This is a genomic window from Acidithiobacillus sp. IBUN Pt1247-S3 (assembly GCF_041146875.1).
Lineage (GTDB): Bacteria > Pseudomonadota > Gammaproteobacteria > Acidithiobacillales > Acidithiobacillaceae > Igneacidithiobacillus.
The window spans coordinates 1-55,365 of record NZ_JBFRXP010000015.1; the positions used below are offsets into that span (position 1 = coordinate 1).

General features: G+C 57.9%; 64 protein-coding genes and 2 pseudogenes (1 of these 66 only partly in view). 25 read left to right on the top strand and 41 right to left on the bottom strand.

Going from position 1 to position 55,365, the window contains the following annotated elements; genetic code table 11:
* Positions 1-267: 267 nt before the first annotated feature.
* The 10 genes and pseudogenes from AB4090_RS10760 to AB4090_RS10805 all read right to left on the bottom strand — a co-directional run.
* Positions 268-528: pseudogene (locus AB4090_RS10760) on the bottom strand (transposase); the annotation flags it as partial.
* Between the two features lie 254 nt (positions 529-782).
* A complete protein-coding gene (locus AB4090_RS10765; RefSeq protein ID WP_369573879.1) occupies positions 783-995 on the bottom strand; it encodes a DUF4926 domain-containing protein in 213 nt (70 codons plus the stop codon).
* Between the two features lie 19 nt (positions 996-1,014).
* Positions 1,015-1,473: a DUF29 domain-containing protein gene (locus tag AB4090_RS10770; protein WP_369573947.1), complete on the bottom strand. Its 459-nt coding sequence runs from the start codon at positions 1,471-1,473 to the stop codon at positions 1,015-1,017.
* A gap of 327 nt (positions 1,474-1,800) precedes the next feature.
* Positions 1,801-2,511, bottom strand: a pseudogene (locus AB4090_RS10775) (transposase); the annotation flags it as partial.
* Positions 2,512-2,799: 288 nt separating this feature from the next.
* Complete coding sequence (locus AB4090_RS10780; RefSeq protein WP_369573880.1) at positions 2,800-3,183, bottom strand: hypothetical protein; 384 nt, start codon at positions 3,181-3,183, stop codon at positions 2,800-2,802.
* 105 nt (positions 3,184-3,288) lie between these two features.
* Positions 3,289-3,834, bottom strand: a complete 546-nt coding sequence (locus tag AB4090_RS10785; protein ID WP_369573881.1) for a GPR1/FUN34/YaaH family transporter — start codon at positions 3,832-3,834, stop codon at positions 3,289-3,291.
* Positions 3,835-4,210: 376 nt separating this feature from the next.
* A complete protein-coding gene (locus tag AB4090_RS10790) occupies positions 4,211-5,554 on the bottom strand; it encodes a sigma-54 interaction domain-containing protein (RefSeq protein WP_369573882.1) in 1,344 nt (447 codons plus the stop codon).
* Between the two features lie 78 nt (positions 5,555-5,632).
* Positions 5,633-5,923, bottom strand: a complete 291-nt coding sequence (locus AB4090_RS10795; RefSeq protein WP_369573883.1) for an iron oxidase — start codon at positions 5,921-5,923, stop codon at positions 5,633-5,635.
* A gap of 163 nt (positions 5,924-6,086) precedes the next feature.
* Positions 6,087-6,551: a group 1 truncated hemoglobin gene (locus AB4090_RS10800; protein ID WP_369573884.1), complete on the bottom strand. Its 465-nt coding sequence runs from the start codon at positions 6,549-6,551 to the stop codon at positions 6,087-6,089.
* Between the two features lie 20 nt (positions 6,552-6,571).
* Positions 6,572-7,633, bottom strand: coding sequence for a DUF3034 family protein (locus tag AB4090_RS10805; RefSeq protein WP_369573885.1), 1,062 nt, complete (start codon positions 7,631-7,633; stop codon positions 6,572-6,574).
* Positions 7,634-8,041: 408 nt separating this feature from the next.
* Between AB4090_RS10805 and AB4090_RS10810 the strand changes: the two genes are divergently transcribed.
* From AB4090_RS10810 to AB4090_RS10825, 4 genes are read left to right on the top strand one after another with little or no spacing between them, the layout of a single operon-like run.
* The gene (locus AB4090_RS10810; protein WP_369573886.1) at positions 8,042-8,428 is read left to right on the top strand and encodes a DsrE/DsrF/DrsH-like family protein; all 387 of its coding nucleotides are present in this window, start codon (positions 8,042-8,044) and stop codon (positions 8,426-8,428) included.
* Between the two features lie 46 nt (positions 8,429-8,474).
* A complete protein-coding gene (locus AB4090_RS10815) occupies positions 8,475-8,705 on the top strand; it encodes a sulfurtransferase TusA family protein (protein WP_369573887.1) in 231 nt (76 codons plus the stop codon).
* Between the two features lie 34 nt (positions 8,706-8,739).
* Positions 8,740-9,879: an NAD(P)/FAD-dependent oxidoreductase gene (locus tag AB4090_RS10820; RefSeq protein WP_369573888.1), complete on the top strand. Its 1,140-nt coding sequence runs from the start codon at positions 8,740-8,742 to the stop codon at positions 9,877-9,879.
* Between the two features lie 12 nt (positions 9,880-9,891).
* Positions 9,892-10,695 (top strand): hypothetical protein, encoded by an 804-nt coding sequence (locus tag AB4090_RS10825; protein WP_369573889.1) that lies wholly within the window; start codon positions 9,892-9,894, stop codon positions 10,693-10,695.
* Between the two features lie 42 nt (positions 10,696-10,737).
* Here AB4090_RS10825 and def read toward each other — a convergent pair whose 3' ends face one another.
* From def to rluD, 8 genes are read right to left on the bottom strand one after another with little or no spacing between them, the layout of a single operon-like run.
* Positions 10,738-11,247, bottom strand: a complete 510-nt coding sequence (gene def, locus AB4090_RS10830) for a peptide deformylase (protein WP_369573890.1) — start codon at positions 11,245-11,247, stop codon at positions 10,738-10,740.
* Positions 11,247-11,768, bottom strand: coding sequence for a glycine cleavage system protein R (locus AB4090_RS10835; RefSeq protein ID WP_369573891.1), 522 nt, complete (start codon positions 11,766-11,768; stop codon positions 11,247-11,249). Before AB4090_RS10835 ends, def begins: the two co-directional genes overlap by 1 nt.
* Positions 11,765-12,394 (bottom strand): methylthioribulose 1-phosphate dehydratase, encoded by a 630-nt coding sequence (gene mtnB / locus AB4090_RS10840; protein ID WP_369573892.1) that lies wholly within the window; start codon positions 12,392-12,394, stop codon positions 11,765-11,767. Before mtnB ends, AB4090_RS10835 begins: the two co-directional genes overlap by 4 nt.
* A complete protein-coding gene (locus AB4090_RS10845) occupies positions 12,391-13,023 on the bottom strand; it encodes a haloacid dehalogenase-like hydrolase (protein WP_369573893.1) in 633 nt (210 codons plus the stop codon). The genes mtnB and AB4090_RS10845 overlap by 4 nt, the downstream gene beginning before the upstream one ends.
* Positions 13,016-14,197, bottom strand: coding sequence for a RuBisCO large subunit C-terminal-like domain-containing protein (locus AB4090_RS10850; protein WP_369573894.1), 1,182 nt, complete (start codon positions 14,195-14,197; stop codon positions 13,016-13,018). The genes AB4090_RS10845 and AB4090_RS10850 overlap by 8 nt, the downstream gene beginning before the upstream one ends.
* A complete protein-coding gene (locus AB4090_RS10855) occupies positions 14,194-14,739 on the bottom strand; it encodes a cupin domain-containing protein (RefSeq protein WP_369573895.1) in 546 nt (181 codons plus the stop codon). Before AB4090_RS10855 ends, AB4090_RS10850 begins: the two co-directional genes overlap by 4 nt.
* The gene (gene pgeF, locus AB4090_RS10860) at positions 14,736-15,488 is read right to left on the bottom strand and encodes a peptidoglycan editing factor PgeF (RefSeq protein WP_369573896.1); all 753 of its coding nucleotides are present in this window, start codon (positions 15,486-15,488) and stop codon (positions 14,736-14,738) included. The genes AB4090_RS10855 and pgeF overlap by 4 nt, the downstream gene beginning before the upstream one ends.
* Entirely contained in the window at positions 15,478-16,431 is a 954-nt protein-coding gene (rluD, locus tag AB4090_RS10865; protein WP_369573897.1) for a 23S rRNA pseudouridine(1911/1915/1917) synthase RluD, read from the bottom strand. Before rluD ends, pgeF begins: the two co-directional genes overlap by 11 nt.
* Before the next feature lie 28 nt (positions 16,432-16,459).
* Between rluD and AB4090_RS10870 the strand changes: the two genes are divergently transcribed.
* A complete protein-coding gene (locus AB4090_RS10870) occupies positions 16,460-17,197 on the top strand; it encodes an outer membrane protein assembly factor BamD (protein WP_369573898.1) in 738 nt (245 codons plus the stop codon).
* A gap of 12 nt (positions 17,198-17,209) precedes the next feature.
* Here the strand turns inward: AB4090_RS10870 and AB4090_RS10875 are convergent, their stop codons facing one another.
* From AB4090_RS10875 to gltX, 7 genes are all read right to left on the bottom strand, one after another.
* Positions 17,210-17,548 (bottom strand): P-II family nitrogen regulator, encoded by a 339-nt coding sequence (locus AB4090_RS10875; protein WP_369573899.1) that lies wholly within the window; start codon positions 17,546-17,548, stop codon positions 17,210-17,212.
* On the bottom strand, positions 17,545-19,185 hold the full coding sequence (locus tag AB4090_RS10880; protein ID WP_369573900.1) for an NAD+ synthase: 1,641 nt from the start codon (positions 19,183-19,185) through the stop codon (positions 17,545-17,547). Before AB4090_RS10880 ends, AB4090_RS10875 begins: the two co-directional genes overlap by 4 nt.
* A gap of 3 nt (positions 19,186-19,188) precedes the next feature.
* On the bottom strand, positions 19,189-20,064 hold the full coding sequence (gene sucD, locus AB4090_RS10885; RefSeq protein ID WP_369573901.1) for a succinate--CoA ligase subunit alpha: 876 nt from the start codon (positions 20,062-20,064) through the stop codon (positions 19,189-19,191).
* Between the two features lie 111 nt (positions 20,065-20,175).
* Positions 20,176-21,339, bottom strand: a complete 1,164-nt coding sequence (sucC, locus tag AB4090_RS10890; RefSeq protein ID WP_369573902.1) for an ADP-forming succinate--CoA ligase subunit beta — start codon at positions 21,337-21,339, stop codon at positions 20,176-20,178.
* Between the two features lie 4 nt (positions 21,340-21,343).
* The gene (gene icd, locus AB4090_RS10895) at positions 21,344-22,612 is read right to left on the bottom strand and encodes an NADP-dependent isocitrate dehydrogenase (RefSeq protein ID WP_369573903.1); all 1,269 of its coding nucleotides are present in this window, start codon (positions 22,610-22,612) and stop codon (positions 21,344-21,346) included.
* On the bottom strand, positions 22,609-24,546 hold the full coding sequence (locus AB4090_RS10900; RefSeq protein WP_369573904.1) for an aconitate hydratase: 1,938 nt from the start codon (positions 24,544-24,546) through the stop codon (positions 22,609-22,611). The genes icd and AB4090_RS10900 overlap by 4 nt, the downstream gene beginning before the upstream one ends.
* A gap of 75 nt (positions 24,547-24,621) precedes the next feature.
* Positions 24,622-26,016 (bottom strand): glutamate--tRNA ligase, encoded by a 1,395-nt coding sequence (gltX, locus tag AB4090_RS10905; RefSeq protein WP_369573905.1) that lies wholly within the window; start codon positions 26,014-26,016, stop codon positions 24,622-24,624.
* A gap of 283 nt (positions 26,017-26,299) precedes the next feature.
* On the opposite strand from gltX, the gene AB4090_RS10910 reads away from it, so the two are divergent.
* Positions 26,300-28,153: a LysM peptidoglycan-binding domain-containing protein gene (locus AB4090_RS10910; protein WP_369573906.1), complete on the top strand. Its 1,854-nt coding sequence runs from the start codon at positions 26,300-26,302 to the stop codon at positions 28,151-28,153.
* A 27-nt stretch (positions 28,154-28,180) separates the two neighbouring features.
* Positions 28,181-28,954, top strand: a complete 774-nt coding sequence (locus tag AB4090_RS10915; RefSeq protein WP_369573907.1) for an enoyl-ACP reductase — start codon at positions 28,181-28,183, stop codon at positions 28,952-28,954.
* Here the strand turns inward: AB4090_RS10915 and tal are convergent.
* The 16 genes from tal to AB4090_RS10995 form a co-directional block, all read right to left on the bottom strand.
* Positions 28,951-30,039: a transaldolase gene (gene tal, locus AB4090_RS10920; RefSeq protein ID WP_369573908.1), complete on the bottom strand. Its 1,089-nt coding sequence runs from the start codon at positions 30,037-30,039 to the stop codon at positions 28,951-28,953. The two genes, AB4090_RS10915 and tal, sit on opposite strands and share 4 nt — an antisense overlap.
* 30 nt (positions 30,040-30,069) lie before the next feature.
* Positions 30,070-30,477, bottom strand: coding sequence for a PTS sugar transporter subunit IIA (locus AB4090_RS10925; protein WP_369573948.1), 408 nt, complete (start codon positions 30,475-30,477; stop codon positions 30,070-30,072).
* A gap of 5 nt (positions 30,478-30,482) precedes the next feature.
* Positions 30,483-31,379: an RNase adapter RapZ gene (rapZ, locus tag AB4090_RS10930; protein ID WP_369573909.1), complete on the bottom strand. Its 897-nt coding sequence runs from the start codon at positions 31,377-31,379 to the stop codon at positions 30,483-30,485.
* Positions 31,376-32,296 (bottom strand): HPr(Ser) kinase/phosphatase, encoded by a 921-nt coding sequence (gene hprK, locus AB4090_RS10935; RefSeq protein ID WP_369573910.1) that lies wholly within the window; start codon positions 32,294-32,296, stop codon positions 31,376-31,378. Before hprK ends, rapZ begins: the two co-directional genes overlap by 4 nt.
* A gap of 56 nt (positions 32,297-32,352) precedes the next feature.
* Complete coding sequence (locus tag AB4090_RS10940; RefSeq protein WP_369573911.1) at positions 32,353-32,799, bottom strand: PTS sugar transporter subunit IIA; 447 nt, start codon at positions 32,797-32,799, stop codon at positions 32,353-32,355.
* Complete coding sequence (gene raiA, locus AB4090_RS10945; protein WP_369573912.1) at positions 32,796-33,134, bottom strand: ribosome-associated translation inhibitor RaiA; 339 nt, start codon at positions 33,132-33,134, stop codon at positions 32,796-32,798. The genes AB4090_RS10940 and raiA overlap by 4 nt, the downstream gene beginning before the upstream one ends.
* A 106-nt stretch (positions 33,135-33,240) precedes the next feature.
* On the bottom strand, positions 33,241-34,659 hold the full coding sequence (locus tag AB4090_RS10950; RefSeq protein ID WP_369573913.1) for an RNA polymerase factor sigma-54: 1,419 nt from the start codon (positions 34,657-34,659) through the stop codon (positions 33,241-33,243).
* A 3-nt stretch (positions 34,660-34,662) separates the two neighbouring features.
* On the bottom strand, positions 34,663-35,388 hold the full coding sequence (gene lptB, locus AB4090_RS10955) for an LPS export ABC transporter ATP-binding protein (protein WP_369573914.1): 726 nt from the start codon (positions 35,386-35,388) through the stop codon (positions 34,663-34,665).
* Positions 35,385-35,888 carry a lipopolysaccharide transport periplasmic protein LptA gene (gene lptA / locus AB4090_RS10960; protein WP_369573915.1) on the bottom strand — a complete coding sequence of 168 codons (504 nt, stop codon included), beginning with the start codon at positions 35,886-35,888 and terminating at the stop codon, positions 35,385-35,387. Before lptA ends, lptB begins: the two co-directional genes overlap by 4 nt.
* Positions 35,878-36,423: an LPS export ABC transporter periplasmic protein LptC gene (gene lptC / locus AB4090_RS10965; RefSeq protein ID WP_369573916.1), complete on the bottom strand. Its 546-nt coding sequence runs from the start codon at positions 36,421-36,423 to the stop codon at positions 35,878-35,880. Before lptC ends, lptA begins: the two co-directional genes overlap by 11 nt.
* Positions 36,420-36,950 carry a KdsC family phosphatase gene (locus AB4090_RS10970; RefSeq protein ID WP_369573917.1) on the bottom strand — a complete coding sequence of 177 codons (531 nt, stop codon included), beginning with the start codon at positions 36,948-36,950 and terminating at the stop codon, positions 36,420-36,422. The genes lptC and AB4090_RS10970 overlap by 4 nt, the downstream gene beginning before the upstream one ends.
* Positions 36,947-37,933 carry an SIS domain-containing protein gene (locus AB4090_RS10975; RefSeq protein ID WP_369573918.1) on the bottom strand — a complete coding sequence of 329 codons (987 nt, stop codon included), beginning with the start codon at positions 37,931-37,933 and terminating at the stop codon, positions 36,947-36,949. Before AB4090_RS10975 ends, AB4090_RS10970 begins: the two co-directional genes overlap by 4 nt.
* Positions 37,926-38,189: a hypothetical protein gene (locus AB4090_RS10980; RefSeq protein ID WP_369573919.1), complete on the bottom strand. Its 264-nt coding sequence runs from the start codon at positions 38,187-38,189 to the stop codon at positions 37,926-37,928. The genes AB4090_RS10975 and AB4090_RS10980 overlap by 8 nt, the downstream gene beginning before the upstream one ends.
* A gap of 28 nt (positions 38,190-38,217) precedes the next feature.
* Positions 38,218-38,655, bottom strand: a complete 438-nt coding sequence (locus AB4090_RS10985) for a hypothetical protein (protein ID WP_369573920.1) — start codon at positions 38,653-38,655, stop codon at positions 38,218-38,220.
* A complete protein-coding gene (locus AB4090_RS10990) occupies positions 38,645-39,316 on the bottom strand; it encodes a nucleotidyltransferase family protein (RefSeq protein WP_369573921.1) in 672 nt (223 codons plus the stop codon). The genes AB4090_RS10985 and AB4090_RS10990 overlap by 11 nt, the downstream gene beginning before the upstream one ends.
* A complete protein-coding gene (locus tag AB4090_RS10995; protein ID WP_369573922.1) occupies positions 39,301-40,302 on the bottom strand; it encodes an aminoglycoside phosphotransferase family protein in 1,002 nt (333 codons plus the stop codon). The genes AB4090_RS10990 and AB4090_RS10995 overlap by 16 nt, the downstream gene beginning before the upstream one ends.
* Before the next feature lie 29 nt (positions 40,303-40,331).
* On the opposite strand from AB4090_RS10995, the gene AB4090_RS11000 reads away from it, so the two are divergent.
* The 18 genes from AB4090_RS11000 to glgB all read left to right on the top strand — a co-directional run.
* Entirely contained in the window at positions 40,332-42,497 is a 2,166-nt protein-coding gene (locus tag AB4090_RS11000) for an LPS-assembly protein LptD (protein WP_369573923.1), read from the top strand.
* The gene (locus AB4090_RS11005; protein ID WP_369573924.1) at positions 42,497-43,906 is read left to right on the top strand and encodes a peptidylprolyl isomerase; all 1,410 of its coding nucleotides are present in this window, start codon (positions 42,497-42,499) and stop codon (positions 43,904-43,906) included. Before AB4090_RS11000 ends, AB4090_RS11005 begins: the two co-directional genes overlap by 1 nt.
* Before the next feature lies 1 nt (position 43,907).
* Positions 43,908-44,744: an ABC transporter permease gene (locus tag AB4090_RS11010; RefSeq protein WP_369573925.1), complete on the top strand. Its 837-nt coding sequence runs from the start codon at positions 43,908-43,910 to the stop codon at positions 44,742-44,744.
* A gap of 43 nt (positions 44,745-44,787) precedes the next feature.
* Positions 44,788-45,030, top strand: a complete 243-nt coding sequence (locus AB4090_RS11015; protein ID WP_369573926.1) for a BolA family protein — start codon at positions 44,788-44,790, stop codon at positions 45,028-45,030.
* A gap of 29 nt (positions 45,031-45,059) precedes the next feature.
* A complete protein-coding gene (gene grxD, locus AB4090_RS11020; RefSeq protein WP_369573927.1) occupies positions 45,060-45,380 on the top strand; it encodes a Grx4 family monothiol glutaredoxin in 321 nt (106 codons plus the stop codon).
* 9 nt (positions 45,381-45,389) lie between these two features.
* Complete coding sequence (murA, locus tag AB4090_RS11025; RefSeq protein ID WP_369573928.1) at positions 45,390-46,664, top strand: UDP-N-acetylglucosamine 1-carboxyvinyltransferase; 1,275 nt, start codon at positions 45,390-45,392, stop codon at positions 46,662-46,664.
* Positions 46,661-47,308, top strand: coding sequence for an ATP phosphoribosyltransferase (gene hisG, locus AB4090_RS11030; protein ID WP_369573929.1), 648 nt, complete (start codon positions 46,661-46,663; stop codon positions 47,306-47,308). The genes murA and hisG overlap by 4 nt, the downstream gene beginning before the upstream one ends.
* Positions 47,305-48,603: a histidinol dehydrogenase gene (gene hisD / locus AB4090_RS11035; protein WP_369573930.1), complete on the top strand. Its 1,299-nt coding sequence runs from the start codon at positions 47,305-47,307 to the stop codon at positions 48,601-48,603. Before hisG ends, hisD begins: the two co-directional genes overlap by 4 nt.
* The gene (gene hisC / locus AB4090_RS11040) at positions 48,600-49,670 is read left to right on the top strand and encodes a histidinol-phosphate transaminase (RefSeq protein WP_369573931.1); all 1,071 of its coding nucleotides are present in this window, start codon (positions 48,600-48,602) and stop codon (positions 49,668-49,670) included. The genes hisD and hisC overlap by 4 nt, the downstream gene beginning before the upstream one ends.
* A complete protein-coding gene (gene hisB, locus AB4090_RS11045) occupies positions 49,667-50,263 on the top strand; it encodes an imidazoleglycerol-phosphate dehydratase HisB (protein WP_369573932.1) in 597 nt (198 codons plus the stop codon). The genes hisC and hisB overlap by 4 nt, the downstream gene beginning before the upstream one ends.
* Positions 50,260-50,931, top strand: a complete 672-nt coding sequence (gene hisH, locus AB4090_RS11050; RefSeq protein WP_369573933.1) for an imidazole glycerol phosphate synthase subunit HisH — start codon at positions 50,260-50,262, stop codon at positions 50,929-50,931. The genes hisB and hisH overlap by 4 nt, the downstream gene beginning before the upstream one ends.
* Positions 50,932-50,947: 16 nt before the next feature.
* Complete coding sequence (gene hisA, locus AB4090_RS11055; RefSeq protein WP_369573934.1) at positions 50,948-51,688, top strand: 1-(5-phosphoribosyl)-5-[(5-phosphoribosylamino)methylideneamino]imidazole-4-carboxamide isomerase; 741 nt, start codon at positions 50,948-50,950, stop codon at positions 51,686-51,688.
* Complete coding sequence (hisF, locus tag AB4090_RS11060; RefSeq protein ID WP_369573935.1) at positions 51,678-52,439, top strand: imidazole glycerol phosphate synthase subunit HisF; 762 nt, start codon at positions 51,678-51,680, stop codon at positions 52,437-52,439. The genes hisA and hisF overlap by 11 nt, the downstream gene beginning before the upstream one ends.
* Before the next feature lie 36 nt (positions 52,440-52,475).
* Positions 52,476-53,159 carry a bifunctional phosphoribosyl-AMP cyclohydrolase/phosphoribosyl-ATP diphosphatase HisIE gene (gene hisIE, locus AB4090_RS11065; RefSeq protein WP_369573936.1) on the top strand — a complete coding sequence of 228 codons (684 nt, stop codon included), beginning with the start codon at positions 52,476-52,478 and terminating at the stop codon, positions 53,157-53,159.
* A 69-nt stretch (positions 53,160-53,228) separates the two neighbouring features.
* On the top strand, positions 53,229-53,459 hold the full coding sequence (tatA, locus tag AB4090_RS11070; RefSeq protein WP_369573937.1) for a Sec-independent protein translocase subunit TatA: 231 nt from the start codon (positions 53,229-53,231) through the stop codon (positions 53,457-53,459).
* A gap of 3 nt (positions 53,460-53,462) precedes the next feature.
* Positions 53,463-53,855, top strand: a complete 393-nt coding sequence (tatB, locus tag AB4090_RS11075) for a Sec-independent protein translocase protein TatB (RefSeq protein ID WP_369573938.1) — start codon at positions 53,463-53,465, stop codon at positions 53,853-53,855.
* Positions 53,856-53,916: 61 nt separating this feature from the next.
* Positions 53,917-54,747 (top strand): twin-arginine translocase subunit TatC, encoded by an 831-nt coding sequence (tatC, locus tag AB4090_RS11080; protein ID WP_369573939.1) that lies wholly within the window; start codon positions 53,917-53,919, stop codon positions 54,745-54,747.
* 60 nt (positions 54,748-54,807) lie between these two features.
* A protein-coding gene (glgB, locus tag AB4090_RS11085) for a 1,4-alpha-glucan branching protein GlgB (RefSeq protein ID WP_369573940.1) crosses the window boundary here: on the top strand, positions 54,808-55,365 show its 5' portion. Its footprint extends 1,626 nt past the window's final position; only the first 558 of its 2,184 coding nucleotides appear in the window; its start codon is at positions 54,808-54,810; the stop codon falls past the right edge of the window.

A 55,365-nucleotide genomic window follows, 5' to 3' on the forward strand; every position in this document is an offset into this window, starting at 1 on the left:
CACCTTCTGGGTGAAGCTCTCGATAAGCTTATTCTACCAGAAAGGCTTGCAGATCGGGGCCTTATCTATCTATCTCTTAGCAGCAATCGCGGATTTAGGGAACTAGTCGCCCCTAAAGTATTCATTTTACGTCTACGCGAGGCTATAGCGGCCAATTCGGGGATGGCGCGCCATCCCCGAACACCGACGCGGTGACAGCCACGGCCATGGGGCTGAGGGTCCATTCCAAGAGCCAGCGTAGGGCGCAAAAAATAGGGGACAAAAAGGGATACCCTTCTGGGCGATCATCCGCAGCAGCCAGCGGATGTTGTAGCCCGCGGCGCAGAGGACGGCGTGCAGGCAATCGCCCAGGGATCCCTTAAGAGGGCAGCGGTCCATCCGGTGATCCGCTTTGAGGTGCCCGATGAGGGGTTCAATGGCTTGTCGGCGGCGTAGCGCGCGTTTCTCCTGGGGGGTGATCCTTCGGGCTTTACCCCGGTGGATGATGCGCAACTCGGGATTGTCGGCATCGACGCCCCGGTAGCCCATAGCCGATTCACCTGCCGCACGCTGAGGCCTAAGCGCTCTGCCACTTCCCGCAGCCGCAGCTGCTTGCTCAACAGCAATTGCAGCAGCCCTACACGATCTACTTCTCGATGACTCATCGTTATGCACGCCTTCGTCATCCTCATCCCCCCTCCGCCAGTCGAAGGGGACATTCTAGAATGGGACAAAGGGGACATTACTGCTTGGGGCTAACAGGCGACATGGGCCGAGACCTACCCGTGCAAGCCCCTGTTACGTTATGCCGCGGCGTGGCTGACGGGACTGGAGGCCAGGTGCAAGGGCATCAAGGAAGATTCGGCCAGGGCCACGGTGATGTACTCCTCACCCACCAGGAACTCCACCTCAAAGAATCCCGGATCAAGGATTTCCACGATGGTGCCCAACTGCCCCTTGAGCAGTTGTTCCTTGGGGCTGGGCTCCAGCAGAACGACAGGATCTAGCAGTTTCATCACAAGGCGGTGAGGTTACTTATTCAGGCCACCAGTCAGCCAAAATTTGAGCGTCTATATGCCAAGGGCAGGTGTCAGGGAACGTCGACAATGGAAGCCCTGTCTCTTCCGCTGCTTCGTCTATCGCGCTTGTCCATGTTTCGGGCAGTGAGTAGCGCAGAAAGTTGTCGAGACTCGGAGAGTCCTTGAGGATAAGAGCTATCTGCTTTCGTTGCTCTTTGATGGTCTGGGACCAGCTCTGCGAACGCCTTTCCGGCTGCGACTGCCATTTGGCAAGGTGCATAAGCAGTTTTTCCAGGCGATGGATGATTTCGCGGCGATCCCTCTTACCCATGGATTCTAATTCCTCTGCGACGTTGTTCCAGTCCATCCAGTCCGGCTTATGACGGCGTAAAAGGTCTGCCTGCTCCATGGTCCATACATAGAAGTCCTGATCGTACAGATTGACGGGAGTTTCGAGCTTTATTGCTGTTCCCATGGTCACGCCTCCTGTTAGGCATGCTTGATGGTGTAAAGTATAAGGCATGGCCCTAAAAGAGCAAAGAATCAGAAATTTGCCCCTACCGGCGCGCGCCGTGATGCTCGTGCTGGATCTGGTAGAGCGCCAACAGCTCGCTGCGCACCACATTCAGCTCCATATCGAGTCGCCCCTGAAATATCCATTTTGCGTCTACGCGAGGCTATAGCGGCCAGTTCGGGGTAGCGCGTCATCGCCGGACACCGACGCGGTGACGGCCACGGCCACGGAGCTGAAGGTCCATTCCAACAGCCAGTGTAGGGCGCAGAAAATGGCGGACAAAAAGGGAATGCCCTTCTGGGCGATCATCCGCAGCAGCCAGCGGATGTTGTAGCCTGCGGCGCAGAGGACGGCGTGCAGGCAATCGCCCAGGGATCCCTTAAGGGGGCGGCGGTCCATCCGGTGATCGGTTTTGAGGTGGCCGATGAGGGGTTCAATGGCTTGTCGGCGGCGTAGCGCGTGTTTCTCTTGGGGGGTGATCCTTCGGGCTTTGCCCCGGTGGATGATGCGTACGTCGGGATTGTCGGCATCGACGCCCCGGTAGCCCAGGTCGACAAAGACCCGCTCCGGCTGGATCCCCTGGTCCTGCATCAGGATCGTGGTCTGGTCGAGTTGCTCGTGGAGGGTGTGGCCATCGTAGGGGTTGCCCGGAAAGGCGCGGGCACCGACGATCAAGGTGCCCTGGTGGGTACTGGCAATGCTCACCTTGACCCCGAACTCATAGGGTTGCCGGGCCTTGCCCTTGTTGATGCATTCCACCTCGGGGGCGTGCCAGGCATACAGCTTAGGCTGCCCAGGGATCCTTTTGCGCTGGGCACTTTGGGCCTGGATACGGGCGGCCTTGTCCAGGGTTTCGGACAGGGCCTGCCGTACCGCCATGCCCAGGGCGTTGGCCTTGCGCTCCAACTCCCGGCACAAACGGCCCACAATGGTGTGTTGTCGCTTGATGCTGCGCCGCATGCGCTTGAACTGTCGGGCGTGGGCATAGCGACCCGCCTGAAAGGCGAAAGAAATCTTCGGTGGCAGAGCAGGAGGCGGTCATGGCAAAACTCCCAGAAATCTGCGCCCAGAGGCGGAACACTGGGAGGAATCATACCACAGATAGGGCGTATTCAACAGCATTATCATGGAGTTGGGATAAAATCAGGGGCGACAAACTACAAGACAAAACACAAAAACCCCAATATGCCCATCAGGCAGCCTTAATGGTCCTGAATATAATAAATTTCTCCAGCTCCACGGCCATCGTGAATCAACTTTCGAACCTATATTATGCCAAGGCTGCTTTTAAGACCGAGTATTTTTATCCCCCTCCATTCCGTCAGGAATGATGCCATGCTTTTCCACATTGTCATCCGTCGGTTCCATACCATCTGGGATTAGAGCATCGTCCGTTTCCCGCTCTGCCTCCATACCATCTGGTGTTAACCCTCGCTTTGCCGCCTTGTGGTCAGATCGTTCCATCCCATCAGGAACTATGCCGTGCCTCGCCAGATCGTCATCCGACGCTTCCATACCGTCTGGTGTTAATCCTCGCTTCGCCGTCTTTGGATCAGATTTTTCCATTCCATCATCAACTGATTTTGTCATTTTCCCAACCTCCAATATAAACGCACAGAACGTAATTTGTCCTAGACAGTGCTGTTGTTGCGTATTCAACAATTTTGGCAATTCCGGTAAAGAAACCCGATTTTAGCTATGCTAGAAAATTGTGATCCTGGAAAATTGCCAGGATCACTTTTCTCTGTGGCTGATTCACGTTTTTACTACGTGAGGTCACGCCTTCTTTGCCAGACTTCCCACCGGCAATATCGCTTTACCCATGACGGGATTGATCACGTGCACAGCCGCCAAGTAGAAGCCGATCACGGCAACAATCATGAACAATAATCCTGCCACAGCATCAATGCTAATAGCCATCAGTACAAATGCCGCACAGAGTATGCCAAAAAGCAGTACCAAGCCGATGTTTGCACGCAGCGAAGCGATGAAGAAGATCAAGGTGATCAACGCCATCAACCAAAACCAAATCTCCAGAAACTGTGGCGCACTCTTCATCGCAAGCGCAAGACCACCGGTCGAGCCCATAATGGCGAAACTCAAAAAGAATGAACCATAGGTGAAAAACACCGTCGCAATATAAGAGTTTGGCATCTGGAAGGTATACGCACCCGCGACATACATCTCAGCAGCACCAAAGCCAAAACTCAGCGCCAGTAGGGCACCCAAACCGTCCATGGGAACCAGCCCATAAAACATCGCACCAATGATGAACAACGGGACTGCGAAACCAAACAGACCGATGGCAATAGGATCTTTCATGTATATACCCCTTTTTTCCGTCGCAACAAATGGTTTAAACAAACCTTACGCGAGACCCGAACAACAACATGCAATACACCAGCTTGTTGTCAGCCTCCTGCCGGTTCATTAGCTGTATCTAACCAGCAGCGGAAGAAAGCAATCCTCATGCCACGACCGATCGCAGAAAATTCTATGATAACGACAAAGTTATGCTTTTAAATAAGCTTACAATAGCCAAGAAAATGCGGCTAATTTTTACGATTTTACAAAAATATAGAAAAATAGTTTATCGTACAAAATTGTCTTAAACGACGCATGAGTATGACACAACATGACACCGTCATGTGCCATACAGGTGCAACATGACGCATTACAAGATTGACGAATATAAAGCTCAGACTTGTTGTAGCCACCGATATACAGTGCGTTCACTAACACCCAGATGTTCCGCTACTTGCCGACGATTGCCATGAAAGGTACCCAACAATTCAGGCAGATTGTTGGGGCGCCCTCTCTTGTCTAGTGACGCTGACGATCGCACTGTTAGCGGCTGAATTTGGGGAGGCAGCGCGGCGGGTGACGTTTCCAGAAAATAGATGTGCTCAGGCATGACCAATGGTCCATCGGCCAACGCCACAGCTTTCTGCAAGATATTCTTTAGTTCACGCACGTTGCCCGGAAAATTGTAGGCACAGAGGCGGCGCTCAGCCGCCGCTGCCAACTGCCACTGACCTCCCCAATCCCGCCCAATGCGTTCAAGCAGGACGCGGGCAATGCCAGGGATATCCTCGCGCCGCTCGCGCAGGGGCGGGAGGTCGATACTAATCGCAGCAAGACGGTAATACAGATCTTCGCGGAAGGTTCTACCCGCAACCATGTCACGCAAGCTACGGTTACTCGCCGCGATAATGCGAACATTCGCATGCAGTAAATCTGCACCACCTAAACGCCGAAAGGCCCCGGTTTCTAGCACACGCAGGAGCTTGGCCTGCACCGGCAAAGGTAACTCACCAACCTCGTCCAGAAATAACGTACCGCCATCAGCGCTCTCATACAGGCCTATTTTTCTACCGATACAACCGGTGTAGGCTCCCCGCTCGTGTCCGAAAAACTCGCTTTCGAAAAGATGCTCGGGCAAGGTAGTACAATCAATGGTAATCAAGGGCTTTTCAGCACGCGCGGAGAGTTGATGCAAAGCGCTAGCCGCAAGCTCCTTTCCTACACCACTCTCACCCCAAAGCAAGATGCTGGCGTCTGTGCGTGCTGCCATCTCAATGTGATGGAGACACTGCAGAAACGCGGGGGAGCGCCCCACCATGCGCATATCGTTGCAGGTGATGTCGCTTTGCTCGCGCGGCACGTGGATGATCTCTTCTGCCAAAAAATTTTGGCCGCGCAGATCGCGCAATACGTGCCCGCGAATGCGCACATGCTCCGCGTTACCCAGCGGATCATAGTGAACATGACGCACCTCGTGCGGCTCACCACTATGGAACACCGCTTGGTGCGGGCAGTCCTCGCCATTTTCATGGCAAGGCACATCGGAGTGATGGGAGACTTGGTGGCAACGGCGACCGACCAAGTCAGCCGCCGTAACACCATAGCACTCCCGATACGCGCGGTTTGCGGCCACGATACGATATTCTTCGTCGATGACCACCATCGGATGCTGCTGCAAATCCACAGCAGACTGCACATCAAGTGCTTCCAATACTTTACCTGGCGCGGCCTTTTCCAATGAGCTTCTCCGCTTGTCAACTAATGAGACAAAAAACTACGAAAAACTCAGCTTATGAGCTGATAATCATAGTTCATCTTAAGACGATTTCGGAACAAAAGCCAAACAATAGCCCATCGGGCTAATCTTACCGGCAACCACTTGGCAGGTCCCCAATGCTTTGGGTGTGGACCCCGGTAGGAAGTGTTGGCATATCGAGCAATGATCCTGTTGATACGGATGACTTTGATACTGCACAGATGCCTTGCTTTCTTTACCGCCCTCTCCAGCAAAGGCAAACTCGGTGCCCAAAATGGGCAGTGCGGCCCCGGCACCAACGAGGGCCGCCATTTCTTTCAGCCACTGACGACGACTTTTCTGTTCCTGCATTGTTGCATCTCCTATGTTATCGGTACCCGTTAGTAATACGCAGAGCCAAGAATTTTGGATGCACGAAAAAAGACCCGGATCGCCTGACTTGGCAATTCGGGCCAACTACCTGGTGAAGAGGAGGAGGTAGGTAAGATTTACAATATATGCTTATTTTCTTTTTTTACCCGAGCGGGCCGTTAGCGGTAACGATTTGCGGCTCCAAAGATGCCAAGATAGCAAGCAGGTAGTTCTGCGCACCAATGGGAATACGATGGGTATCCATAGCGTCAATCATGTCTTGAGAAAGATAATTGAATGCCGCCGTGGTAACTTGCAGCCCTCGGTGGGCATCTGTCATGCTGGGACCAGTGTACTTACAAGGCCCGCCAACGGCCATGCAGACCTGATTGACCAGCGCGTACTTCAAGGCCGGAATGTTGGTGTGAGCAAAGTAGTAGTTGATGTGTGGGTCATTTGCCACATTGCCCACAAAAGTGTTGATGAGCGCGGTAACACCAGCCTTGCCACCAAACTGATCATAGTAGCTATCGGCATTGGCGGTGCCCCAGCCAGCGAAGGAGAGGGCACAGATACTCGCACCGATGATTGCGCCTTTGCGCAGCGATGCAGACAACTTGTTGTTCATGAGAACCTCCTAAAATTGGCTCAGAAACTGGTGGTCATAGACAGGTACAGACCACTCTGATTCTTCATCGTGGCGATGGTACCCAAATCCACGTAGGCGGCGGTCAGAGACAGTTGCTTGTAGGGGAACCAAGCCACATACACGTCCTTCCAGGCGCTGGTTTTGGAGACGGCATTACCCAGCGTACTGAAGTTTCCCGCACCGCTGGATGGAGCAATCAACTGATTCTGAGGCATGGCGCGATACTCACCACCCAAGACCACATGCCGATTGAGGAAGACGCCTACTGAGGCTGCCGGCAATACCTTGTAACCCATGCCATTTACCCCACCAAAGCCTAACAAACCTTGCTGATTGGCATTGGTCACGTCAATATTGACGTCAGCCAGCGTGGTGAGACCGAAGATACCGTGAAGCCAGACCTTGGTAGCCGACACGTAGTACGACATCGCGTTACGGGTAACGTGCAGCGTGTCTGCCAGATTTTTTGGCATCTCATTATGATGATAGTCAATACCCACAGAAACCTGTGGTTCCCACCAATTTTGATCATAGACGATGTTGCCAAACAGACGTACCTTCATGCCTATGATATCTTGATTCAATTGGTAGTTGCTGCCGAAAAATGACGGACCACTCAAACCCAAAGCGCTGGATACTGACGTTGACCCGTAGCCAGGCGCATGACCTCCAGTAGCGACATCAAGAATACGGTTATCCAAAATATCACCAGTATTCCCCAAACTAAAACTCTGCCGCGCATAGGAAAGCTCAATACGGTTGAACAGCCCGACGGACGCACCATAGGCATCCATATTATAGTTATTGAGTAGTACATGAGAGTAGAAGGCCGTGGCACCAATCTGTTGATTGGTCCCATAACCAGAGATGACCGCCCACGGGTTGATACCGCCACCAGCGGCACCATCTACTGCGGTCACCGCCCCGGTACCCAGGATACGCCCCATTCCAAACAAACAGGCTTGACCAATGGCGGCGGAGGCGACCAGTGGACTGGCAGCCAATGCCGCACCGACCGCGCAAGCGATCCAGCGTTTACGACAAGGTAGCGTGTTTTTCATTTTGGTACTCCTCCTGATTTCAGTCGAGATACAGCAAAATTAAATATGCACAATTGATGCCATGTGAATAATGCTTATTAACAACTCATCAACAGCATGATTTACAATAGAATTTTAAAATCAGAGACGTCTGGATAAAACAATGACATGCAGCTAATGTCATGACATTTTCTGACAAGGCCTGTCAGGAATGGATGAATTATTCCTACAGCATGACACAATCATGACAATGTCATGACCATACCCTATGAATCAAAGAGAATAAATCACAGAGACAAAAATTATTCTATTATTTTCCTCAACAAATCATGACAATAGACATATATTAGAATTATTACACATAATAATTTATTGAGTGGCATAAGAACTGCTACCCAGTTCCCGTCAATTACAACGAGGAGTCTTTATATGGCGGGCATGTTTATCATTTGTCTCAACGGCGACCGGGAGCACTTACAGTTTGCGGCGATGGCTGCGTCCGTAGCTGCCGTTTCTGGCACGGACGTTCAGGTGTTTTTGTCTATGAATGCATTCCCCCACTTCATCAAAGGGCATAGCAAGGAAGCGCCCACCTCTGGCGTATTAGGGAAGAAGATGGAAGAACACAATGTACCCGCGTTCTTTCAAATTTTTGAACAGGCGGTAGAACTTGGCGATGCCAAGATCTGGGCATGCTCGATGGCCATGGATGTAATGGGTGTAAAAGAGGGGGATCTGGAGCCTATTGTTGCCGGAGCGATGGGTCTGACCAAATTTTTTAGTGACGCAGAAGGTTGCCAGTTACTTACCTTCTGATAGACAAAGTAGTTTATTTGGGCGATGAAAAATGCAAGGAGAAAACATGGCAGAACGTACGGTTGATGCACGCGGCAGTTTTTGTCCGGGGCCATTGATGGAATTGATTTCCAACATGAAAAGCATGCAGGTAGGAGACACTCTGGAATTGCTCTCTACTGATGAAGGCTCCGCCAAAGACGTGCCCGAGTGGGTGCACAAAGTCGGTCATGAAATGGTAGACACGGATAAGGATGGGGAAGGCATTTGGCACATCAGGGTGCGCAAGGCCAAGTAAATAGGAAGGTAACCGAGCAAAAAAGGAGTGACACATGAGAATTTTAGTTATTGGTGGCGGTATGGGCGGTACCATTTTTGCCAATCATCTGGCACGTCGTATTCATCACGAACTCAAAACCGGCAAGGCACGTATCACCATGCTCTCGGCATCGCACGAACACGTGTATCAGCCTGGCTGGTTGTATGTAGCAATGGGACGTGCCACTCCCGATGAATTGGTGCGCGAGCAAGAGAGTCTGTTGGAACCCGGTATCGAATTCCACGTCGATCCCGTAGAAGAATTTCATCTAGCGCACAATCATGTGAAGTGCAAAAGCGGTAAGGTGCACGAATATGATCTGATTGTGATTTCCACCGGATCGCGACCAATGCCAGAAAATATCCCTGGTCTCAAGGAAAACTCCGTCAACTGTTACACGGCGGAAAACGCCGTCGAATACTATAAGCAACTCTCGGAGTTCAAGGGCGGTCGCATCGTCATTACCGTGGGTCTGCCGCACAAATGCCCGATGATTCCGCTGGAAGTCACCTTCGCCATGTATGACTTCATCAAGGATCGCGGCCTGCTCGACAAGACCGAGTTCTACTACACCTATCCCATCGGTCGAGTGCACAGTTTGGAGAATGTCGCCAAATGGGCAGCACCGGAGTTTGATGCCAAGGGAATCAAGTACGAAACCCTGTTCAACATGAAAGAGGTTGATGGCAAGAACGCGGCTGTACTCAGCGAGGAAGGTGGAGAAGTCAAATATGACCTGCTGGTTGCCGTACCGCCACACAAGGGCCAGGAAGTCGTCGAAAAGAACGGCTTGGGTGAGAACGGCTGGATTCCAACCAACCGACATTCCCTGCACATGGAAGGCGAACATGGCAAGAATGTCATCGTTCTCGGTGACACCACTAATCTGCCCATCTCCAAGGCCGGTTCTACTGCCCACTTCGAGGCCGAAACCGCAGCCGAGAACGTGGCTGCCGTGGTCAAGATGGGTCGCCCGGTGAAAAGTTACGATGGCAAGGTTTTCTGCTTTATTGAAGCGGGCAAGGATCGCGCCACCTACGCCATGTTCAACTACCAAAACCCGCCCCAGCCCAAGGCCCCCACGGGTGCCGTGCATGCCTTCAAGATGGCCTACAACAAGCTCTATTGGGCGACCGCGCGCGGCCTGCTCTAAGGGAGGTGGAAGATGGCAGCCGTATTGGATACCTCGCAAGAGGATGAACTGCAACAGGCGCAGGAAGCGTTGGTGCATCTGGTCCGCAACGGTGATCTGGAGCGGATCGTGCACCTGGCGCGGATGATGGGTGCCGCCGGTGATGCCATGACCGACGACATGGTCGGGCGCATGGCAGAGGTGGCCAGCGATGGACTCGATCTGCTGGATCGGGTCAACCGGGCAGAGGTGGGTAAAGCTCTGCCCGCTATCTCCGCACTGGTACACAACGGCGATCTCGACCGCATCGTACACCTGGCCCGCATGATGGGTGCGGCTGGCGATGCCATGAGCGACGACATGGTCGGTCGCATGGCGGAAATTGCCAGTGACGGACTCGATCTGCTGGACCGCGTAAACCGGGCAGAATTGGCGAAGGCATTACCTGGGATCTCCGCAATGGTGCACAACGGCGATCTCGATCGCATCGTGCAACTCACCCGCATGTTGGGGGCCGCTGGCGATTCCATGAGCGACGACATGGTCACTCGTCTTTCCAGCCTGGCAGCGGACGCCATGTGTCTGGTCGATCGCGCCGTGCGCACCGGGGTCATGGATCGGGTATTGCGGGTGGTGGAGCAGATGGATGAACAACACATCCTTACAGACTTCCTCCACTGCCTTGCCGGTGCCACGGAAGAGGCCGCAAAGGCCCCTGCTCCCAAGGGCGGCGTCGGCGGACTTTGGGATCTGATGAAAAAGCCAGAGACCCAGCAGACCATCCAGTTTTTGATGCTGGTCGGCAAGCATTTCCGTTCTTGCCGATTGAAGCACTAAGCTTTTACTCGCCCCGCTTGAGGCCCCCATACGGGGCCTTTTTTATTTCTTTTTCTGATAGTTCTTGCGTCGAAAGAGGTCAGTCTTGCGCGAAACCAGGCGGTCCAGAAAGAGCAGGCCATCGAGATGATCCATCTCGTGTTGCACCGCACGCGCCTCAAAGCCCTCGCACTCGTAGACGCGCTCGCGACCCTCGCCATCCTGGGCTTGCAGCTGCACCCGCTCGGCGCGGATGACGTTGCCGGTAAAGTCCGGCACCGACATGCAGCCCTCGCGCCCTACCGCCATGCCTTCCCACCCGACCAGCTCTGGGTTGATCAAGACCATTAGGCCGTGACAATCGTCGCCAAGCTTGGGGCGCACATCGACGATAACAATGCGCTGCAAGCGATTGACCTGGGGCGCGGCAATACCCACACCGCCAGGACCGGCGTACATGGTCTCTGTCAAATCCGCCACAAAGCTACGCAGTTCGTCGTCGAACTCCGTCACTGGCAATGCCGGACGCGCCAGTCGCGGATCGGGATAGGTGAGGATGGGAAGCAGCGCCATCAGAGCAATGCCGTATCGATGGCATGCACGCTGATTTCGACCCCCTGCTCCGCCTTCAGCGGCTCAAGAATCTGGCGCACCTGCTCTAGGCCCTGGGGTGCCGAGCCCTGGATGATCATCACGTAGATCGGGCGTTCCGGGTTACCGGATTTTTCGCTTTCCAGATCGATGATGTTGAAGCCAATTTTCGCCAATGCCTCGGTCACACTGGCAACAATGCCGGAATGGTCGGCGCCATAGACGGTTACCCGCACATTGGCGACGTCTTCCTGCGCCGCAACGCTAGAGATCGGGTCGAGGTGCACGCGCAGGCTCAGGCGTTTCACTGCCGGGTCGAGGGCTGCCTCTACTGCACCAAAATCTCGGCTGTACTCAATCACCTGCATGATGGTGAAATAGCCGCCCAGACGCATCATCGAGGCATCGCCAATAGCACAATCGGCGGTGTAGAGGGCTTGGGTGACGGCAGCGACGATACCCGGACGATCTTCGCCAATGACAGTTAGCAAGGCTTGACTCATGACTCTCCTCCCAATCCCAGGAGACGGGCCTGGGTCAAATAACGAAAACAGTATTCGAGCAATTCGAGATGATGCCGTGCCTGAGCGAAATTGTCGCCCCAGGCAGTCACTCCATGCATATGGATGAGCGCACCAGGCACCCGTGGCAGCGCTTGGGCAAAGGCGGCGTCCATGTTCTCGGCTATCTGCGCCACCCGGACATGGTTGGCAAAGACCGGTAGATCAACCGCCGGCTCGGCGTCCGCCACGCCCAGGCCCTTGAGCATTTCCAGGGGCGGCAGACGCAGTTGCCCGTCGCAGGCGAAGTGCCCGCAGAGATTGGCCTCGACCGAATGCACATGAAACACCACCTGCGCTGCTGGCAGATGGCGGTAGATGACCTGATGGATACTGGTCTCTGCCGACGGGCGCCGCCCGGCCACTGTTTCCTGTATCTGGCCCGCCAGATCCATAGCCACAAAGTCCTCTTGGGTCAGGGCATCCTTGGCACGCCCACTGGCGGTGATCCAGAAGCTGCCATCGACACGGCGCGCCGACAGGTTCCCGGCGGTGCCCAGCATCCAACCGAGACCATGGAAATCCCGTGCTGCCGCGGCCAGAGCGCCACGCAAGTCATCATCGTTCACGACTGCGCCTCCAGGGCATGCAGTATGTCAAAAAAATCCTGGAATGGCGTACAGGGACGTTGCTCATTGCGCAGATAGCCGAGCAGACGATCGCGGGCGAAGACCCGCGGGCACTCCCGCGCCAAACGCAGATCGGTTACCGAGTCACCGATACAGATCGCCGCTTGCGGATGATACTGGGCATAGATGGCACGCTTGACCACCAATTCCTCGTCATCCTCCCAGGGAGAAAATACGCGCAGGTGGGGTCCGGAAAGGTCGATCTCCAGTCCATGAATGGCCTGAATTTGTGCGCGCAGCGGGGCGAGGACGCGCTCCGCCATGCGCGTAAAGCCACCAGTCACCACCAGCAGGGACCAGCCGAGGCGGGGCAGAGCAGCAAGCAATTCCGGGAACCCTGCGCGCAGATGGCTATTCTGGGTGACGAACGCCTCCATCTCCGGCCAGCGGCTACTCGGGATCGTCCCTAATACTTCACGCAAGCCGGCCTGTAAGGTAGTTCTAAGAGCGAAGATCTCGGGTAGGACACGGGCGCTCGCCTCGGGGGCAAACTGCTGCATCAAATCATGGAAGATTTCTTCCACCAGAATCGTGCCATCGAAATCACAAAAAATGAGCTTCTCAGCCATGCGCGCTGCCCCACTTGTCAACGGCGCTACGCAAGGGCCCGGCGGGGATGGCCGAGGGCGCAAAGGAGTCGCCCGTCTGCCAACGCTCCCAGGCCTCGTGAAAGGCCAGCACCCCAGCCGCCGGCCCCGCTGGATGGTCCATGATTCCGGTACCGGCATTGAGAATAACCTCGCTGCCGTAGTCGTCCAAGATTTGCGGCAGGATGCCAGGGTGCACCCCCGCCGAAGGTACCGGTGCCACGCCACGCCCGCGCAGCGCATCGCGGATGGCGTGCTCTTCGGCGGCCGGAAAGGGCAGACTGCCATAGCGCGCCGGATAGAGGACCGCGTCGGCACCAGCATGGGTCATCAGCGTACCCAGGGTCAGCGCGTAGGACAGGCCGTAGTCCGGCGCCGCCGAGAGGGCTCCCGCCAGGGCTGGATGGGCGAAGATGGGGACATCGATCTCGGGATCGGCGGCCAGGGCCTCGAGCACCGGGTAACCATACGCCAGCACATTGAGCAACAGGGCATTGGCACCCTCTGTCACTAACTGGCGGGCAAGTTTTTGCAATTCGTTGGCGTTGCCCGAAAGATTCACGGCATAGAGCAGGTCCCGCCCGAGGCGATCGCGCCGTGCCTCGAGAATGGGTGCACAGGCCCGCCAGCGTTCCAGGGTCGGCGCCCCGGCAAGGTTGGGCAGGATCTCATCATCTTTGATGATGTCGAGACCGGCGAGGGCCACTTCGGCGAGGATCTCCGCATGGTCGTCTGCAGAAAGTCCTAGAGCGGGCTTGAAGATCGCCATGAACAAGGGACGGTCCATGATATTCAGGCGCTTGCGGATGCCTGCCAAGCCATAGCGCGGCCGCACGCCATAATCCTCGGGTAGCCGCAGGCCAACAACCTTAGCCGCACCTCCCAAGGAATATTTGCCAAAGATCATGGTCAGCAGGCTGCCGATACCGCCATCGACATTGCCCAGTGGGAAGGCGACCGTTGCCTGGGTACTGCCATCCACGTTTTGCTCTATCCGCAATATCTCGCCGAGATGACTACGCAGGATATCGTCACGATGCTGAAAACGCGCGTCCCAAGAGCCCGCGGTCTGGCCAACAGCCAGGATCTGCGCCTGTTTTTCGGCGTTGACCCCAGACGGGAAGCGGTAGTCGACTTCGATCCGGGCGGCGCTCATGGGCGCGGAAATTCCTGCATGGCACGCTCCTGATAGACCGGCAGCCAACCGCCACGGGCACTGAAATAGCGCACCGCCTTAATGCGTTGCTGCGCGTTGAGGCGGAACCAGTGTTCGACGCCAGCCGGGATGTCGATGTAATCCCCAGCATCTACTGTCACTTCGATCTGACGCGCATCGGGCAAGACAAAGCCGAAGACGCCCTCGCCATCGACAATATAGCGCACCTCTTCATCTTCATGGATATGCACACGACAAAACTTGGCATCAAGTTCGGCAAGCAAGGGGTGCTCGGGGTAGAGAACCACTAAATCACGCTCCTGATAACCACGCTCGCGCTGCAACTCTTGAAAAACGCTATCGAGAGCGCCAAGCAATTGCTCCTGCCCGCTCGCATCAAGCTGCGCCGGTGCAAGCATCGGCGCCGCCGCACTGGCCACAGGATAGCAGCGCAGGCGAACGCCCAACGGCTCTAAATGATCCGCCAGTAGATCCGCATCCGTCGACGCAGCTGTCGTATCTCCCCATTGCCAGGATTTCATTGCCCCTCCCGCCAAATTAACGACGCCATGCGTCCACACTGCCCATCCCGACGATAGGAAAAGAAGAGCTTTTCCTCAGTATAGGTGCAGTGTTCACCACCATAAATCGCCGTCACTCCGAGCGCGGCAAGACGCTGTCGCGCCAACAAGTAGAGATCCGCCAAATAGCGCCCGCCATGCGGACGAAAAGCCAGTTCCGCCTGCGGCGAATGCGCCAAAAAAGCCGCGCGCACCTCTGCCCCGACCTCATACCGCTGCGCCCCAATAGCGGGGCCCAAGTATAGCAAAATTTCCTCAGGCGCCACCTGCATAGCGCGCATTCCCGCCTCCAGAATTCCCGCCGCCAAACCGCGCCAGCCGGCATGCAGGGCGGCAATCACGCGGCCATCTCGCGAGGCCGCCAATACCGGCAAACAATCTGCCGTGAGGATGGCGAGAGTAGCGCCGGGATTGCAAGCAAGCGCAGCATCCGCTTTGGGCGGGACAAGCGGCGTGCTCTCGGCTTCCCAGTGCGCAATATCGATTCCATGCACCTGTTGCAACCAGAGCGGCTCGTTTGGCAGCGCCAACCGGTTTCGCAACAGGCGGCGATTAGCAGCGACGGCATCGGGGGCGTCCCCCACATGGTCCGCAAGATTGAAGGACTCCCAGGGTGTTTGACTAGAGCCCCCTTGGCGCGTGCTGAAGGCGGCGTGAACACCCGCCGGAAAGGGCCAGTCGAGGGCGAGGAATTGTGGCTCAGGAGACACGGTGGCGTAACACCGTCAGCAATCCCTCCATATCCGCCGGTAGCGGACTCTCCCAGGCGCAGAGTTCGCCATCGGCGGGGTGCTCAAGCTCCAGGCGCCAGGCATGCAAGGCCTGGCGGCGGAAGGCACGCCAGGTGACAAGCGCGGCGGCGTCGAGACCGGGCGGCACGATGCTGCGCCCACCATAGACGGGATCGCCGACCAGAGGATGACCGATGTGGCGCATGTGTACGCGAATCTGGTGCGTGCGACCGGTCGCCAAACGCAGACGCAACAGAGTATGGCGGGGGAAGCGCTCGAGTAGACGGTAGTCGGTGCGGGCAAAACGTCCATCGCTGCGTACGGTCATGCGCAAACGATCCTGACTATGCCGGCCGATTGGCGCCTCTACCCGCCCGCCACCGGTCATCACTCCTTGCACCAGGGCGATATATTCCCGGTGCATACTGCGCTCGGCCAACTGTTCCGTAAGGTCTTGGCGCGCATGTTCGGTTTTTGCGACCACCAGCAGGCCGCTAGTGTCTTTGTCCAAACGATGCACGATACCCGCACGCGGAAGTTTGCTGTTGCCTGGGCAATGGGCGAGCACGGCATTGGCCAGGGTGCCCCCCGGGTGTCCTGCGCCTGGGTGGGTGAGCATGCCAGCGATCTTGTCGAGGACGAGAATCTCTTCATCTTCATGCACGATCTGCAGCGGCAGCTTTTCCGCGCGCCAATGCTCTGGCTCGCGCGGCGGTAGGCGCAAATACACGGCCTCACCACCCTGCACGCGCTGGCTTGGCCGCAGCTTCTCGCCGTTGACGAGGATCTCCCCTGCCCCCAGCAATTCCTGAATACGACTGCGGCTGACTTCCGGCAGCAGCTCCGCGAGCAGGCTATCGAGACGCTCCCCTGCCTTTTCCTCTGGCAAAACCAGTGCAATTTCCGTAGTATCGGCTTCCATGGCTCGTCACTATAGATCATTGTCTGGCATGCGCAAGCGCTCACTACTCGTTGTTGCAGTTCTTACCCTGGCAGCCGCTGGCTGTGCCTCGGACAATCACCACGACAAACTGCTGGACTCCCATGAGGCCGCGGCTACCATGTACCAGACGGCGAAAAACGCCCAGGATCGCGGCGACTATGGTAGCGCGGTGCGGGACTATCAGGACCTCGAGGCCATGTATCCCTATGGCCCGTATGCCGAGCAGGCGCAGTTGAACACTGCCTACAGTTTTTATAAACAAGGCGATTCCAAGGCAGCTACCGCCGCAGCCGAGCGCTTCATTAAGCTGCACCCGGTCAACCCCTATGTGGATTATGCTTGGTATCTGAAAGGGATTTCTGAGTATCAGGCGATTGAGGGGGCAAACTGGAACCCGGTACCCCTGCACCAAGCCTTCGCCACGTTCGAAACCTTGGTCAAGCGCTGGCCGAAGAGCGCCTATGCCGCTGACGCTCGCCTGCGCATGGAAAAGATCATCGACCTACTGGGCAAGCGCAATCTCGACATCTGCAAGTTTTACTATGTGCGCGACGCCTATGTAGCATCTGCCAATCGCTGCTCTGAGGTAGTGACCAAATACCAGTTGAGCCCAGCACGCGAAGAGGCGCTGTACTATCTCTATCAGTCCTACAAACACCTCAATCTGGGCCACTTAGCGCAGAACACCGCAGCGATCCTGCGCTACAACTATCCAAAAGGGAAATACACGCAAAAGCTCGGCTGAGCCTTACGCCGCTCAGACCGCTTCGTCACCCTCTTCGCCGGTACGGATACGGATGATGCGCGAGACTTCGCTCACGAAGACCTTGCCATCACCGATCTTGCCGGTGCGCGCGGATTCGACAATGGCGTCGACGGCGCGATCGACCAGAGCATCAGGGACCACCACTTCCAACTTCAACTTGGGTAGAAAATCGACCACGTATTCGGCACCGCGGTAGAGTTCTGTGTGCCCTTTCTGACGGCCAAAACCCTTCACTTCGGTCACCGTCATGCCGGCAATCCCCATCTCCTGCAGGGCATCACGGACATCATCCAACTTGAAAGGCTTGACGATCGCTTCAATCTTTTTCATCTCTGCTCCTGTAAACAATCCGGATCCCAAGTGCGGAAGCCGTTACTGATAGGGTAGCGACGGTCTTTGCCAAACGCCAGAGGGCTAATGCGCACCCCCGGCGCGGCTTGTCGCCTTTTATACTCGGCACGGTCAATCAGACGCAGGGCCCGCTCGACCATTTCTGCCGGAATTCCACGCGCAATAATCTCCGCTCGCCCCTCACCCCGCTCGATATAGGCATGGATAATGCTGTCGAGGACATCGTAGGGCGGCAGACTATCCTGGTCGGTCTGCCCCGGCGCCAGCTCTGCCGAGGGCGGGCGCTCGAGAACACGCTGCGGGATCACCCTACCCTGCCCATTGCGATAGCGCACCAAGTCGTAGACCAGCGTCTTGGGACAATCCTTGATGAGCGCAAAACCGCCAGCCATATCGCCGTAGAGGGTGGCATACCCCACTGCCATTTCACTCTTATTGCCGGTACTCAGCAAGAGATGGCCAAATTTGTTGGAATAGGCCATGAGCAGGCCGCCGCGGATGCGTGCCTGGAGGTTTTCCTCGGTAACGTCGGCAGAACGACCAGCGAAGACCGGTGCCAGGGTCTCCAGATAGGCGGCAAACAGCTCATCAATGGGGATGATGTCGTAGCCCACCCCAAGGCTTTTTGCCTCCGCCTCGGCGTCTTCGATACTCATCGCCGCGGTATAGCGCGACGGCAAAATCAGGGCGTGTACCCGCTCCGCGCCCAGGGCATCGGCGGCAATGGCCAGGGTCAGCGCACTATCGATACCTCCGGAAAGACCCAACACCACACCAGCAAAGCCATTTTTCTGCACATAGTCGCGCAATCCGGTCTGCAACGCAGTATAGGTTTCGGCAACGGGTTCGAGCTCTGGCGCCAGGGCGGCACCCTGCCATTGCCTATTGCTGCCCGCCTCTTCCTCGACCTCCACAAAGAGCAGCTCTTCTGCAAAGGCTTGGGCGCGGGCAAACAATCGTCCTTGCGCATCGACGCCACAGGAACCGCCATCAAAGACCAATTCGTCCTGCCCACCCACGAGATTGACATAGAGAACAGCGGCATCCGCCTCCTGCGCTCGCTGCCGCAGAATGCCTTCACGCTCGGCCTGTTTGGCGCGATGAAAGGGCGAGGCATTGAGCACCAGAACGGCATCGGCATTGCCAGGATTGCTAAGCAGCGGCATCTCGTGGCACCAGAGATCTTCACAGATGCGCAAAGCAAAACGTAGCCCATCTACGCTGAAGATCAGTTCCCCATCACCGGGATGGAAATAACGCTTTTCATCAAATACCTGATAATTGGGCAGACAGTGCTTGGCATAACTCGCCTCTACCCGGCCACTGCGCAGCAGACTGGCGGCGTTATACAGACGTCCATCACAGCGCAGGGGATGTCCAAGCACCAAAGGCAGGGGGCAAGCACGCGCAAGGCCGTCTAATGCCCGGTCACAGCAGTCGAGAAAATCTTTGCGCAACAAGAGATCTTCCGGTGGATAGCCAGACAACACCAGCTCTGGAGCCACGAGCAGCCCTGCCCCCTGGCCCTTGGCCTCTTGTGCCAACGCCAAAATCTGCGCGGCATTGCCCGCCACATCCCCAACCCGCGGATTACACTGGGCGAGGGCTATGCGCATATTTCAGGCGCCCAAGAGGGCCGCCGCCTGGCGGCCCAGCTCCGCTGGCGACGGAACGCAGTGCACCCCGGCGGCGCGCAGGATCTCGTACTTGGCCGCTGCCGTACCTGCGCCGCCATCAATGATGGCACCGGCATGCCCCATGCGCTTGCCCTTGGGCGCCGTAGAGCCAGCAATGAAAGCCACCACCGGCTTGCTCATCTCGCGTTTGATGAACTCCGCCGCTTCTTCTTCCAGACGGCCGCCGATCTCCCCGACCATGATCACCAGCTCGGTTTGCACATCGGCCTCGAAGAGGCGCAATACCGAAACAAAGTCCATACCAATGATGGGATCTCCACCGATGCCAACGCAGCTACTCTGCCCCAAGCCGAGGCGCGTCGTTTGCTCCACCGCCTCGTAGGTCAGGGTGCCTGAGCGCGACACGATGCCCACGCGCCCGGGCAGGTGGATGGAGCCGGGCATGATACCGATCTTGGCCTGCCCAGGGGTAATGACACCCGGGCAATTAGGGCCGATCAAACGCACGTGCGGATGTTGGGCGAGGTATTGTTTGACGAGCAGCATGTCATAGACTGGAATGCCCTCGGTGATGCAGACGATGAGTTCGATTCCCGCCGCTGCTGCCTCAATAATGGCATCTGCGGCAAAGGGCGACGGCACATAAATCACCGTCGCCTCGGCCCCCGTAGCCGCTACCGCTTGTGCTACGGTATCGAAGACCGGCAAGCCAAGATGCTCTGTGCCCCCCTTGCCCGGCGTTACGCCGCCCACCATACGCGTACCATAGGCGATGGCCTGTTCGGAGTGAAAACTGCCTTGCTTGCCAGTAAACCCCTGGCAGATGACGCGGGTTTCGTGGCTGAGAAGAATGCTCATGAATGAATTCCGAAAAAGAGTAACCGGGCGCTGATGATCAATTCGCCCACAACGGGAAAAAACAACAGCGGCCGCCAAAACTTTGGTAAGCGAACGCCATTGACGTCCACATCAAACCCGGGCCGCCTCTACCGCCTTACAAGCCGCATCGGTGAGCCCCTCGGCGGTGATCAAGCGCAGACCACTTTCCTGCAACATTGTCATCCCCTCTTCCTTCTTGGTGCCTTCCAGACGCACCACCACCGGCAGGTGAATGCCGACCTCGTTGGCCGCTTGGATAATGCCCTGCGCTAGCAGATCGCAGCGGGTGATACCACCGAAGATGTTGACCAGAATGGCCTTTACCCGCTGATCTGAAAGGATGAGCTTGAAGGCCTGCGTCACCTTATCGGCGGCCGCACCACCACCCACGTCGAGGAAATTGGCAGGTTCGCCCCCATGCAGCTTGATCAGGTCCATGGTCGCCATGGCCAGCCCCGCACCATTGACCATGCAGCCAATATTGCCATCGAGGGAGATGTAATTCAGGCCAAACTGCCGCGCGGTAATCTCGCGCGGATCTTGCTGGGTGGAATCGAAGAGCTCATCAGATTCGGCATGACGGTAGAGGGCGTTATCATCCATCACCACCTTGGCATCGAGGGCGAGAACCTTGCCTTCCGCGGTCAAAGCCAGGGGGTTGATCTCTACCATCTGCGCATCAAGACGCCGGGCCAACTGGTACATTCCCTGCATCACCTTGACCAATTGCTGCACGGCCGCGGCCGGCAGGCCCCAGGCAAAGCCCAGGTCACGCGCCTGATAGGGCAGAAAGCCCACCCCAGGATCGAGCACAATGCGTTGAATGGCATCGGGACGAGTCGCCGCCAGCGCCTCGATCTCCATGCCACCCTCAGCCGAGGCAATAAAGGTAAGCCGCGCTGCTGCGCGATCGACCAACAAGGCAAGATAGAATTCTCGGGTAATCTGGCTCGGTTCTTCGATGAGCAAAGCCGCCACATGCTGCCCCTCGGGGCCGGTTTGTGCCGTCACCAAGCGCTTGCCCAGCAAGGATTGCGCGGCAGCCTCTACCGCGGCAATGCTCTGCACTCGCTGCACCCCACCAGCCTTACCGCGACCACCGGCATGCACTTGCGCCTTCAACACCCAATCGCGACCGCCTAGGGCGCGCGCCTGGTTGATGGCCTCTTTGACGGAAAAGGCCGGTATTCCCTTGGGTACCGGCACCCCTTCTTCGGCCAGTAAGCGCTTGGCCTGATATTCATGCAAATTCAATCTGTCATGCCTCGATACGGCGCAAGAGCGCCGCCGTAAACTCGCTGGTAGAGAGACCGGTATTTCCTTGCAAACTAGCCAGGTCGCCGGTTACTTCGCCCGCCGCAATGCACCCCTCCATCGCCGCAGTAATGGCCTGTGCCGCCTCCAGCCAGCCCAGATGTTCGAGGAGCATCACACCCGAGAGAATCAGGGAGCTGGGATTGGCCTTGCCCTGCCCGGCAATGTCTGGGGCCGTGCCATGCGTGGCCTCGAAAATCGCATGGGTGTCCGACAGGTTCGCGCCGGGTGCCATGCCAATACCACCCACCTCCGCGGCCAAGGCATCGGAGATATAGTCACCGTTCAGATTCAAGGTGGCAACCACATCATAATCCTGCGGCCGCAGGAGGATCTGTTGCAAGAAATTGTCGGCAATGACATCTTTGATCACCAACTTGCCACTCTGCACGGCAGCCTTTTCGGCAGCTGCCGCCGACTCTTTACCTTCGGCCTTGGTGATGACTGCCTTTTGGCGCCAGGTAAAGACCTGAGGCGCAAACTCCCGCTCTGCCAAGGCATAGCCCCAATCGCGGAAGCCACCCTCGGTAAACTTCATGATGTTGCCCTTGTGTACCAGGGCGACGGACTTGCGCCCATGCTGCAGAGCGTAATCAATGGCACGGCGAATCAAGCGTTCCGAGCCCTCCTGCGACACCGGCTTGATACCAATGGCAGAAGTGGCGGGGAAGCGAATCTTTTTGACCCCCATCTCGTTCTGCAGAAAGGCAATGACCTTCTCCGCCTCAGGAGTGCCTGCCGCCCATTCGATGCCAGCGTAGATGTCTTCCGAATTCTCGCGAAAAATTACCATGTCGACATCTTCGGGACGCTTCATCGGGCTGGGAGTGCCAGAAAAATAACGCACCGGACGCTGACAGACGTAGAGGTCGAGATCCTGGCGCAGGGCGACATTAAGGCTACGGATACCACCGCCCACTGGCGTCTCCAGAGGCCCTTTGATGGCCACGTGGTAGCGCTGGATGGCGGCCATGGTCTCTTCCGGCAGATAGACCCCGGCGCCAAATTTCGCCACCGCCTTCTGCCCTGCATACAGCTCTTCCCAGTGAATGCGGCGCACGCTGCCATAGGCCTTGGCGATAGCTGCATCCACAACCCTGCGCATGGCTGGGGTAACATCGACGCCAATGCCATCGCCCTCAATGAAGGGGATGATGGGCTCGTTGGGAACCAGAATCTTGCCATTTACGACCTGGATTGCCGCGCCACTCATGCTGTTTTCTCCAGTTGCTCACTGGCCCAGGACAGTGCCCCACCCTTGCGGATCAGCTCCAGGTCGCGCTCACTGGCAAGCTGCGGCTGTACAGCAATCTCGATGCCCTGGGTGACATCCTGCAACACCAGGCTCTTGCCTAGAGCCAGCCCACGAATATCCAATGCCAATTCGTCGCCGGCCTGGACCTTTTCGTAGTCGGCGGCACCGACAAAGGTCAGTGGCAGAATACCAAAGTTGATCAGGTTAGCGAGGTGGATGCGGGCGAAGGACTGCACCAGCACCGCCTTTACGCCCAGATAGCGGGGCGCCAAGGCCGCATGCTCACGGCTGGAACCTTGGCCGTAGTTGTGCCCGGCAACGATAAAGCCACCGCCAGAGCTCTTTGCCCGACCGGGGAAACTCTCATCCACCATATGGAAGACATACTCGGAGATAGCCGGCAGATTGGAACGCAAGGGCAGAACCTTGGCGCCGGCGGGCATAATGTGGTCGGTAGTGATGTCGTCACCCAGGCGAATCAATACGCTGCCGCGGATTTCTTCCGGTGCGGCACTGTTCACCGGCAGCTTGGCAATATTGGGGCCACGTAGCACCTCAACCTTTTCCGGCTCACCGGCGGGGGCAATGACCATGCGATCATCCACCAGAAACTGTCCCGGCAGGTCCACTTGGATGGGGGCGAGGCCCAGATCGCGCGGATCGGTGATCACTCCCGTCAGGGCACAGGCGGCACAGGTCTCGGGGCTCGCCAGATAGACCGAAGCATTTTTGGTACCCGAGCGCCCGTAAAAATTGCGATTGAAGGAACGGATAGAGACGCCCTCGCTGGGGGGCGCAAAGCCCATGCCAATGCAAGGGCCGCAGGCGGACTCCAGAATGCGCGCACCAGCGCCAATAAAGTTCAGCAGGCCCCCATCATGGGTGACCATCTCCATCACCTGGCGCGAACCGGGAGAGATGCCGAGGCTAACGCCCTCCGCTACCACTTTGCCCTTGAGCATGGCCGACACCGTCATCAAGTCGGTATACGAGGAATTGGTACAGGAGCCAATGGCCACCTGAGCCACTGGCGTACCGGCCACCTCACGCACGGTCTTCACATTATCCGGGCTGTGCGGGCAGGCGATCAGGGGCTCGAGTTTGTCGAGATCGATTTCCAACACTTCATCGTAGCTTGCGCCCTCATCCGCCACCCATTCCGACCAATCTGCTTCCCGGCCCTGCGCGTTCAGATAGGAACGGGTGACGTTATCGCTGGGGAAGACGCTAGTAGTGGCGCCGAGTTCGGCACCCATGTTGGTAATGGTCGAACGCGCTGGCACTGAAAGGCTGGCAACGCCGGGGCCGAAATACTCGAAGACCTTGCCCACGCCGCCCTTAACGGTCTTGCGCCGCAGCACTTCCAGAATGATGTCTTTGGCACTGACATAGGGCTGCAAATGGCCCGTGAGCTTGACGCCGATCACCTGCGGCATATTCAAATTGAAGGCCAAACCACCCATGGCCAGCGCAATGTCGAGACCGCCGGCGCCAATGGCGAGCATACCAGCGCCGCCGGATGTCGGCGTATGCGAGTCAGAACCGAGCAGCGTCCGCCCAGGCTTGGAAAAGCGCTCGAGATGCACCTGATGGCAGATGCCATTACCAGGACGGGAAAAATGAATCCCATACTTCGCCGCAAAGCTCTGCAGAAAGCGGTGATCGTCGGCATTCTCAAAGCCCGACTGCAGCATGTTGTGATCGACGTAGGATACAGACAGCTCCGTGCGCACCTTGGGCAGGCCCAACGCCTCAAACTGTAAATAGGCCATGGTGCCGGTCGCGTCCTGAGTCAGCGTTTGGTCGATGCGGATGGAGATGGGACTGCCCGCCTGCAGCTCGCCACTAACGAGATGGGCGGCGATGATCTTTTGCGTGACGTTCTTAGGCATGGGGTAACTCCTTGGCAAGGCGGCGATCCATAAGAAACGATAATGACAAAAGCCGCCGCCTACGCCAAGGGGTAATTACACCCAGTGTTGCGCCCGCTGCAATCGCCGCAGCGTTTCTTCCCGCCCGAGCACAGCCAGGGTCTGATCCAGCGGCGGAGAAACGGCACAGCCGGCCACGGCCACTCGCAACGGTTGCGCAACCTTGCCCAATTTGCCCTCAGCATATTCCTGCGCCAGCGCCTGCAAGACCTCATGCACCGCGCTGGCGGACCAGTCCGTTACCCGCGCCAAGGCGTCCATTGCTGCTTGCAGCAACACACCCTGCCCGGCCAGATGTTTGCTGCGGTCCTTTTCTTCCGCCTGCGTGGGTGCCACATAAAACATTTTTGCGGCGGCGGCCATGTCGATCAAGGTCTTCGACCGCTCCTGCAGAAGAGGTACGACTTGGGCCAGTTGCGGCCCCACTGCGAGCACCGATCCCTCTATCCCGGCCAGGTATGGACGTAACCGCTGCACGAGATCATCCGCCGCCAAAGTCTGCAGATGCTGGGCGTTGAGCCAGAGCAATTTTTCGGGGTTAAAGGCAGAGGCAGCCTTGTGCACATCATCAATGCGAAAGTGCTCGATCATTTCGGCACGCGTAAAAATTTCCTGATCGCCATGCGACCAGCCCAGCCGTACCAAAAAATTGAGCAGCGCATCCGGGAGAAAACCCTGTTCACGGTACTCCAACACACTGACCGCGCCATGTCGCTTCGACAGTTTCTGTTTGTCCGGTCCGAGAATCATTGGTACGTGGGCATACTGCGGCAGGGTGGCGCCCAGGGCTTGCAGGATCTGCATTTGCCGCGGGGTATTGTTGAGGTGGTCATCGCCGCGAATGACCTGGGTGATACCCATGTCCCAGTCATCCACCACCACGCAAAAGTTATAGGTGGGGGTGCCGTCCGACCGGGCAATGATGAGATCATCCAATTCACTGTTCTGAAAGACCACGCGCCCATGCACTAGGTCTTCGACCACAGTCTCGCCGTCATCGGGACTGCGAAAGCGGATGACCGGAGAGACCCCCGCGCGCGCCTCGTGACGATGCCGGCAGCGACCATCGTAGCGTGGTTTCTCGCCGCGCGCGCGCTGCTCTTCACGCATAATGTCGAGTTCTTCTTTACTGCAGTAGCAGTGGTACGCGGTCCCCGCCGACAGCATCTGCGCCAGCACCTCGCGGTAGCGATCCATGCGCTGCATCTGATAGAAAGGACCCTCGTCCCAGTCCAGGCCCAACCACTGCATACCCTCTAGGATGGCGGCGGTGGCCTCCGGCGTCGAACGCTCCAGGTCGGTGTCCTCGACACGCAGAATGAACTGGCCACGATGCTGGCGCGCATGGAGCCAGGAGAAGAGCGCAGTGCGCACTCCGCCAATGTGCAGATATCCGGTGGGGCTCGGGGCAAAACGGGTACGCACGGTCATCGACTCTGAATCCTTTCTTGCAACTTGTGTGGAGTTATACGCCAATCATAGCAGGGTTGCCTCACAGGCCACTACGCGCGCGGGCGCGGGCTCCCGAACTCGCTCGCGGACCATAGGAAATTCTGATAGTGCATAATTAGCATTGACGAGCATCGATGTAGCCCCTAGTATCAGGCGTGCGATCCTCGGAAGGGGCGTTCCAGCGTTTTGTTTATATTTACGAAAAATCTGCAGATTTGGTCAGGGTGCACAGTTGAGGCCTCCTCACCAAAGAAGGAGTAACATGCGAAAGTCGGTTATCGCCTTGTCCACGAGCTGCGCCCTGCTCGCATCGCCACTGGTCTGGGCCAACAATGGTACCGTTTCCTCTCCAGCCACCAACCATGATCAACAAACCCTTTCGCAATTAATCGCGAAATTACAGCTCAATCGTCCGACAGCTCCGAGCCAGGACGCGGACGAGCCAGGACTAGCCCCCGCGAATGCTGCCGGTGATAGTGCGGGGCTCTTGCAGGAATTCCACAATCTGCAACGCACAGACGCCAGCCTAGAGACACAACAGGAAAGCATCTGGCAAAATTTAGTTGCCGGATTCCGCATTAGTGATGTTTCCCGCCCCCGGGTGGCGAAATGGCGCAGCTGGTTTTTGCAGCACCAGGGCAAACTGGAAGAGATTCTGCATAACTCCCGCCCCTTCCTCTACTACGTTGCCAATGCGGTACACGAACGCGGCCTGCCGATGGAACTCGCTTTGCTGCCGGCAATTGAGAGCGGTTACAACCCCAAGGCATTTTCCCCTGCAGCGGCGGCGGGACTTTGGCAGTTCGTTCCCGGCACGGCAAGAAATTTTGGCTTGCAGAATACGCGTTGGGGTGATCCCCGCCTCAGTCTTACCGCATCCACCAATGCTGCGCTCGACTACCTCTCTTATTTGTACAACTACTTCGGCGGAAATTGGCTGCTTGCCATTGCTGCCTATAACGCCGGGCAGGGAACAGTCTCTGCGGCAATCCAGCAGAATGTCGCGGCGGGGCAGCCAACGGATTTTTGGGATCTGAACCTTCCCAGCCAAACCGAGAATTACGTAGCAGAGCTGCTCGGCTTGGCCCAAGTCATCCAAAACGCCCAAGCCTATCACGTATCACTACCCAGCATCCCGAATACCGCACACATTGCGCTAGTCGACACCCCGCGGCGAGTCAATCTACAAGTCGCTGCACATTTGATGGACGTGTCCGAGACGGAGCTGCAGCACCTGAATGCCGGCCTCAGTTATGGAGTAGCCCCAGCCGGCTATTCTTTAGTGGTGCCGAAAGACAAGGCTAAAACTCTACGCACCGCGCTGTTGCAGATGCCCGCCCAGCAAACTCCGGCACCCAGTCCCGTGCCAGCCGTCGCGGTGCAAGCAGCACGACCCGTTCCTGCCGTGCACTACGCCACGGTCCGTCCTGGCGAAACCCTGTCACAACTTGCTCTGCGTACCGGCGTTTCGGTGCATAATCTAGAGAACTGGAATCATTTGCGCTCGGGTCGCTTTCTCCAGGTGGGGCAGCGCCTCACTATCTACGGTGGTAACGCAGCAGCCATCAGTACCGGTTATGCAAAGAACATCACCGTACGTCCCGGGGAGAGCCTTTGGCAACTGGCGCAACGGGCTGGCGTTAGCGTGACAACGCTCGCCAGCGCCAACGACATGAGTGCGCAGAGTATTATCCATCCCGGACAAAAATTGCGTTTACCAGTCTCTCATCTAGAACAGGCAACCTATTCTGCCAGGCAGGGCGGCGGCAGTATCCGCGTTCGTCCGGGCGAAACCCTGTGGCAGATTGCGCAACGCGCCGGGGTCAGCGTAAATACGCTATCATCTTTCAACGGGTTGGGCAGCAATAACGTATTGCATCCCGGACAAGTCTTGCGTCTGCCAAATCGTAGCACGGTGGTAGCGGCCTTGAGTCCGCAGCAGGAACGTCTGGCCAGCGCACCGCAAGCCACTACCTACGTGGTGCGTCCGGGGGATACAGTCTGGCAGATTGCGCAACAATTCCATGTCTCAGCTCACGCCTTGGTCCAATGGAACCGTCTGGCCTCGGCTACTGACATACAACCGGGTAAGCACCTCACTATTTTCCTGCGTTGACAGGAACTCACGGAGCATTGATATCTTATGGGATTTTTGCAGAACAAACAGGCTCTAGTCGTTGGCGTCGCCAACGAACGTTCTATTTGCTGGGGTATCGCTCAAGCAATGGCGCGCGAAGGGGCTGAGGTACTGTTAACCTACCAGAGTGACCGCACAAAAAGCCGCGTCGAAGACTTGGCAGCACAAATTCACGCGCCGGCGCCCTTGGCACTCGATTTGATGGACGATGCACAAGTCTCCGCCGTCGTGAGTGATCTACAGCAACGTTGGGGCGGGTTGGATATCGCCATCCACGGCGCCGCGTTTGCTCCAAAAAACGAGCTATCGGGTAACTATGTCGACGTTACCACGCGCGAAGGCTTCCGTATTGCCCATGAAGTTTCCTCTTACAGCTTCACCGCCATGGCCCAAGCCTTGCGGCCATTGATGCAAGGCCGGCATGGTGCCCTCCTCTCCCTGAGTTACTTGGGTGCCGAACGGGCAATGGCCAACTACAACGTCATGGGACTGGCCAAAGCCAGCCTGGAGGCAGGTGTCCGTTATCTCGCCCATGCCTTAGGGCCAGAGGGGATTCGCGTCAACGCCATCTCTGCAGGACCCATCCGCACCTTGGCCGCCAGTGGTATCAGCGAGTTTCGCAGCATCCTCGACCACTACGCTGCCCATGCTCCCCTACGGCGTAATGTGACGCAGGAGGAAGTTGGCAATGCCGCCGCCTTCCTCTGCTCCGATCTCGCTTCGGGAATCACTGGAGAAATCACCTACGTCGACGCTGGCTACAACGTCGTCGGCTTTTAGGCACGGCGCTTTTCCACTTCGTCCAGCATCGCTTCGAAGGCGGCAGAAAACGCCGCAAGACCCTCTTCCTGCAGCTGAGGCGCCACCTGTCCATTGAGGTCGATGCCTTCTGCGGCGAGATCGGCCAAGGTCTTCTCGGCCGCGTCGAGCCCCTCGCCAAGCTGCGCTACCAGATGCCCATGATCTCGCAATTTGCCTAGCGTCGCGTCGGGTAGGGTATTGATGGTCTCTGGCCCCATCAAAGGCTCGACGTAGAGCAGGTCGGAATACGCCGGATCTTTGGTGCTGGTACTGGCCCAGAGCAGATACTGAGGCCGGCCACCCGCCGCCTTGAGGCGGGAAAAGCCTTGTCCGTGAAAGGTCTCCTGGTAGATGGCATAGGCTTTCTTGGCCACAGCTACTGCTGCTTTTCCACGCAGCCGCAATGCCGCTTCATTGCCGATCTTTTCCAACTGCTGGTCAACCAGGGTATCGACGCGGGAGAGGAATAGACTGGCTACGGCCTTCACCCGTTTTGGATCACCACCACCATCGACCCAGGCTGCCAAACCTTCTTGGTAGGCAGCAAAGACCTCACGCACATGCTGCAGGCCAAACATGAGGGTGACATTGACCGAAATTCCGCGACCAATGAGCGTACGCAAGGCGGCGATGCCCGCCGGGGTAGCCGGCACTTTGATCAGGAGATTGTTACGCTGCACGATGCCACGCAAGCGCTCGGCTTCGACAACCGTCGCTGCTTCGTCCATGGCCAGGCGGGGCGACTCCTCCCAGCTTACCCAGCCATCATCCCCTTGGCTGGCAGCATGCGTAGGTTGCAGCAAGTCGCAGGCCATCTGCAAATCCACCTTGACCATTTGCTCATACAAGCGTTCCGCCGAATCTGCCGGGCACGCCAGATCCTCTTGGTAGTATGGGCTCTCGTGAATGGCCTTTTGAAAGATGCTGGGGTTCGAGGTCACGCCCGACACCCCGTCCTCAGCAATGTAGCGGGCCAGGATTCCATCATGAATCAGGGTACGCGAGAGGTTATCGAGCCACAGGCTCTGCCCCAGCCGCGCATGCACTTCGCGTAAATCTGCCATTGGCTTTCTCCTACTAGGAAACTCTGCCTATCAGTCTAGTGCAGAAATGCGTTTTGCAGTGGATTCTGGATGACATTGAACGGCCGCCGCGGCGCCCCGCGCCACTTCTTCTGCCAAGGCATCCCAATGCGCGCGCCGCGACAGGGCGCGTAACAACATCGGCAGGCTCAATCCGTAGATCGCGCGCACCCAGGGGTTGCCCCATTCCGTGGGCAGGGCATTGGCGGGACTGGCGCCGCGGATGTCGCAGAGAATCAGCAGGGGGGTCTCGCAGTTGGCACTATCGATCAGTTCCTGCAACTGGGCACGTAGCGGCGCGAGATCGTCCCCGTGGGGGGCCAGGGTGAGCAGACCTGGCGGGCGATCACCATAGATATGCTCGACAATTTCTACCAGCACTTCGCCGAGGCCAGCGTGGGTGAGCAACAACACACGCACCAAGCTCAAGAATGACGCTCCTGAATGTCGAGTTCTCGATGCTCGACCAAAATCTCCTGTCCGCCTCGCGCGAGGGATCTAGCCAGAGATTCGACCATGTAAACGCTTCGATGCTTGCCACCGGTGCAGCCAATGGAAATGGTGACGTAATTTCGGTGATCCTGTGCAAAGGGAGGGAGCCACTGCTGCAGAAAGATCTCCAGACTACTGCGCGCCGTCTGTACAGCATCCTGATGATCGAGGAAATCGCGCACTGCGGCATCGCGTCCCGTCAACGGTCGCAGCTCCACCTCATAGTGAGGATTCGGCAACGCGCGCAAATCGAAGACGAAATCGGAATCGGCGGGAACGCCATTGCGAAAGGCGAAGGACTGCAGTAACACAATCAACCCCTGAACCCGCGGCACGCGTGCCCAAGCCTGCACCCGCAAACGCAGGGAATGGCTGCGCACCTGAGAAGTATCCAGTACGCGATCGGCAAGACTTACCAAGGGGGCAAGAAGGGCACGCTCGCGCAACAAAACCTGATGCAACGCGGCACCCGGGGCTGCCTCCTGATCACTCAGGGGATGGCGGCGGCGTGTTTCGCTGTACCGGCGCAACAGCGTCTCATCATCGGCATCCAGGTACAATATCCGCGGCTGCAAACCACATTCATCGGGCAGTTGCTGTAACGCCGCGGGTAGGGCATCGAGAAAGGCGCGATTGCGCACGTCGATACTGACTGCGACCCGCAAGGGATCCAGTTGATGATGGGTCAACTCCTGCAGTAACGAGCGCAGGAGGGTGGCGGGAAGATTGTCGACACAGAAATACCCAAGGTCTTCCAGCGCTTGCAATACCGTCGTTTTACCGGAACCGGATAGACCAGTAATGATGACAAAATCGCCTGCGCTGCTCATAATCTGCGCCCCACCTCGCGTGTCTGTCGATCAAATAGGGCCAGCATGTCTACCCCGGACTCGCGCACATAGTGGCCGCGTGCCGCCGCTTCTACCAGAACTGCGAGGTTGCGTGCCGCACTCACCGGCAGGCGCAAGCGCGGGAAGGGCACACCGAGAATGTCCCAATTGTCGACTTGCCCCTGCAAACGATCCATGTCAGCCAGCTCCATTTCCGCCATATCGCGAATCTCGATCACCAGACGCAGGCGTTTGGATTCGATCACCGATGCGGCACCAAAAAGCTGGCGGATGTTGACGATTCCCAGCCCGCGTACTTCCATAAAATCCTTCAGGGCCGCAGGGCAATGGCCGGTGACCACCCCTGGTGCTTCGAGAATACAAAGCACACTATCGTCAGCAATGAGCCGGTGGTTGCGGCTAACCAGCTCCAAAGCCAGTTCGGATTTACCAATACCCGCCTCCCCCTGGATGAGGACCCCTACCCCCAACACATCAACCAATACGCCATGCAGCAAACAGCGCGGCGCCAACTCGCGTTGCAGATATTGCTGTACGCGCACGAGGATTCGTCGTGCTGGGAGTTCCGAGACGAGAAAACTCACGCCCTCGCTGATCAAAGCCGCCATCCACTCCGGCGGGGGTTCCACTCCCTCTGCCAAAATGAGGACGCGCAATCTTTTTACTTGATAAAGCTGCTCGGGATGACTATGCAGATAGTCTATTTCGGCCCGTCCCAGAACCTGCACCGGGTGGGAACGAATAAAACTGAGGAAACCAACCAGCGCAGCCCCATCACTAACGTGCTGTGGATCTGCCCGTAACGCTGTTCCCGCAGCGCCTACGTGCAACACCGTCCAACCGAGTTCCGCATGCAAATCGGCGGCAAGCTGGGTGAAACTCACACTACGGTCCATGCACCCCCATCCTCTAAGAAGTTCGGTAAAATGCGTGTTGCCGAACCCTTCCGTGCTCAAGTGAGCAATAAGGAGCGAAAACTGTCGACATCTGCGACTTGAAGAAGTTGTTGCCGCAGGTCGTCCTGCGCTAGGCGAGCGGCGATACGGGAAAGAATTTCCAAATGTTCCAGGGTACCCGACGCCGGTACCAACACGGCAACAAAAATGCGGACGCCGACCCCATCAGGGGCTGAAAACTCAATTGGTTGGAGACTGCGCAGTGCCGCCACGGCAGTACTCGCCAGCTCCGACAGACGCGCATGTGGGACCGCCACCCCGGATCCTAACGCCGTGGATCCTTGTGCCTCACGCGCCGCCAAAGCTTGATAAATGTGCTTCCTTTCAACACCAGTCGTAACACTCAGCATCTCTGCCAATTGTTCTAAGGTCGCTACTGCACTAGTAGCCGGGCTGTCGAGAAGAATGGCCTTTGCAGGGAGCGGCAAAGCAGCCATAGTCATTCGTTTTCTGTGGCAAGGGCGGCAGCTACAGGACCAGCCCGATGCCGCTGCAGTTTTTCTTTATATTGGCGCACTTGGCCATCAATCTTTTCTGCCAATTGATCGATGGCGGCATACATGTTGGCGTCGCGTGCCTCCGCATGAAAATCGTGCCCAGGGGCGCTGACGCTGATCTCTACCACGTTGGACAGTTTTTCGTGAGAGAGGAATTTCAGCACCACCCGGCCGTCGATGACGCGGTCGAAATAGTGATCGAGGCGCCCGAGTTTCTCGTGCACATGTTTTTTGATGGCCTCGGTGAGGTCCAGGTGTTGCCCACTGATATGTAGTTGCATGGCAAGCTCCTAGCTTTCGTTGCAGTTATGGGAGTCCGTCACTGCTCTACCGCTCCACTTTCAGTGTAGCGCCTCGGCGGACTTTGCAAAAGCGGGGGTGCGCCTTCTAGAGACGTCGGCGCTGGCTGGCTGGCGGAATATTGGCGGCCTCACGATATTTGGCCACGGTACGGCGAGCGATCTGGATGCCTTGCTCCGCGAGAACCTTGGCGATTTCTGCATCGCTGAGCGGGTGCTGACTGTCTTCCACCTGCACCATTTTGAGGATCACGGCGCGAATGGCAGTAGCAGAGGCGGCACCACCCTGATCCGTGCCGACATGGCTGGAGAAAAAATATTTGAATTCGAAGAGCCCACGTGGGGTGGTCATAAACTTTTGATTGGTGACCCGGGAGATCGTCGATTCGTGCATTTCTACGGCCTCAGCAATGTCCCGCAGTACCATTGGGCGCATCGCTTCCGGTCCATTCGCGAAGAAATCCTTCTGCCGTTCGACAATGGCCGTTGCCACCTTCAAGATCGTCTCTTGCCGGCTTTGCAGGCTCTTGATGAACCATCGGGCCTCGTTGAGCTGATCCTGAATGTAACGGTGCGCGGCATCTTTCCCGCCGGACAGATCGGCATAGTGTCGATTGATGCGTAGACGTGGCATGGCCTCGGCATTCAGTTCCACGCGCAAACGCTTGCCAATCCAGCGCACGATAACATCGGGGATGACATATTCCGAATCGCCAGCGCCAATTTCGCCACCCGGCTTGGGGTTGAGTGCCGCAATCAGGGCGATGGCAGCCCGCAGTTCCTCCTCGCGTGCGTCCAAAGCCTGTGCCAAGCGAACATAGTCATGCTTGGCCAAGAGCTCGAGCTGTTCGGCGACAATACGGCGGGCAAGCAGCAGGGCCTCATTCTCTTCCTCGATCTGCTGCAGTTGCAAAGACAGGCATTCGCACAAACTGCGGGCACCGACTCCCGGTGGATCAAAATCCTGTACCTGCAGCAACACCGTTTCGAGTTCCACCATGGGGCGACCGGAAGTCTCCGTTAGCTCCTCCAAATCTGCCGCAAGATAGCCATTATCATCGATAGCATCGATGATAAGCTCCGCCAGACTGCGATCTTCGCTGCTGAAGAACGTGAGATCTGCCTGCCAACGGAGATAGTCCTGCAGGCTTTGCTCCCGACTATTGCGCGCCTCAAAATCGGGTAGCTCATCGTCTGCTGTTGCGCTTGCCGCACCGCTGCTTCCCATGTCGAAAACATCGTCCCACTGGCTATCGACAGGCAACTCCTCCGGCAGGTTGGTCTCTGCCGCGAGGTCGAGCTGACGTTCCTCCTGGGCCGGGGCCGGGCTGTCGCTCGCTGCCAGCTCGACACCCTCTTCCTCATCGAGGAGTGGGTTGCTGTCGAGCATCATCTGCACTTCTTGCTGCAGATCCAAGGTCGACAGTTGCAAGAGGCGAATCGCCTGTTGCAACTGCGGAGTCATGGCCAAATGCTGACCGAGTTTAAGTTCGAGTCCCTGTTTCATGATTCAGATTTTGAACTGCTCTCCCAGATACACCTCGCGCACAGCGGGGTTGTCGATGAGATCCTGCGGACTGCCGGAGCTGAGAACCTGACCATCATGCAGGATATATGCGCGCTGGCAAATCCCCAAGGTCTCGCGTACGTTATGATCAGTGATCAGCACACCGATGCCACGCTCGCTCAAGCCCTGAATCAACTGCTGAATTTCGATAACCGAGATAGGATCGATACCGGCAAAGGGCTCATCAAGAAGAACGAAGCGTGGGCTCATGGACAGGGTACGGGCAATTTCTACTCGCCGCCTCTCTCCGCCCGAGAGACTCTGCCCTCGAGTGTTACGCAAATTCTGCAGGTGCAGCTCAGCAAGCAGTTGCTCGAGGCGCTCCTGTCGCTCTTCTGCACGAATAGGCAATTGTTCGAGAACCGCCAGGATATTATCGGCCGCACTGAGCTGGCGAAATACCGATGGTTCCTGGGGCAAGTAACCAAGCCCCATGCGCGCCCGTTGGTGCATGGGCAGGCTGCCGATATCCTGCTCATTGAGGAAGATATGACCACTATCCGGCCGTACCAGACCCACCATCATGTAAAATGTGGTGGTCTTGCCCGCGCCATTCGGCCCCAAGAGGCCAACCACCTCGCCGGCCTTCACCTCTACCGAGACCCCACGCACTACGGTACGCCGGCGAAAGCGCTTGACCAGGGACTCCGCTCGTAACTGCGCCGTCATGGCTTATCGCTACTACCCTTGCTCGGATAAAAAATCGAGCGTACACGCTGGCCAGCACTGGCCGTTACCGCCGTTTGCTGACTTTGCAGGAGATAGATCACTTGGTTGCCAGTCACCTCATTTTTTCCTTGCCAGAGATGCGCGTCCCCAGTCAGGACGATACGGCCACTGCCGGGTTCATAGCTCAACTCTTGACCATAGCCATGGCGCTGCGCACTCGACATAGTAAAGCTGACGGGGTTGCCGGTGGCCACTGCCTTTTCGACCTTCCCGGCCTGGGCGTGGATGGTCAGCTGTGCGGCATGGATCACGAGGTCGCCCTGCTGCATGACGACATTGCCGGTGTAAATCGCTTCCTGTATAGGCTTATTTTGCCCCTGCAGCGCATCAGCAGCGATGTGGATGGGACCTTTACCCAACGCCGCATCAGACGCGTCCGCCGCCCAAACCGAGAGCGGAATGAAGGTAACAAGAAGAAATAGCCAGCGATTACGGTACATAGGTCCCTCGCACCTGACGCAACAAGCGAAATTGCTCCGATTTTACCGATGCCCACAGCCCCACTCCTTGCAGTGTGCTGCGACCATGAGTCAGAAATACTGGATCCTGACTATCGATCACTCCGGACTTCGGGTCATAACGCAACTTCTCCGTACGCAGAGTGCTATCAGGCGCCAAGGTCGCCAATACCTGTCCCCAAGCCAGCAATTCTTGATCACCGTTGCGCAGGAGCCCGTGCTCTGCCTGGAGCGAAAGATTACCCTGCGCGCGGAAGCGTTCTAGGGAGAGGCCATTGAGAAAGGTCTGATTTCCTGCGGGCAGATGGTACGCATTCTTCGCCCGCGCGAGCAACTGCAGTTGTCCCTGCGCGTCATACTCGCGCAAGACGACATCGCTGGCGGCCTGATCGCCGCGTTGGATGCCCCCGTGCCAATCCACGGAAATAAAAGGTATGGCCTGCCTTGGCCAAGTCAACCACAACAACCCTGCACCCAGTAGGGCGAGCAGCAGGAGCGTGGGCAGACGCAGGCTCATGCTTGGCCCAAGGCACGCGCCACGATGGTATCCCAATGCCCCTGCGCGCGGAGAATCTCCTCACTCAGTTCCCGCACTGCGCCCATGCCACCATTGCGCTGCGCTACCCAATGGGCGCGGGCAAGGACCTCCGGGTGCGCGTCCGCTGGGGCCGCCGCAAGCCCAACGCGACTCAGGATGGCGAGATCAATCAGGTCATCGCCCATATATGCGACTTCTTCATCGCCCAGATTGGTGGCAAACAGCAACTCGGTATAAGCAACGATCTTATCCACGCTCCCCTGATAGACGCGCTGGATGCCGAGATCGCGCGCGCGGTGGGCGAGGGCCTGGGAGTAGCGCGCGGTAATCAACGCGACCTCGATGCCACAGTCCTGCAAGAGGCGAATGCCATGTCCATCACGCACGTGAAAACCCTTACTTTCCTGCCCCTCCGCATCAAAGAGCAGGCGCCCATCGGTGAGCACGCCATCGACATCCAAGACTAGCAGCCGTAAACGGGCGCAACGCGCACGGAAATCACTCATGCTACCCCCGCGTGCAAGAGATCGTGCATGGTGATGGCGCCCTCAAGCTGCCCTTCCCCATCGACAATCAGCAACACCGTCACGCGCTCGCCATCCATACGTGCCACCGCCTCCGCTGCCAGGGCATCGGCGCTGATACACAGTGGTTTAGGCCGATAAAAATCGGCCATCGGGCGACCCCAGAGGTCTTGGCGCTCGCTGAAGGCGCGGCGTAAATCGCCATCGGTAAAGATACCGAGCAAACGGTCGTCGTCGTCCACTACCGTGGTCATGCCCATGCCCTTGCCGCTGATCTCGAGGATCGCTTCGTGCAATGGCGTAGCGAGCCGCACCCGCGGCAGTTGCGTGCCGCGCCGCATCAAGTCCTCTACCCGCAGCAGCAAACGACGGCCCAGGGCGCCCCCCGGATGAGAAAGGGCAAAGTCATCGGCGGAAAAACCGCGCGCCGTAAGTAAGGCCATGGCTAGGGCATCACCCATGGCGAGGCTCGCCGTGGTCGAGGCGGTAGGCGCCAGGTTGAGGGGACAAGCCTCGCGCGCCACCGCACAGTCGAGATGCACGTCGGCCCGTCGTGCCAAGGTGGAGTCTGCGTTGCCCGTAAGGGCGATGAGCGGCACCGCCATGCGCTTGACTACCGGCAGAATGGCAAGCAACTCGGCGGTTTCGCCAGAGTTCGACAAGGCAAGTAGCAGGTCGTCCTGAGTAAGCATACCGAGGTCGCCATGGCTGCCCTCGGCCGGATGCAGAAAGAGGGCGGGGCTGCCCGTACTCGCCAGGGTGGCGGCAATTTTTTTACCGATGATCCCGGATTTTCCCATGCCGCTGACGACGATGCGCCCATGGCAGGCAAGCAGCAACTGACAGGCATGGACGAAGGGCTCGTCGAGCCGCGCCTCAAGGGCCTCCAGGGCCTCGCGCTCTAAGCGTAGCGTCTCGCGACCACTGCGCAAGAGGGCTTCGCGGTCGAGCGTTGGCTCAGTCATTGCTTATGCTCGCTTCATAGGCACGATGGCACTCCGGGTGCTGCGCCATCACCCGCTCCACATCGGCGAATGAGCTCTGCTGCAAGAGTTTCCAGCATTTGAGATTCTCTGCTGCCAAGTGCTGCGGGTGTTGACGATACCAGCCCGCCGATCCATCCTGCGGGCTGCCCGCAAAGATCTCCGGGCGATCTGCCCAAAACAACAAAGCAAACAAGGCAACCGCGCCAAGAAAAATGAGTGCGTAAATGATCTTCATCGACCCTCACACCCGCATACGGCTTCTCTCACTCGATCTCTTCCCCATACTGTGTATTCAGAAGCGCTACCAGCCGCTCCTCACGTTTTTGGAGATCGGCAAGCAAATTTTCGGCCAGATTATCCCATAAGCTGCGCAAAGGCACGAGTGCCGCACCCGACTCCATCTGGTCCAAAAGTTCAGAGACCTTCTCCAGGCTCTCACGCAATTGCAATCCACTGCTCAAACAATTCTTGATCCGCTCGCGTGGGTGCGGAATCCAGGAACGATCCGCGCTGTAGGAACGCAATTTTTCTCCGCATTCCAACAGACGCCGCCGCAGTTTTCCCAACGCACCAATTTTGCTGCTTTTCAATTCTCCCCACAGCGCCAAGTCCATGAGCGTCAACCAGTGTTCACGCCACTCTTGCACCTGCGTGGCACCCGGCTGCACCAGAAACGTTACTTCCGCTTCGTCAAAGGCCATCTATTCCTCCATAGTGCAGGCGTGCGGCCTGCAAGCGCTCGGGCGTGCCCACGTCACACCAATAGCCTTGCTGCTGATAGGCGCGCAGACGGCGCTCAGCGATCCATTGCCGTAGCCATGGCAGCAAAGGGGCAGGGCCAGGCGGAAAATTCTCTAACCAAGCACCGTGTAGAAAAGCCAAGCCAGTGTAGGTGTAAGTCGGCGTGCCCAGGGTAGATAAGGCAACCCTTCTGTCCTGCATAGCGAAATCTCCCTGCGGGTGATGCGCGGGGTTGGCCACCAAGACCAGGCCTGGTTCTTCAGCCAAGAGCGTTGGCAAGGGATGTTCCGTACAAATATCGCCATTGAGCAGCAAAAATGGGAGGTTACCGAGACGTTCCCGCAGCGCAATCAGGGCACCACCGGTCTCCAAGCGCTGTGCGCCTTCATCACTATACTCTAGGGCCATGCCTTGCCACTGGCGACCAAGAAATCGCGGCAACAGGGGCCCCAAATGCGATAAGTTGATGAATACCCGCTCCACCCCGGCAGCAGCCAAATTGTCCAGATGATGGACAATGAGAGGCCGTCCAGCAACGCTCAACAAGGGCTTGGGGAGATAGTCGGTACGCGGACGCAGACGCTCACCCCGTCCCGCTGCCAGAATTACCGCTTGGTGCATGGAGACCAGGCCTGAAACATGGGTACATAGTTCTGCCAAGAGATCTGCCCAGCGAGGAGATCTTCGACATAGGCCCAGAAACGGGGCAAAAACTCCAGATAGGCGCTTTTGCCATCGCGATAGGCCAGACGGCAGAAAATCCCAAGAATTTTCAGATTGCGCTGCAGAGCAACTGTCTCGACCTGATGGCGGAATTCTTCTACCCCGGGGACACGGAATCCTCGCGTGCGTAACTGTTGACGATACAGCTCTATCCACTCGCTGCGCCGTGCTCGACCCCAGTCCCAATAACGATCCCAAAGCAAAGAGGCGAGATCATAGGTCCACGGCCCCACTACCGCGTCCTGAAAATCGATCATCACCACATCGCCGTTTGCCCGTACCAGCAGATTGCGGGCGTGAAAATCGCGGTGCACCCAGATTTGCGGCTGCTGCTGCGCTGCGCCAATCAGCTCGTGAAACAAGGTGCCGAGCTGCTCCTGCTCTCCCGCATCCAACGAGATACCGAGATGCCGTTGCAGATACCAATCGGGGAAGAGCGACAGCTCCTGCAGTAGACGCACCGCATCGTAGGGTGGCAACGGCGGGCGGAGACAAAAATCTTGCGTGGCCGCGGCTAGACCAAGCAGCAGGGGAAACACCCGTGCGAATACCTCGTCTGCGGGCTCTCCCCCATCCAGAGACGCCTTTAGATCCTGCACCGCAACGTCCTCCTGCAATAGCAGACGGTGTTGCAGCGAAACCGCCAAGATTTTTGGCACTGGCAGGGCCGCTGCGGCAAAGCGGCGCTGCACGCGGAGGAATGGCAGTAACTCGCTCGCCTCCGGCACTTGCGCCAGGACTCGCCCCGCAGACGCACGCCAGTACCGGCGCGCACTGGCATCGCCGGGGATGGACTGCAGCGCCGCAGGCTCGACACCCTGTGCGCGGAGAAATCGCTCTGCGGCGGGGTCGAACTGCGGAACGTCACTTGGAGATTGCGACATGCGCGCATTCTGTGCGATTTTACGCACCTATGCCTAGCCCCGGGACACGCATGATGGCCGTAGGCCGGTTTCGCCCGCGGCGCCGGTCCCTGACCTGCGCAGCCGCGATGTTATTTGCTGTGGCTGTGCCTGCCTGGGCACAGGATAGTCCCGTCACCCTCTATGCTGATCAGATTCAAGGGGTGGGCAGCGGCCAATGGACCGCCACGGGAAATGTCGAAGTGCTCTACGGCAATCGCCGCCTCTACGCTAATCAGGCGCATTACGACGAAAAAAAGGACGAGATCATCGCCAAAGGGCAAGTGCATCTGGTCAGCCCCGGAATCGTCACCAATGCGCCACAGGCCACTCTGAAGATCCACAGTAATCAAGGGATCGTTCTCCACCCTCGCTTTCTGCTGCCCAGTCAAGACGGACATGGGCATGCCCTGAGCGGTCGGGAATTGAGTAAAAATCACTATCTTCTGAACGAGGCCTGCTACACGACCTGTCACGGGCGTGTGCCCGCTTGGCAAATAACCAGCGGGCAACTGGATCTCAACCAAAACGAGCAATACATTACCACCTACAACAGCACCTTGAACGTGTATGGTCTGCCCATCCTGTGGTTGCCCTATCTCAGCTTTCCTTTGCAGCGGCACTCGGGTTTTCTGCCACCCACCATCGGCAGCTCCACCATCAACGGCTTCACCCTGGGTGTCCCCTATTACTTCGACATCGCCAGCAATCTGGACGACACCCTCACCGTTGAGGGCCTGACCAAGCGCGGCGTGCTACTGCAAAACCAGTTTCGTTATCTGGAACCTGACTACAGCGGGAAATTACTGCTTGATCTGCTCCCCCACGACAAACTGACTGGCAGCAACGTCTGGGCGGTTTCCTGGCAACACCAGCAGAACCTGGGTGATGGATTTGGCCTCTCGGTCAATTACAACCGTGTGAGCTATCGCAACTTTCTCGCCGATTTGGCGGGTGTCACCGGCTTCAGTGGTGGCTACATTGGTGGCGTAGGCAATGCCCCCTATCTGACATCCACCGGCGCCATCACTTATGGCAATCAACATCTACAAGCGGGAGTGATGCTGCAGGGCTATCAGGAGCTGGCCTTAGGCGGCGCGGTGCCGTACGCCCAGTTGCCCTACGTCTATGCCAATGGCTACTGGCGTCTGGGCAAGACGGGTTATGTCGACTGGCGCAGCAATTTCAACTATTTTTACGCCAGCACTGGCCCCATAGGCCAGCGCCTCGACCTCACCCCCACCATTGGCTGGAAATGGAGCCGCGCCTGGGGCTATCTGGAACCGCAGGCACGGCTTTATTACAGCCACTATCAAATCCAGCGTAACGGCCCCTATGACCGGGTCAGCAATCGCAGCCTACCGGCATTGAGCTTACGTGGCGGCCTGAATTTTGTGCGCGATGGCAGCGGCGGCAGCAGCATCGTCCTCCATCCGCTGTTCAAATACCTCTTCATTCCCCTCCAGGCACAAAACCAGATCCCAAATTTTGATGGCAGCGTTCCCTTCCAAAATTACAATTCGATTTTCACCGATAACTCTTTGTTTGACGGTAGTGATCGCATCAATGCCGCCAACCAGCTCACGTACGGGCTAGAAGGCACAGGTTACAATCCCAATGGGCGGGAGGTCTGGAGCGCGGCTATCGGCCAGATTCACTATTTCAATCGCCAGCAGATCGACCTCGCCGGCAACATCGTGGCGCAGAACGCCCGTTCCAATTACTTCTGGCAAGCACAATATTCACCCCTTGCTAATTTGAACTTCCTCGCCAGTTCGGAAACGAATGCCGACTGGCAACGCTTCGAGCGCATGGATTTCCGTGCGCAATGGCTAGCTCACAACGGCACGGTCCTCAATCTCGACTATCGCTATACACACAACTTTGTCGATCAGGCCGGCGTCTCTGCGGCGCTCCCCATTGCAAAGCAATGGCGCATCTTGGGCAGCTACCAGTACGACGTGCAAGATAACAAACCCTTGGAGCAGCTAGTCGGGATCGGCTATGATGGTGGCTGCTGGACGGCTCAACTGATGATGTTTCACCAGATTTTGCTGGGGGGACAAACGAACAACGCCGTCTATCTGGAAATCGTGCTGCGTGGTTTGACCAGTATTGGTAACAGTTCCAACGGTTTCCTCGATCAATATGTGCCCGGCGCCAGCATGGAGTTCTGATGTCTCGATACCGCTCTACCCTTTTCCTCGCCGTCATCGCCAGCAGTTGTACTGCCTGGGCCGCAACGCCCTTCGTCAACCGGGATACGCTCCTAGCTGCGCCAACAACGCCGCCGTCAAGGGTCTTTTCTGCCCGCTCCACGGTGGCCCCGCAAGCCGCCCCCCTGCCGCAGAACCTCGACTACCTCGACAAGGTAGTAGCCGTGGTCAACGAGCAGATCATCACCTCGCTGCAACTAGATGAGCGGGTAAGCGCCATCAAGGCGCAATTGCAGCAACAGGATCCCAAACAACTGCCGCCCGATGACATTCTGCGTCGCCAGGTTTTACAACAAATGATCTTGCAGGATATTGAAGTACAGATGGCCAAGCGCATGGACATCGACGTCGACCAAGCCACTCTCGATCAGGCCGTTGCGAATATCGCCCGCAGCAACAATTTGAGCCCCGACCAGCTGCGCGCGGCATTAACCCAGCAAGGACAGTCGTGGTCAGCCTTTGAGCGCAACTTGCGCGAGCGTATCCTCGTCGATCGCCTGCAGCAGCAGGAAGTCGAGGCACGCGTGCACCTGGGCAAGGACGAGATTCAGACTTTCGCCCGCCAGATCAAGCAAACAGCTGGCCTGAGCTTTGAATTACAGCAGATTTTCCTGCCACTGCCGGGTGACCCGACTCCCGATGCGGTAAGCACTGTACGTCGCGATGCCGAGCAGGTACACGAGCAACTGGTAAACGGCGCGAGCTTCACCCGCTTGGCAACTGAGGTCAGTGCCGCCCGCGATGCCTTGCAAGGCGGGCGACTGGGTTGGGTCAAGGCCGCCGAGCTGCCTAATAGCGTTAGTCAAACCCTGCTCAAACTCAAGCCCGGCGACATCAGTTCGATCATACCCAGCGCAACCGGCTATCACATTTTTAAGCTCCTTGATGTCAAGCATCAAGAACCCTCGGTAACCGAGGTCAAGGCCGCCATGATCGTCCTGCATGCGGGCAAAGGTATCCAGGAACAAGAGGCGCAATCGCAGGCCAAGGACATCGAGTCAAGTCTGCAATCAGGCGTGAATTTCGGTGAATTAGCCAAGCGTTACAGCCAGGACAGTGCCAGTGCCGCCAAGGGTGGTGAGCTCGGTTGGGTGGCTCCCGGAGGTCTGCCGGATGAACTCGAGCGTGCCCTGATGAGCCTACCCGTAGGCAATGTGAGTGCCCCGGTGCAGGTCGGAAACGCTATCTATATATTGCAGTCACAGGGACAACGACAGTCTGCCCTGAGCGATACCCAGCTCGAATCCGTGGCACGTATGCAGCTCTTCAACCGCACGGTGCGCGAGCGCATGGAAGAATGGCAGCGACGTATCCGTGATGGGGCCTATGTGGAAATTCTCGATCCGGATCTACGCATCCGCAATACCTGAGATGAGCAACGCCCTTTCCACCAGCAAGCAGCCGGCAAGTCCAGAATCCTTACTTGGGCACCGCGCCCTACCGGCCATTGCCTGGACCCCCACCTGGACCCTGCTGCGCAAAGAAGTTTTGCGCTTCACCCGGGTGTGGTTGCAGACCATTGCCGCGCCTTTGGTCACTACTCTGCTCTACCTTTTGGTCTTTGGTCACGCCCTCGGTGGCCACATCCATGTTTATCCTGGGGTCTCTTACATCGCCTTCATCGTTCCCGGCCTGATGATGATGTCGGTATTACAAAATGCCTTTGCCAACAGCTCCTCTAGCCTGATCCAAGCCAAGGTAACGGGGAATATCATCTTTCTCCTGCTCAGTCCCTTGCGGCCAACGGAGATATTTATCGCCATGACCGCAGCTTCCATCGTGCGCGGCATCGCGGTAGGGCTAGCCATCTTGTTACTGGCCTTGCTTTTTCTACATTTACCCCTGCAGCATCCCCTCTGGATTTTGGTGTTTACCGTACTCGGTGCTGGCGGCATGGGAGCGCTCGGTATTGTCGCCGGGCTTTGGGCAGAGAAGTTCGACCAGATTGCCGGCTTCCAGAATTTTCTCATCATGCCGCTGACTTTCCTGGCCGGGGTCTTTTACTCGGTGCAATCGCTACCAGGCATCTGGCGCAAGCTGTCGATGTTCAATCCGTTTTTTTATATTGTTGATGGCTTTCGCTACGGATTCTTCAGTGACGCGGACGTTTCCGTTTGGGCCTCCCTTGCCGTCGCGCTGGTCTTCTTCCTGGTGAGCTCTGCCGTCGCATGGCGTCTGCTCGCCAGTGGTTACAAACTACGCCCGTGAGCAACGGGATCACAGGCAAGATCTTTTCAGGTAAGATAGCGACATGATGCAAGCAGATACTATCCGTTCCCTTATTGAGGCCGGGCTACCCGGTGCTCAAGTGCAAGTCTTTGGTGATGACGGCGCTCATTTTGAGGCCGTCGTCATTGCCGAGCAGTTTCAGGGCCAAACTCTGGTCAAGCGCCACCAGCAGGTCTATGCCTGCCTGGGCGAGCGTATGCGCGAGGAAATTCACGCCCTGCAGTTACGCACCTTGAGCCCCAGCGAAGTCGCAGGCCGCCCCTAAACCCTTTCAGCCAATTCACGAGGTATCCCATGGCCGACATCCAAGACATCATCAAAGACCAGGTTCAGAAACACCCCGTCACCCTATACATGAAGGGTAATCCACGGGCACCACAGTGTGGCTTCTCGGCGCGTGCGGTGCAGCTCTTACAGCAGGCCGGTGTGAAAGAGCTTTTTACCGTCGATGTTCTCGCCGATCCGCAGATTCGCGATGGCATCAAAAAGTTCTCCAACTGGCCGACCATCCCGCAGCTCTATATCAGTGGCGAATTCGTGGGTGGTGCCGACATCATGGCCGACCTCTTTCAGCAAGGTGAGCTGCAGAGTTTGGTGAGCAAAGCACAGGGCTGACGCACGACCGTGGACAAACTGCTCCTACGTGGTAATGGCCCCCTGCGTGGTGAGCTGCGGATCTCCGGGGCCAAAAATGCTGCCTTACCTTGTCTCGCAGCGACTATTTTGGCGCAGGAACCGGTCATCCTGCGCAACGTCCCTCACCTGCGCGATGTTACCACCACCCTTGAGCTCCTCAGCTGTCTGGGCGCGCGGGTGCTGGTGGATGAACAATTAGGGGTAGAAGTTGACCCGCGCAGTGTGCACTCGTTGGTCGCGCCTTACGAATTGGTCAAGACCATGCGCGCCTCCATTCTCGTGCTTGGCCCACTATTGGCCCGCCACGGCGCGGCTGAGGTCAGCCTGCCCGGAGGTTGCGCCATCGGCAGCCGTCCGGTCGCGGTGCATCTAAGCGGGTTAGAAGCTTTAGGTGCCGAAATCCGCCTGGAGGATGGTTTCGTCAAGGCGCGTGCTGAGCGCTTGCGTGGCGCACCCATCGTGATGGAGATGGTCTCCGTTACGGGTACCGAGAATCTGCTCATGGCCGCCAGCCTGGCGGAAGGCCATACGCGCATCGAAAACGCGGCGCGCGAGCCAGAGATTGTCGATTTGGCCAAACTGCTCAATGCCATGGGCGCCAAAATCAGCGGTGCTGGCACCTCGGTGATCGAAATCGAGGGCGTCGATGCCCTGCATGGTTGTGAGCATCAAATTCTCCCCGACCGCATTGAGACCGGCACCTATCTAGTTGCGGCGGCGATGACCGGTGGCGATATCTTTTTGCGGCGTACGAACGCTCGGCTGCTCGATAGCGTTTTGGCGAAACTGCGCGAGGCCGGTGCGGAAATAAGTGAAGATGGCGATGGTGTCCGTCTGCGTATGACACATCGGCCACAAGCGGTGGATATCCGGACGGCGCCTCACCCCGCCTTCCCCACCGATATGCAGGCGCAATTTATGGCCCTGGACGCCATTGCCGAGGGCAGCGCAAAGATCACGGAAACCATCTTCGAGAATCGCTTCATGCACGTGTCCGAGCTGCAGCGGCTAGGGGCACGCATCGACAGCGACGGCAAAACCGCGCTCGTGCGCGGTGTGCCCCGCCTGCAGGGGGCACCCGTCATGGCCACCGACCTACGCGCATCAGCGTGCCTGGTGCTGGCCGGTTTGGTCGCCGAGGGCGAGACCCTGATCGACCGCATCTACCACCTCGATCGCGGCTATGAAGTGATCGAGGAAAAACTGGGAGCCCTGGGGGCAGACATTCGACGGATTCGAAATCAAAGCGGAAAAGCGGCATGAACGATAGCCTCACCATTGCCCTGTCGAAGGGGCGCATTCTCGAGGAAAGTATTCCCCTCTTTGCGGCGGCGGGTATCGAACTTGCCGAAGACCCCGACAAGTCACGCAAGCTGATCTTGCCCAGTACCGATCCCCATGTGCGTTTTCTGGTGATTCGCGCCAGCGACGTGCCCACCTATGTCAGTTGGGGTGCCGCTGATCTTGGCATTGCCGGTAAGGACGTGCTGCTCGAACAGGAAAATTTGGCACTCTACGAGCCTCTGGATTTGCGCATTGGCGTCTGCCGCATGTCGGTGGCGGAACCCGCCGCTCTCGCGGCTGGAGATCGACCGGAAAGCTGGGAGCGCGTGCGTATCGCCACCAAGTATCCAAAAATCACCAAGCGCTTCTTTCAGGCGCGCGGCATTCAAACGGAGATCATCAAACTCTATGGCAGCATGGAGCTAGCACCACTGGTGGGCCTCGCCGATCGTATTGTCGACCTGGTCTCGACCGGCCGTACGCTACACGAGAATGGTCTGGTGGAGGTGGAGGAAATCATGCCCATTTCCAGTCGCCTGGTGGTCAACCCGGCCGCGATGAAGCGCAAAGGCAAGGCCATTGAGGATTTGATTCGTAAATTGGAGGCGAAAATCGGGCAATGAACCGTCTCGACACCAAACAGACAGATTTTGCTTCGGCCTTCTCCGCTCTGCACGGCTGGGAGGCCGGCAGCGACCAGCAGGTTGAGCAGCGCGTGCGCGAGATTCTCGACGCCGTACACAGTCGTGGTGATGCCGCACTACTCGAATACACGGGCCGTTTTGACCGTTTAGAATTGGCAGACAGCGCCGCGCTGGAAATCCCCTTGCGCGATTGCGAAGCGGCACTGGCCACGCTTCCCGCAGAGGGCCGCGCGGCCTTGGAAGCAGCAGCGGAACGCATTCGCAGTTACCACGAGCACCAGCGTGCGCAGGGCTGGGAGATCACAGACGCATCAGGGAACCACCTCGGACAGCGGATTTTGCCCTTGCAACGGGTGGGCATCTACGTGCCCGGTGGCAAAGCCGCCTACCCGAGTTCGGTACTGATGAATGCCTTGCCGGCGAAAGTGGCAGGGGTCGAGGAGATCATCATGACCGTGCCCACCCCAGGCGGTGAAGTAAATCCCTGGGTATTAGCTGCCGCTGCGGTAGCCGGAGTCGATCGCGTCTTTCGTGTTGGCGGCGCCCAGGCCGTTGCCGCCCTTGCCTATGGCACGGAATCGGTACCGGCAGTGGACAAGATTGTCGGTCCCGGCAACATCTACGTTGCCACTGCCAAGCGCATGGTCTTCGGTAAGGTGGGCATCGACATGATTGCCGGCCCTAGCGAAATCCTCGTCCTCAGTGACGGCTCTGCCCCGGCCGAGTGGCTGGCTTGGGACCTCTTGTCGCAGGCCGAACATGACGAAATTGCCCAAAGCATCTTTATTACCTGGGATGCCGCCCATCTGGAGTCTGTTGCTAGTGCCGTCGATAATGCCCTGAGCGAGCTGGATCGTGCACCGATTGCCCGCGAGAGTTGGCAAAATCGTGGCGCCCTGATTTTGACACGTGACGCCGCCGAGGCTTGCGCCCTGGCCAATCAGGTGGCACCGGAACACCTAGAGCTAGCGGTAGAGGAACCGCGCGCCCTCTTGCCGCAAATCCGCAATGCCGGCGCCATCTTCCTCGGCATTCACACCTGCGAGGCACTGGGGGACTACGTCGCCGGGCCCAATCATGTGCTGCCCACCGGCGGTAGCGCCCGCTTTTCCTCACCTCTGGGCGTGTATGACTTCATCAAGCGCAGCAGCCTCATTGAGGCAAGCCCGACGGGTGCAGCGGAATTGGGACGCCTAGCGCAGGCCCTAGCCGAGGCTGAAGGCCTGACGGCGCACGCGCGCTCAGCGGCCGCGCGCACCCGGGCAGGTCAATGAGCACCAAGACGCTCCAGGAACAGCTCCTGCGCCCAGTAGTGCTGGGCAGCCATGCCTATGCAGTGGCGGATAGCACGGGCTTGATCAAGCTTGATGCCATGGAAAACCCCTATAGCCTACCTGCAAGCCTGCGCCAGAGCTGGCTCGACGCCCTACATAATGCCGAACTCAATCGCTATCCCACGCCCCGGCCAGTGGAGCTGATGCGAGCATTGGCGGCACACGGTGGGATCCCGGCGAGCATGGAGCTGATGCTCGGCAATGGTTCCGATGAGCTGATCCAGATCCTGATCTCGGCCGTGGCGGGTGCCGGGCGGCCTATCATGGGCGTTGATCCCTCTTTTGTGATGTACCGCATCCTCGCCGAGCAACAAGGTCTGGCCTATCATTCCATTCCTCTCGACGCCAATTTTCAGCTCGACCTGCCGGCCTTTTTGGCAGCAATGGAGCGCTGCAATCCGGCCATCGTCTTTCTCGACTGGCCCAACAACCCCAGTGGGCAGATGCATCCCGTGGCGAGCCTGGAGGCCATCTGCGCCGCAGCGCCCGGCCTAGTGGTAGTGGACGAGGCGTATCACGCCTTTAGTGAACTGAGCTTTGCCGAGCATCTGGGCCGCTGGCCCAATCTCTTGCTACTGCGTACGCTGTCCAAAGAAGGGCTGGCGGGTCTACGCCTGGGTTTCCTGGCGGGGCCGGCAAACTGGGTACAGGAACTCGACAAACTGCGCCTGCCCTACAACATCAATATCCTGACCCAGAAGAGCATCACCTTCGCCCTGCAGCACGCCGAGGTCCTGGCCCTGCAAGCGGCCGAGATCCGTAGCCAGCGGGAACTGGTATACGAGCGCCTGCTCGCTCTCGGGGTACAAGTCTGGGCCAGCCGTGCCAATTTTCTGCTCTTTGCACTCCCCGGGCGAGCCGCCGCCATCCATGATGGACTAAAACAAGCCGGAATCTTGCTCAAGGCCTTTACAGGACACCCCCGCCTCAGTGAATATCTGCGCGTGAGTATCGGCACACCTGCCGAAAATCGTGCCTTTCTTGCTGCCTTGGAAGAGTTGCTATGAGCCGCGTTGCGGAAATTCGTCGTGATACCCTGGAAACGCAGATTGCCGTGCGCCTGGAGCTGGATGGCTCCGGTCAGGTACAGCTGCAAACCGGGCTACCGTTTCTCGATCATATGCTGCATCAAATCGCCCGCCATGGTCTCTTTGACTTGGAGATTGAGGCGCACGGTGATCTCGAGATCGACGCCCATCACACCGTCGAAGACATCGGCATCACCTTCGGTCAGGCCTTTGCCCGTGCCGTGGGCGACAAGGCCGGCCTAACCCGCTATGGCCATGCCTATGTGCCCCTGGATGAAGCCCTGTCGCGGGTGGTGGTGGATCTGTCGGGGCGACCGGGACTGGTCTATGCCGTCGAATTTCCGCGCGCACAGATCGGCAGTTTTGACGTCGACCTGCTGCATGAATTCTTCCAGGGCTTTGTCAATCACGCCCAGGTTACTCTGCATCTGGATGCCCTGCGCGGCAACAATGCCCACCATATTGCCGAGACCATTTTCAAGGCCTGTGGTCGGGCACTGCGCATGGCAGTGAGCCCCGATCCGCGAGCGGGGAACAGCATCCCCAGCACCAAAGGGACGCTGAACCGATGAGCCGCAGCACCACGGTAGGGATCGTCGACTATGGCATGGGCAACCTCTATTCGGTGGCCAAGGCGGTCGAGCACCTGGGTGGCAAGGCAGTAGTCAGCGCCAAGCCAGCGGAGCTCGCCGCATGTGACCGCCTGATCTTCCCGGGGGTGGGGGCCTTTGGCGACTGTATGGCGGCACTGGAAGAGCGCGAGCTGGATGAATTTCTCCGCATTGCCGCGCAAAACCGCCCCTTTCTGGGTATCTGTCTGGGCATGCAAGCACTGCTGGAGTCGAGCGAGGAACATGGCGAACACGCGGGTCTGGGCATTCTGCCAGGGCGTGTTTTGCCCTTTCCCGAAGAAGTTCTGCAAACGCCCCAAGGGCAACCTTTGAAGGTCCCGCACATGGGCTGGAATCAACTGCATCAGCTGGCACCCCATCCCCTCTTTGCTGGCGTCCCGCAGGATGCACACTTCTATTTCGTACATTCCTATTATGTCGAGCCGGCACATCCCGACCTGCTCGCTGCCTTTGCCGATTACGGCTTTCCCTTCTGTGCGGCGATTGCCGCCGACAACCTCTTTGCCCTGCAGTGCCATCCAGAAAAAAGTGGCACCGCAGGATTGCGCCTGCTCGGCAATTTTTTGCATTGGTCCGGTGACTGCCCCGGCAGCTGTGATGTCGCGTGAGAGTGGAGAGAAGAACATGTTGTTGATACCCGCGATCGACCTCAAAGGCGGCCATTGCGTGCGCCTGCGCCAGGGGCGTATGGACGAGGATACCGTCTTTTCTGCAGACCCCGTCGCCACTGCCCGGCGCTGGGTGGAAGCGGGCGCGCGCCGCCTGCACATTGTCGACCTGGACGGTGCCGTGAGTGGCGAACCCATTCATGCACAAGTCATTGGCGAAATCTCGCAGAGCTTCCCCGATCTGGAGATCGAGGTGGGCGGCGGCATTCGCAGTGAAGAACAAATCGAGAGTTACGTTCTCGCCGGGGTGAATTACGTCATTATCGGAACCCAGGCGGTCAAAGCGCCCGGCTTTGTCGCCGAGGCGGCCCTTGCCTTTCCCGGACACATCATCGTCGGTATCGATGCGCGCGATGGCAAGGTGGCAACCGAAGGCTGGTCGAAGCTCTCGCGCCATGACCCCATCGATCTTGCGCAGCACTTTGCCAACGACGGCGTAGAGGCCATCATCTACACCGACATTAGTCGTGACGGCATGATGAGCGGCCCCAACATCGAGGCCACGGTCAAACTCGCCCGCAGCATCCCGGTGCCGGTAATTGCTTCCGGTGGCATTGCTAACCTAGAGCAACTTCTGGCGCTACAAGCCTATGAGGAAGAGGGTATCTGCGGCGCCATTACCGGACGCGCCATCTACGAGGGTACCCTTGATTTCGCCAGCGCCCAGCGCCGGCTGGATACCGGCCATGCTGAGTAAGCGCATCATCCCCTGTCTCGATATCGATCAGGGCCGCGTCGTCAAAGGCGTGCAGTTTCTCTCCTTGCGCGATGCCGGCGACCCGGTCGAGACGGCCGCCCGCTATAATGCCGAGGGCGCTGACGAACTCACCTTTCTCGATATCTCTGCCAGTCATGAGGGGCGGCAGACCATGGCCGACGTGGTCTCCGCCGTCGCTGCGGAGGTCTTTATACCCCTCACCGTGGGCGGTGGCGTGCGTAGCGTTGAGGATGTGCGCACCTTACTGCTGGCCGGCGCCGACAAAGTCAGTATCAACAGTGCTGCCGTCGCTACTCCTGAGTTGGTGCAGCAAGCCGCGCAGCGCTTCGGCAACTCCTGCATCGTGGTCGCGATCGACGCGCGGCGCAGCGGCGACCATTGGGAGGTCTTCACCCACGGCGGCCGTCGTCCGACCGGGCTGGATGCCGTAGCCTGGGCGCAGCGTATGGCTGCCCTCGGCGCCGGCGAGATTCTGCTGACCAGTATGGATCGCGATGGCACCGGCGAGGGCTTCGACCTTGAGCTGACCCGAGCCGTAGCCAACGCCGTGCCGGTGCCCGTCATCGCCTCCGGGGGCGTGGGCAAGCTCGAAGATTTTGCGGCAGGAATCGTGTACGGCCATGCCGATGCCGTGCTCGCCGCCAGCGTCTTTCATTTCGGGCAGTTTCGTATTCCCGATGTGAAGAACGCCTTGGCGCTGCAAGGCATTCCCATGCGTCTGGATGCCTGAGGCATCCAGATCCAACGCGTTTGCGTAGAGAGAATTATGGATCGCCAAACCGAACAACTCGTAGCTGCGGTGCGCTGGAACGAGCAAGGCTTGGTGCCTGCCATCGCCCAGGATGCGCGCAGTGGGCAGGTATTGATGCTGGCGTGGATGAATGCCGAGGCCCTGCGCCTGAGTCTTGCAGAAGGTCGCGGCATTTATTGGTCGCGTTCGCGCCAAGCCCTGTGGCGCAAGGGCGAGAGCTCCGGCCACGTGCAGCACCTGCAAAGCGCCCACTTGGATTGTGACGGTGACACCATCCTCTTGCGTGTGCTGCAGGAAGGCGCCGCCTGTCACACCGGGGCGGCCACCTGTTTTTTCCGCGATGCCGAGGACAATGCCTGGCAGGACAATAGTCCGCCTGGAGGCAGCGTGCTCGACGAGCTGCAGGCCACCATCCACCGTCGGCGCCAGTCCGACCCGGCACAGTCCTACGTGGCCAAGCTGCTCCATGGGGGCCGCGATCGGATTTTGAAAAAGGTGGGCGAGGAGTCGGCGGAATTCCTCCTCGCCTGCAAAAATCCCGAGACGCAGCCAGTGATTGCCGAGGCTGCAGACCTTTTGTTTCACCTATTGGTGGCATTAGAGGAACGAGATTTGCATATAGATGAGGTATTGGGCGAGCTGCAACGCCGCGAAGGGGTGTCGGGTCTAGTGGAAAAGGCATCGCGGAAGTCGGCTTGACGCTGTTCCGAGTCTTGACTATGGTCAACAGTACATCGCCATATCGTCCCGGTTGGGAAGGAGATCAGTATGGGCGCTTTTAGCATCTGGCATTTAATTATCATCTTATTGATTGTGGTGGCCCTTTTCGGCACCGCCAAGCTACGTAATGTGGGTTCCGATCTAGGTTCGGCCATCAAAGGCTTCCGCTCCGCGGTAAAGGAAGAGGAAGAAAAAAAAGAAAAAGAGGCCGCGATTGGACACACCATCGAGGCTGAGGTTAGCCCGAAAACCGAGCAGGAAAGCGTGCACCACGGCTAAGCCATGTTTGACTTCAGTTTTGGTGAACTCGCTCTACTAGCGGTCATCGCTTTGTTGGTGGTGGGGCCGGAAAAACTGCCCGAGCTGGCGCGCACAGCGGGCAAGTGGGTGGGCTATTTCCGCCGCACAGTAAATAATGTGCGATCGGAAGTGGAACAACAGCTGCTCCTTGACGAGATGCGTAAAGAGGCAGAAAAGCTCAAGGGCTATGCCAATGAACCCTTGCAGGAAGTAGAGAAGTTCAAAGCGAGTATCGAAGAACCCCTGCTAGCAGACGCGGGGACTTCTGCAGAAAATACTGAAGAGCGGGCCTCTACGGTGGAAGGCGAGGCAGAGGTAACTCTGCCCGCCGGAGTCAGCGGCCCTTCCCGCCCGCAGGGTCAGATCTTGCACTGACGCCCCGTCGGCTCCAGGGCATCAGCGCCCCTGTTGACACCTTTATAGCCCCGGAAAATTCATGGCGAGTGCAGACAAACTGAGCGACTCAGCAGAAAACACCTTTATTGGTCATCTCTTGGAGTTGCGCCGCAGGGTCCTGTTCTCGGTCATCGCCTTGTTTGCCGGCTTTCTCGTTTCTTACCCCTTCGCCCAACAAATCTATGGCATTCTTGCCCAACCACTGATATCCGTGCTGCCGAAAGGTAGTCACCTGATCTATACCAGCCTGCCCGAGGTCTTTCTCACCTACGTACAGTTGTCGCTCATCTCCGGTTTCATTTTAGCGTTGCCGGTGATCTTGTATCAGTTTTGGGCCTTCATTGCGCCGGGTCTCTATACCAACGAGCGCAGGATATTTTTCCCCATCCTGTTTACCTCTCTTGCGCTCTTCGTCGCGGGCATCGTCTTTGCCTATTATGTCGTCTTTCCTAACGCCTTTCGCTTCTTCGCGAGCTTTTCCGGGCACGACATCACCGCCATGCCCAAGGTCAGCAATTATCTGGCGCTGATCGTTAAGTTTTCCCTGGCCTTTGGGCTCGCTTTTCAGATCCCGATCCTAGTGGTGGTACTGGTGCAGATTGGCATTCTGCAACTCGACACGTTACGGCGTGGACGGCGCTATGCCTTCCTCGTCTGCGCCATTGCCTCGGCCATTCTCAGCCCTCCCGACGTGATGTCGATGATCTTGCTGATGATCCCGATGTATATGCTATTTGAAATGGGACTACTCTTTTCTGCTTACTTTGAGCGCAAACGCCTGCGTGCCGCCAACAATGCTCCCGAAGAGGAGATCGATCCCGACCGCGTCATGGATGATGCCGAGGATAGCTTCCACGACAAAGATGAGTAACACAGGACTTTTCTCCCCCCTGTGCTATGCTGCAGTAAAGATTCACAAGGGAGGTGTCCGTTGACCCAAGTCCTGACCACAAATGCCAGCGATGTCGAGGCCATACTCGCCGCACGCCACCATGATCCGTTTGCCTTTCTCGGCCAGCATCACGCCGAGAGTAGCTGGGTGCAACGGGCATTCTTGCCTGATGCTACCCAGGTCGAACTGCTTCCCAAACGCGGGAAGGCGCGGCCCATGCAGTGTTTACACGAAGCCGGCATATTCGTTTCCGAATCCAGCACACAATTGTCGCAGCCTTACCGCTTGCGCTGGCAGGATGGTGGCGGAAACTGGCACGAGCAACACGACCCTTATACCTTCCCGGCGATTCTTGGTGATCTCGACATCTACCTCTTTGGCGAAGGGCGCTGGCTGGATGCCTACCACAGCCTGGGCGCGCATCGCCGCCAATATGAGGGAGTGGATGGCGTATTCTTCGCTGTCTGGGCCCCGAACGCCGAGCGCGTCAGTGTAGTCGGAGATTTTAACGCCTGGGATGGCCGTGCCCACCCCATGCGCGCGCGCGGTCAGAGCGGTCTTTGGGAGATCTTCCTGCCTGCCCTTCCTGCCGATGCC

Bases quoted from the DNA above. Each gene is read 5' to 3' on its own strand.
- AB4090_RS10765 (WP_369573879.1), bottom strand. From the start codon at position 995: ATGAAACTGCTAGATCCTGTCGTTCTGCTGGAGCCCAGCCCCAAGGAA.
- AB4090_RS10770 (WP_369573947.1), bottom strand. From the start codon at position 1,473: ATGGGAACAGCAATAAAGCTCGAAACTCCCGTCAATCTGTACGATCAG.
- AB4090_RS10785 (WP_369573881.1), bottom strand. From the start codon at position 3,834: ATGAAAGATCCTATTGCCATCGGTCTGTTTGGTTTCGCAGTCCCGTTG.
- AB4090_RS10795 (WP_369573883.1), bottom strand. From the start codon at position 5,923: ATGCAGGAACAGAAAAGTCGTCGTCAGTGGCTGAAAGAAATGGCGGCC.
- AB4090_RS10800 (WP_369573884.1), bottom strand. From the start codon at position 6,551: ATGAACAACAAGTTGTCTGCATCGCTGCGCAAAGGCGCAATCATCGGT.
- AB4090_RS10805 (WP_369573885.1), bottom strand. From the start codon at position 7,633: ATGAAAAACACGCTACCTTGTCGTAAACGCTGGATCGCTTGCGCGGTC.
- AB4090_RS10810 (WP_369573886.1), top strand. From the start codon at position 8,042: ATGGCGGGCATGTTTATCATTTGTCTCAACGGCGACCGGGAGCACTTA.
- AB4090_RS10815 (WP_369573887.1), top strand. From the start codon at position 8,475: ATGGCAGAACGTACGGTTGATGCACGCGGCAGTTTTTGTCCGGGGCCA.
- AB4090_RS10820 (WP_369573888.1), top strand. From the start codon at position 8,740: ATGAGAATTTTAGTTATTGGTGGCGGTATGGGCGGTACCATTTTTGCC.
- AB4090_RS10825 (WP_369573889.1), top strand. From the start codon at position 9,892: ATGGCAGCCGTATTGGATACCTCGCAAGAGGATGAACTGCAACAGGCG.
- def (WP_369573890.1), bottom strand. From the start codon at position 11,247: ATGGCGCTGCTTCCCATCCTCACCTATCCCGATCCGCGACTGGCGCGT.
- AB4090_RS10835 (WP_369573891.1), bottom strand. From the start codon at position 11,768: ATGAGTCAAGCCTTGCTAACTGTCATTGGCGAAGATCGTCCGGGTATC.
- AB4090_RS10845 (WP_369573893.1), bottom strand. From the start codon at position 13,023: ATGGCTGAGAAGCTCATTTTTTGTGATTTCGATGGCACGATTCTGGTG.
- AB4090_RS10850 (WP_369573894.1), bottom strand. From the start codon at position 14,197: ATGAGCGCCGCCCGGATCGAAGTCGACTACCGCTTCCCGTCTGGGGTC.
- AB4090_RS10855 (WP_369573895.1), bottom strand. From the start codon at position 14,739: ATGAAATCCTGGCAATGGGGAGATACGACAGCTGCGTCGACGGATGCG.
- rluD (WP_369573897.1), bottom strand. From the start codon at position 16,431: ATGGAAGCCGATACTACGGAAATTGCACTGGTTTTGCCAGAGGAAAAG.
- AB4090_RS10870 (WP_369573898.1), top strand. From the start codon at position 16,460: ATGCGCAAGCGCTCACTACTCGTTGTTGCAGTTCTTACCCTGGCAGCC.
- AB4090_RS10875 (WP_369573899.1), bottom strand. From the start codon at position 17,548: ATGAAAAAGATTGAAGCGATCGTCAAGCCTTTCAAGTTGGATGATGTC.
- AB4090_RS10880 (WP_369573900.1), bottom strand. From the start codon at position 19,185: ATGCGCATAGCCCTCGCCCAGTGTAATCCGCGGGTTGGGGATGTGGCG.
- sucD (WP_369573901.1), bottom strand. From the start codon at position 20,064: ATGAGCATTCTTCTCAGCCACGAAACCCGCGTCATCTGCCAGGGGTTT.
- icd (WP_369573903.1), bottom strand. From the start codon at position 22,612: ATGAGTGGCGCGGCAATCCAGGTCGTAAATGGCAAGATTCTGGTTCCC.
- AB4090_RS10900 (WP_369573904.1), bottom strand. From the start codon at position 24,546: ATGCCTAAGAACGTCACGCAAAAGATCATCGCCGCCCATCTCGTTAGT.
- gltX (WP_369573905.1), bottom strand. From the start codon at position 26,016: ATGACCGTGCGTACCCGTTTTGCCCCGAGCCCCACCGGATATCTGCAC.
- AB4090_RS10910 (WP_369573906.1), top strand. From the start codon at position 26,300: ATGCGAAAGTCGGTTATCGCCTTGTCCACGAGCTGCGCCCTGCTCGCA.
- AB4090_RS10915 (WP_369573907.1), top strand. From the start codon at position 28,181: ATGGGATTTTTGCAGAACAAACAGGCTCTAGTCGTTGGCGTCGCCAAC.
- tal (WP_369573908.1), bottom strand. From the start codon at position 30,039: ATGGCAGATTTACGCGAAGTGCATGCGCGGCTGGGGCAGAGCCTGTGG.
- rapZ (WP_369573909.1), bottom strand. From the start codon at position 31,379: ATGAGCAGCGCAGGCGATTTTGTCATCATTACTGGTCTATCCGGTTCC.
- hprK (WP_369573910.1), bottom strand. From the start codon at position 32,296: ATGGACCGTAGTGTGAGTTTCACCCAGCTTGCCGCCGATTTGCATGCG.
- AB4090_RS10940 (WP_369573911.1), bottom strand. From the start codon at position 32,799: ATGACTATGGCTGCTTTGCCGCTCCCTGCAAAGGCCATTCTTCTCGAC.
- raiA (WP_369573912.1), bottom strand. From the start codon at position 33,134: ATGCAACTACATATCAGTGGGCAACACCTGGACCTCACCGAGGCCATC.
- AB4090_RS10950 (WP_369573913.1), bottom strand. From the start codon at position 34,659: ATGAAACAGGGACTCGAACTTAAACTCGGTCAGCATTTGGCCATGACT.
- lptB (WP_369573914.1), bottom strand. From the start codon at position 35,388: ATGACGGCGCAGTTACGAGCGGAGTCCCTGGTCAAGCGCTTTCGCCGG.
- lptA (WP_369573915.1), bottom strand. From the start codon at position 35,888: ATGTACCGTAATCGCTGGCTATTTCTTCTTGTTACCTTCATTCCGCTC.
- lptC (WP_369573916.1), bottom strand. From the start codon at position 36,423: ATGAGCCTGCGTCTGCCCACGCTCCTGCTGCTCGCCCTACTGGGTGCA.
- AB4090_RS10970 (WP_369573917.1), bottom strand. From the start codon at position 36,950: ATGAGTGATTTCCGTGCGCGTTGCGCCCGTTTACGGCTGCTAGTCTTG.
- AB4090_RS10975 (WP_369573918.1), bottom strand. From the start codon at position 37,933: ATGACTGAGCCAACGCTCGACCGCGAAGCCCTCTTGCGCAGTGGTCGC.
- AB4090_RS10980 (WP_369573919.1), bottom strand. From the start codon at position 38,189: ATGAAGATCATTTACGCACTCATTTTTCTTGGCGCGGTTGCCTTGTTT.
- AB4090_RS10985 (WP_369573920.1), bottom strand. From the start codon at position 38,655: ATGGCCTTTGACGAAGCGGAAGTAACGTTTCTGGTGCAGCCGGGTGCC.
- AB4090_RS10990 (WP_369573921.1), bottom strand. From the start codon at position 39,316: ATGCACCAAGCGGTAATTCTGGCAGCGGGACGGGGTGAGCGTCTGCGT.
- AB4090_RS10995 (WP_369573922.1), bottom strand. From the start codon at position 40,302: ATGTCGCAATCTCCAAGTGACGTTCCGCAGTTCGACCCCGCCGCAGAG.
- AB4090_RS11000 (WP_369573923.1), top strand. From the start codon at position 40,332: ATGCCTAGCCCCGGGACACGCATGATGGCCGTAGGCCGGTTTCGCCCG.
- AB4090_RS11005 (WP_369573924.1), top strand. From the start codon at position 42,497: ATGTCTCGATACCGCTCTACCCTTTTCCTCGCCGTCATCGCCAGCAGT.
- AB4090_RS11010 (WP_369573925.1), top strand. From the start codon at position 43,908: ATGAGCAACGCCCTTTCCACCAGCAAGCAGCCGGCAAGTCCAGAATCC.
- AB4090_RS11015 (WP_369573926.1), top strand. From the start codon at position 44,788: ATGATGCAAGCAGATACTATCCGTTCCCTTATTGAGGCCGGGCTACCC.
- grxD (WP_369573927.1), top strand. From the start codon at position 45,060: ATGGCCGACATCCAAGACATCATCAAAGACCAGGTTCAGAAACACCCC.
- hisG (WP_369573929.1), top strand. From the start codon at position 46,661: ATGAACGATAGCCTCACCATTGCCCTGTCGAAGGGGCGCATTCTCGAG.
- hisD (WP_369573930.1), top strand. From the start codon at position 47,305: ATGAACCGTCTCGACACCAAACAGACAGATTTTGCTTCGGCCTTCTCC.
- hisC (WP_369573931.1), top strand. From the start codon at position 48,600: ATGAGCACCAAGACGCTCCAGGAACAGCTCCTGCGCCCAGTAGTGCTG.
- hisB (WP_369573932.1), top strand. From the start codon at position 49,667: ATGAGCCGCGTTGCGGAAATTCGTCGTGATACCCTGGAAACGCAGATT.
- hisH (WP_369573933.1), top strand. From the start codon at position 50,260: ATGAGCCGCAGCACCACGGTAGGGATCGTCGACTATGGCATGGGCAAC.
- hisA (WP_369573934.1), top strand. From the start codon at position 50,948: ATGTTGTTGATACCCGCGATCGACCTCAAAGGCGGCCATTGCGTGCGC.
- hisF (WP_369573935.1), top strand. From the start codon at position 51,678: ATGCTGAGTAAGCGCATCATCCCCTGTCTCGATATCGATCAGGGCCGC.
- hisIE (WP_369573936.1), top strand. From the start codon at position 52,476: ATGGATCGCCAAACCGAACAACTCGTAGCTGCGGTGCGCTGGAACGAG.
- tatA (WP_369573937.1), top strand. From the start codon at position 53,229: ATGGGCGCTTTTAGCATCTGGCATTTAATTATCATCTTATTGATTGTG.
- tatB (WP_369573938.1), top strand. From the start codon at position 53,463: ATGTTTGACTTCAGTTTTGGTGAACTCGCTCTACTAGCGGTCATCGCT.
- tatC (WP_369573939.1), top strand. From the start codon at position 53,917: ATGGCGAGTGCAGACAAACTGAGCGACTCAGCAGAAAACACCTTTATT.